This is a genomic window from Mesorhizobium sp. P2_E6 (assembly GCF_056403835.1).
Map to the genome: position 1 here is coordinate 56,526 of NZ_JBFUEQ010000006.1, position 54,168 is coordinate 110,693.

Annotated in this window: 61 protein-coding genes (2 of these 61 running past the window's edge); 25 read left to right on the plus strand and 36 right to left on the minus strand. The window is 63.1% G+C overall.

Translation table 11 applies throughout. The features are described from left to right. From AC1D08_RS16195 to AC1D08_RS16245, 11 genes are all read right to left on the minus strand, one after another. Nucleotides 1-56: the 5' end (the start) of a MurR/RpiR family transcriptional regulator gene (locus AC1D08_RS16195; protein WP_457152381.1), read on the minus strand. The gene continues 820 nt to the left of window position 1, outside the view; the window shows 56 of its 876 coding nt (coding positions 1-56); the start codon lies at nucleotides 54-56; the stop codon falls past the left edge of the window. A 13-nt stretch (nucleotides 57-69) separates the two neighbouring features. Continuing rightward, nucleotides 70-1,059, minus strand: a complete 990-nt coding sequence (locus tag AC1D08_RS16200; protein WP_457152380.1) for a sugar phosphate isomerase/epimerase family protein — start codon at nucleotides 1,057-1,059, stop codon at nucleotides 70-72. Between the two features lie 208 nt (nucleotides 1,060-1,267). Next, nucleotides 1,268-2,179 (minus strand): anti-sigma factor family protein, encoded by a 912-nt coding sequence (locus tag AC1D08_RS16205; RefSeq protein ID WP_457152379.1) that lies wholly within the window; start codon nucleotides 2,177-2,179, stop codon nucleotides 1,268-1,270. Beyond that, nucleotides 2,176-2,715 (minus strand): sigma-70 family RNA polymerase sigma factor, encoded by a 540-nt coding sequence (locus AC1D08_RS16210; RefSeq protein ID WP_457152378.1) that lies wholly within the window; start codon nucleotides 2,713-2,715, stop codon nucleotides 2,176-2,178. Before AC1D08_RS16210 ends, AC1D08_RS16205 begins: the two co-directional genes overlap by 4 nt. A 46-nt stretch (nucleotides 2,716-2,761) precedes the next feature. After that, nucleotides 2,762-2,962: a plastocyanin/azurin family copper-binding protein gene (locus AC1D08_RS16215; RefSeq protein ID WP_095089408.1), complete on the minus strand. Its 201-nt coding sequence runs from the start codon at nucleotides 2,960-2,962 to the stop codon at nucleotides 2,762-2,764. Nucleotides 2,963-3,111: 149 nt separating this feature from the next. After that, nucleotides 3,112-4,317 carry an aminotransferase class V-fold PLP-dependent enzyme gene (locus tag AC1D08_RS16220; protein WP_457152377.1) on the minus strand — a complete coding sequence of 402 codons (1,206 nt, stop codon included), beginning with the start codon at nucleotides 4,315-4,317 and terminating at the stop codon, nucleotides 3,112-3,114. 23 nt (nucleotides 4,318-4,340) lie between these two features. Beyond that, complete coding sequence (locus AC1D08_RS16225; RefSeq protein ID WP_095089405.1) at nucleotides 4,341-4,802, minus strand: RidA family protein; 462 nt, start codon at nucleotides 4,800-4,802, stop codon at nucleotides 4,341-4,343. Nucleotides 4,803-4,838: 36 nt separating this feature from the next. Further along, nucleotides 4,839-5,633: an amino acid ABC transporter ATP-binding protein gene (locus AC1D08_RS16230; protein WP_457152376.1), complete on the minus strand. Its 795-nt coding sequence runs from the start codon at nucleotides 5,631-5,633 to the stop codon at nucleotides 4,839-4,841. Nucleotides 5,634-5,635: 2 nt separating this feature from the next. Next, entirely contained in the window at nucleotides 5,636-6,286 is a 651-nt protein-coding gene (locus tag AC1D08_RS16235; RefSeq protein WP_457152375.1) for an amino acid ABC transporter permease, read from the minus strand. 1 nt (nucleotide 6,287) lies between these two features. Further along, the gene (locus AC1D08_RS16240; protein WP_095089401.1) at nucleotides 6,288-6,953 is read right to left on the minus strand and encodes an amino acid ABC transporter permease; all 666 of its coding nucleotides are present in this window, start codon (nucleotides 6,951-6,953) and stop codon (nucleotides 6,288-6,290) included. Between the two features lie 77 nt (nucleotides 6,954-7,030). Then, the gene (locus AC1D08_RS16245) at nucleotides 7,031-7,903 is read right to left on the minus strand and encodes a transporter substrate-binding domain-containing protein (RefSeq protein WP_095089400.1); all 873 of its coding nucleotides are present in this window, start codon (nucleotides 7,901-7,903) and stop codon (nucleotides 7,031-7,033) included. A gap of 130 nt (nucleotides 7,904-8,033) precedes the next feature. On the opposite strand from AC1D08_RS16245, the gene AC1D08_RS16250 reads away from it, so the two are divergent. After that, a complete protein-coding gene (locus AC1D08_RS16250; protein WP_477423553.1) occupies nucleotides 8,034-8,822 on the plus strand; it encodes an IclR family transcriptional regulator in 789 nt (262 codons plus the stop codon). A gap of 36 nt (nucleotides 8,823-8,858) precedes the next feature. Here AC1D08_RS16250 and AC1D08_RS16255 read toward each other — a convergent pair whose 3' ends face one another. Beyond that, complete coding sequence (locus AC1D08_RS16255; RefSeq protein ID WP_095089397.1) at nucleotides 8,859-9,062, minus strand: YdcH family protein; 204 nt, start codon at nucleotides 9,060-9,062, stop codon at nucleotides 8,859-8,861. Between the two features lie 240 nt (nucleotides 9,063-9,302). On the opposite strand from AC1D08_RS16255, the gene AC1D08_RS16260 reads away from it, so the two are divergent. From AC1D08_RS16260 to AC1D08_RS16280, 5 genes are all read left to right on the plus strand, one after another. Continuing rightward, the gene (locus AC1D08_RS16260; protein WP_027023510.1) at nucleotides 9,303-9,482 is read left to right on the plus strand and encodes a YdcH family protein; all 180 of its coding nucleotides are present in this window, start codon (nucleotides 9,303-9,305) and stop codon (nucleotides 9,480-9,482) included. A 317-nt stretch (nucleotides 9,483-9,799) separates the two neighbouring features. Beyond that, complete coding sequence (gene ispG, locus AC1D08_RS16265; protein WP_457154428.1) at nucleotides 9,800-11,050, plus strand: flavodoxin-dependent (E)-4-hydroxy-3-methylbut-2-enyl-diphosphate synthase; 1,251 nt, start codon at nucleotides 9,800-9,802, stop codon at nucleotides 11,048-11,050. A gap of 5 nt (nucleotides 11,051-11,055) precedes the next feature. Beyond that, the gene (locus AC1D08_RS16270; protein WP_457154429.1) at nucleotides 11,056-11,910 is read left to right on the plus strand and encodes a transglycosylase SLT domain-containing protein; all 855 of its coding nucleotides are present in this window, start codon (nucleotides 11,056-11,058) and stop codon (nucleotides 11,908-11,910) included. Between the two features lie 45 nt (nucleotides 11,911-11,955). Further along, nucleotides 11,956-12,507 carry a phosphotransferase-like protein gene (locus tag AC1D08_RS16275; RefSeq protein WP_457154430.1) on the plus strand — a complete coding sequence of 184 codons (552 nt, stop codon included), beginning with the start codon at nucleotides 11,956-11,958 and terminating at the stop codon, nucleotides 12,505-12,507. Between the two features lie 60 nt (nucleotides 12,508-12,567). Then, on the plus strand, nucleotides 12,568-13,320 hold the full coding sequence (locus AC1D08_RS16280; protein WP_457154431.1) for a Stf0 family sulfotransferase: 753 nt from the start codon (nucleotides 12,568-12,570) through the stop codon (nucleotides 13,318-13,320). Nucleotides 13,321-13,338: 18 nt separating this feature from the next. Here the strand turns inward: AC1D08_RS16280 and AC1D08_RS16285 are convergent, their stop codons facing one another. Next, entirely contained in the window at nucleotides 13,339-15,678 is a 2,340-nt protein-coding gene (locus tag AC1D08_RS16285; RefSeq protein ID WP_457154719.1) for a response regulator, read from the minus strand. A gap of 228 nt (nucleotides 15,679-15,906) precedes the next feature. On the opposite strand from AC1D08_RS16285, the gene AC1D08_RS16290 reads away from it, so the two are divergent. After that, the gene (locus AC1D08_RS16290) at nucleotides 15,907-16,152 is read left to right on the plus strand and encodes a hypothetical protein (RefSeq protein WP_457154718.1); all 246 of its coding nucleotides are present in this window, start codon (nucleotides 15,907-15,909) and stop codon (nucleotides 16,150-16,152) included. Nucleotides 16,153-16,245: 93 nt separating this feature from the next. Continuing rightward, nucleotides 16,246-19,683, plus strand: a complete 3,438-nt coding sequence (locus AC1D08_RS16295; RefSeq protein ID WP_477423556.1) for an acyl-[ACP]--phospholipid O-acyltransferase — start codon at nucleotides 16,246-16,248, stop codon at nucleotides 19,681-19,683. Nucleotides 19,684-19,698: 15 nt separating this feature from the next. Here AC1D08_RS16295 and AC1D08_RS16300 read toward each other — a convergent pair whose 3' ends face one another. From AC1D08_RS16300 to AC1D08_RS16315, 4 genes are all read right to left on the minus strand, one after another. Beyond that, complete coding sequence (locus tag AC1D08_RS16300) at nucleotides 19,699-21,999, minus strand: xanthine dehydrogenase family protein molybdopterin-binding subunit (protein ID WP_477423558.1); 2,301 nt, start codon at nucleotides 21,997-21,999, stop codon at nucleotides 19,699-19,701. Next, nucleotides 21,992-23,356: a c-type cytochrome gene (locus tag AC1D08_RS16305; protein ID WP_457150451.1), complete on the minus strand. Its 1,365-nt coding sequence runs from the start codon at nucleotides 23,354-23,356 to the stop codon at nucleotides 21,992-21,994. The genes AC1D08_RS16300 and AC1D08_RS16305 overlap by 8 nt, the downstream gene beginning before the upstream one ends. Before the next feature lie 2 nt (nucleotides 23,357-23,358). Then, nucleotides 23,359-23,817, minus strand: coding sequence for a (2Fe-2S)-binding protein (locus AC1D08_RS16310; protein ID WP_457150452.1), 459 nt, complete (start codon nucleotides 23,815-23,817; stop codon nucleotides 23,359-23,361). Between the two features lie 267 nt (nucleotides 23,818-24,084). Beyond that, nucleotides 24,085-25,002, minus strand: coding sequence for a polyprenyl synthetase family protein (locus AC1D08_RS16315; RefSeq protein WP_457150453.1), 918 nt, complete (start codon nucleotides 25,000-25,002; stop codon nucleotides 24,085-24,087). A gap of 78 nt (nucleotides 25,003-25,080) precedes the next feature. Between AC1D08_RS16315 and AC1D08_RS16320 the strand changes: the two genes are divergently transcribed. From AC1D08_RS16320 to AC1D08_RS16330, 3 genes are all read left to right on the plus strand, one after another. Then, on the plus strand, nucleotides 25,081-25,842 hold the full coding sequence (locus AC1D08_RS16320; protein WP_457150454.1) for a biosynthetic peptidoglycan transglycosylase: 762 nt from the start codon (nucleotides 25,081-25,083) through the stop codon (nucleotides 25,840-25,842). Between the two features lie 141 nt (nucleotides 25,843-25,983). Next, nucleotides 25,984-26,166, plus strand: a complete 183-nt coding sequence (gene rpmF, locus AC1D08_RS16325) for a 50S ribosomal protein L32 (protein WP_008834724.1) — start codon at nucleotides 25,984-25,986, stop codon at nucleotides 26,164-26,166. Between the two features lie 281 nt (nucleotides 26,167-26,447). Beyond that, nucleotides 26,448-26,849, plus strand: a complete 402-nt coding sequence (locus AC1D08_RS16330) for a hypothetical protein (RefSeq protein WP_095089382.1) — start codon at nucleotides 26,448-26,450, stop codon at nucleotides 26,847-26,849. A gap of 162 nt (nucleotides 26,850-27,011) precedes the next feature. Here AC1D08_RS16330 and AC1D08_RS16335 read toward each other — a convergent pair whose 3' ends face one another. The 3 genes from AC1D08_RS16335 to AC1D08_RS16345 all read right to left on the minus strand — a co-directional run bounded on the left by AC1D08_RS16335 (nucleotide 27,012) and on the right by AC1D08_RS16345 (nucleotide 28,445). Further along, the gene (locus AC1D08_RS16335; protein ID WP_457150456.1) at nucleotides 27,012-27,443 is read right to left on the minus strand and encodes a GlcG/HbpS family heme-binding protein; all 432 of its coding nucleotides are present in this window, start codon (nucleotides 27,441-27,443) and stop codon (nucleotides 27,012-27,014) included. Nucleotides 27,444-27,612: 169 nt separating this feature from the next. Beyond that, nucleotides 27,613-27,846 (minus strand): hypothetical protein, encoded by a 234-nt coding sequence (locus tag AC1D08_RS16340; RefSeq protein WP_457150457.1) that lies wholly within the window; start codon nucleotides 27,844-27,846, stop codon nucleotides 27,613-27,615. A gap of 77 nt (nucleotides 27,847-27,923) precedes the next feature. Next, nucleotides 27,924-28,445 carry a winged helix-turn-helix transcriptional regulator gene (locus AC1D08_RS16345; protein ID WP_457150458.1) on the minus strand — a complete coding sequence of 174 codons (522 nt, stop codon included), beginning with the start codon at nucleotides 28,443-28,445 and terminating at the stop codon, nucleotides 27,924-27,926. A gap of 99 nt (nucleotides 28,446-28,544) precedes the next feature. Here AC1D08_RS16345 and AC1D08_RS16350 point away from each other — a divergent pair, with 99 nt between their 5' ends. The 5 genes from AC1D08_RS16350 to AC1D08_RS16370 all read left to right on the plus strand — a co-directional run bounded on the left by AC1D08_RS16350 (nucleotide 28,545) and on the right by AC1D08_RS16370 (nucleotide 31,507). Next, complete coding sequence (locus AC1D08_RS16350) at nucleotides 28,545-29,381, plus strand: alpha/beta fold hydrolase (protein ID WP_477423560.1); 837 nt, start codon at nucleotides 28,545-28,547, stop codon at nucleotides 29,379-29,381. A 122-nt stretch (nucleotides 29,382-29,503) separates the two neighbouring features. Beyond that, on the plus strand, nucleotides 29,504-30,160 hold the full coding sequence (locus AC1D08_RS16355; protein WP_457150460.1) for a glutathione S-transferase family protein: 657 nt from the start codon (nucleotides 29,504-29,506) through the stop codon (nucleotides 30,158-30,160). Between the two features lie 5 nt (nucleotides 30,161-30,165). Further along, a complete protein-coding gene (locus tag AC1D08_RS16360; RefSeq protein ID WP_095089377.1) occupies nucleotides 30,166-30,501 on the plus strand; it encodes an ArsR/SmtB family transcription factor in 336 nt (111 codons plus the stop codon). Nucleotides 30,502-30,512: 11 nt separating this feature from the next. Beyond that, on the plus strand, nucleotides 30,513-30,986 hold the full coding sequence (locus tag AC1D08_RS16365; protein ID WP_457150461.1) for an SRPBCC family protein: 474 nt from the start codon (nucleotides 30,513-30,515) through the stop codon (nucleotides 30,984-30,986). Nucleotides 30,987-31,042: 56 nt separating this feature from the next. Further along, the gene (locus tag AC1D08_RS16370; RefSeq protein ID WP_095089374.1) at nucleotides 31,043-31,507 is read left to right on the plus strand and encodes an SRPBCC family protein; all 465 of its coding nucleotides are present in this window, start codon (nucleotides 31,043-31,045) and stop codon (nucleotides 31,505-31,507) included. A 26-nt stretch (nucleotides 31,508-31,533) separates the two neighbouring features. On the opposite strand, the gene AC1D08_RS16375 is transcribed toward AC1D08_RS16370, so the two are convergent. From AC1D08_RS16375 to AC1D08_RS16385, 3 genes are all read right to left on the minus strand, one after another. Further along, nucleotides 31,534-31,797, minus strand: a complete 264-nt coding sequence (locus AC1D08_RS16375; RefSeq protein ID WP_095089373.1) for an ArsR/SmtB family transcription factor — start codon at nucleotides 31,795-31,797, stop codon at nucleotides 31,534-31,536. A 32-nt stretch (nucleotides 31,798-31,829) separates the two neighbouring features. Next, a complete protein-coding gene (locus tag AC1D08_RS16380) occupies nucleotides 31,830-33,077 on the minus strand; it encodes an MFS transporter (RefSeq protein ID WP_095089372.1) in 1,248 nt (415 codons plus the stop codon). An 86-nt stretch (nucleotides 33,078-33,163) separates the two neighbouring features. Continuing rightward, nucleotides 33,164-33,358, minus strand: coding sequence for a DUF1192 domain-containing protein (locus AC1D08_RS16385; RefSeq protein ID WP_378922741.1), 195 nt, complete (start codon nucleotides 33,356-33,358; stop codon nucleotides 33,164-33,166). A gap of 112 nt (nucleotides 33,359-33,470) precedes the next feature. Between AC1D08_RS16385 and AC1D08_RS16390 the strand changes: the two genes are divergently transcribed. The 3 genes from AC1D08_RS16390 (at nucleotide 33,471) to AC1D08_RS16400 (ending at nucleotide 35,865) form a co-directional block, all read left to right on the plus strand. Further along, nucleotides 33,471-34,481: an NAD(P)H-quinone oxidoreductase gene (locus AC1D08_RS16390; RefSeq protein WP_477423562.1), complete on the plus strand. Its 1,011-nt coding sequence runs from the start codon at nucleotides 33,471-33,473 to the stop codon at nucleotides 34,479-34,481. 203 nt (nucleotides 34,482-34,684) lie between these two features. Beyond that, the gene (locus AC1D08_RS16395; RefSeq protein ID WP_095089369.1) at nucleotides 34,685-34,825 is read left to right on the plus strand and encodes a DUF1127 domain-containing protein; all 141 of its coding nucleotides are present in this window, start codon (nucleotides 34,685-34,687) and stop codon (nucleotides 34,823-34,825) included. Nucleotides 34,826-35,172: 347 nt separating this feature from the next. Beyond that, complete coding sequence (locus tag AC1D08_RS16400) at nucleotides 35,173-35,865, plus strand: DUF1013 domain-containing protein (protein ID WP_095089368.1); 693 nt, start codon at nucleotides 35,173-35,175, stop codon at nucleotides 35,863-35,865. Nucleotides 35,866-35,969: 104 nt separating this feature from the next. On the opposite strand, the gene AC1D08_RS16405 is transcribed toward AC1D08_RS16400, so the two are convergent. The 4 genes from AC1D08_RS16405 to AC1D08_RS16420 form a co-directional block, all read right to left on the minus strand. After that, complete coding sequence (locus AC1D08_RS16405) at nucleotides 35,970-36,689, minus strand: helix-turn-helix transcriptional regulator (RefSeq protein WP_091578656.1); 720 nt, start codon at nucleotides 36,687-36,689, stop codon at nucleotides 35,970-35,972. 70 nt (nucleotides 36,690-36,759) lie between these two features. Further along, entirely contained in the window at nucleotides 36,760-37,170 is a 411-nt protein-coding gene (locus AC1D08_RS16410) for a hypothetical protein (protein WP_457150464.1), read from the minus strand. 158 nt (nucleotides 37,171-37,328) lie between these two features. Further along, complete coding sequence (locus AC1D08_RS16415) at nucleotides 37,329-37,919, minus strand: DJ-1/PfpI family protein (RefSeq protein WP_457150465.1); 591 nt, start codon at nucleotides 37,917-37,919, stop codon at nucleotides 37,329-37,331. A gap of 83 nt (nucleotides 37,920-38,002) precedes the next feature. Beyond that, nucleotides 38,003-38,170 (minus strand): hypothetical protein, encoded by a 168-nt coding sequence (locus AC1D08_RS16420; RefSeq protein ID WP_457150466.1) that lies wholly within the window; start codon nucleotides 38,168-38,170, stop codon nucleotides 38,003-38,005. A gap of 310 nt (nucleotides 38,171-38,480) precedes the next feature. Here AC1D08_RS16420 and AC1D08_RS16425 point away from each other — a divergent pair, with 310 nt between their 5' ends. Together AC1D08_RS16425 and AC1D08_RS16430 are read left to right on the plus strand one after the other, a co-directional pair. After that, nucleotides 38,481-39,428, plus strand: a complete 948-nt coding sequence (locus AC1D08_RS16425; protein WP_457150467.1) for a ring-cleaving dioxygenase — start codon at nucleotides 38,481-38,483, stop codon at nucleotides 39,426-39,428. Nucleotides 39,429-39,542: 114 nt separating this feature from the next. Then, a complete protein-coding gene (locus AC1D08_RS16430) occupies nucleotides 39,543-39,704 on the plus strand; it encodes a hypothetical protein (protein ID WP_082525434.1) in 162 nt (53 codons plus the stop codon). Nucleotides 39,705-39,732: 28 nt separating this feature from the next. On the opposite strand, the gene AC1D08_RS16435 is transcribed toward AC1D08_RS16430, so the two are convergent. The 7 genes from AC1D08_RS16435 to tkt form a co-directional block, all read right to left on the minus strand. Continuing rightward, nucleotides 39,733-40,449 carry an SGNH/GDSL hydrolase family protein gene (locus AC1D08_RS16435; protein WP_457150468.1) on the minus strand — a complete coding sequence of 239 codons (717 nt, stop codon included), beginning with the start codon at nucleotides 40,447-40,449 and terminating at the stop codon, nucleotides 39,733-39,735. A 9-nt stretch (nucleotides 40,450-40,458) separates the two neighbouring features. Continuing rightward, nucleotides 40,459-41,244 carry a DUF899 domain-containing protein gene (locus AC1D08_RS16440; protein ID WP_457150469.1) on the minus strand — a complete coding sequence of 262 codons (786 nt, stop codon included), beginning with the start codon at nucleotides 41,242-41,244 and terminating at the stop codon, nucleotides 40,459-40,461. Between the two features lie 231 nt (nucleotides 41,245-41,475). Continuing rightward, nucleotides 41,476-42,501 carry a class I fructose-bisphosphate aldolase gene (locus AC1D08_RS16445; protein WP_457150470.1) on the minus strand — a complete coding sequence of 342 codons (1,026 nt, stop codon included), beginning with the start codon at nucleotides 42,499-42,501 and terminating at the stop codon, nucleotides 41,476-41,478. A 186-nt stretch (nucleotides 42,502-42,687) separates the two neighbouring features. Continuing rightward, nucleotides 42,688-43,884 carry a phosphoglycerate kinase gene (locus AC1D08_RS16450; protein ID WP_457150471.1) on the minus strand — a complete coding sequence of 399 codons (1,197 nt, stop codon included), beginning with the start codon at nucleotides 43,882-43,884 and terminating at the stop codon, nucleotides 42,688-42,690. 143 nt (nucleotides 43,885-44,027) lie between these two features. Next, nucleotides 44,028-45,917: a potassium/proton antiporter gene (locus AC1D08_RS16455; RefSeq protein WP_457150472.1), complete on the minus strand. Its 1,890-nt coding sequence runs from the start codon at nucleotides 45,915-45,917 to the stop codon at nucleotides 44,028-44,030. 217 nt (nucleotides 45,918-46,134) lie between these two features. After that, entirely contained in the window at nucleotides 46,135-47,145 is a 1,011-nt protein-coding gene (gene gap / locus AC1D08_RS16460; protein ID WP_095089351.1) for a type I glyceraldehyde-3-phosphate dehydrogenase, read from the minus strand. Nucleotides 47,146-47,356: 211 nt separating this feature from the next. Then, nucleotides 47,357-49,348 carry a transketolase gene (tkt, locus tag AC1D08_RS16465; protein ID WP_457154880.1) on the minus strand — a complete coding sequence of 664 codons (1,992 nt, stop codon included), beginning with the start codon at nucleotides 49,346-49,348 and terminating at the stop codon, nucleotides 47,357-47,359. 262 nt (nucleotides 49,349-49,610) lie between these two features. Here tkt and AC1D08_RS16470 point away from each other — a divergent pair, with 262 nt between their 5' ends. The 4 genes from AC1D08_RS16470 (at nucleotide 49,611) to AC1D08_RS16485 (ending at nucleotide 52,276) form a co-directional block, all read left to right on the plus strand. After that, a complete protein-coding gene (locus AC1D08_RS16470) occupies nucleotides 49,611-49,883 on the plus strand; it encodes a DUF4164 domain-containing protein (protein ID WP_457154879.1) in 273 nt (90 codons plus the stop codon). A gap of 18 nt (nucleotides 49,884-49,901) precedes the next feature. Beyond that, nucleotides 49,902-50,267, plus strand: coding sequence for a cell division protein ZapA (locus AC1D08_RS16475; protein ID WP_095089345.1), 366 nt, complete (start codon nucleotides 49,902-49,904; stop codon nucleotides 50,265-50,267). A 233-nt stretch (nucleotides 50,268-50,500) separates the two neighbouring features. Next, on the plus strand, nucleotides 50,501-51,160 hold the full coding sequence (locus tag AC1D08_RS16480) for a peroxiredoxin (RefSeq protein WP_477227741.1): 660 nt from the start codon (nucleotides 50,501-50,503) through the stop codon (nucleotides 51,158-51,160). Between the two features lie 216 nt (nucleotides 51,161-51,376). Beyond that, nucleotides 51,377-52,276, plus strand: coding sequence for an MBL fold metallo-hydrolase (locus AC1D08_RS16485; RefSeq protein ID WP_457153493.1), 900 nt, complete (start codon nucleotides 51,377-51,379; stop codon nucleotides 52,274-52,276). Between the two features lie 209 nt (nucleotides 52,277-52,485). On the opposite strand, the gene rpoH is transcribed toward AC1D08_RS16485, so the two are convergent. Both rpoH and AC1D08_RS16495 read right to left on the minus strand, forming a co-directional pair. Further along, nucleotides 52,486-53,397, minus strand: a complete 912-nt coding sequence (rpoH, locus tag AC1D08_RS16490; protein ID WP_095089340.1) for an RNA polymerase sigma factor RpoH — start codon at nucleotides 53,395-53,397, stop codon at nucleotides 52,486-52,488. A gap of 211 nt (nucleotides 53,398-53,608) precedes the next feature. After that, a protein-coding gene (locus AC1D08_RS16495) for an RluA family pseudouridine synthase (RefSeq protein ID WP_457153487.1) crosses the window boundary here: on the minus strand, nucleotides 53,609-54,168 show its 3' portion. It continues 496 nt past the right edge of the window; only the last 560 of its 1,056 coding nucleotides appear in the window; the start codon falls outside the window, past its right edge; it ends in the stop codon at nucleotides 53,609-53,611.

A 54,168-nucleotide genomic window follows, 5' to 3' on the forward strand; every position in this document is an offset into this window, starting at 1 on the left:
ATCATCATGCGGATGCGTGGTCCCACCGCTTTCAGGTCCAGCCCGCTCAAGGTCATCCACGCCCCCTGGTCATACGTCAGGCCCGAGCACGATTTCCTGGATGATGGCCTGCGACGCCACCGCGTCCTGGCGCTCGATGGCGGCGGACAGCCGGTTGTCCTGGTCGATCCGGTCGACGACCCGCAGCATGCGTTTGACGGTGGCAATATTGACCTCGCACTCATGCACCGGATCGAGACCCGTCATGTCGGGGAAGGTGTCGAAATAGATAGCGCCGGCGTAGCCGTCCCTGCGGATCTGCCGGAGCAGTTCGATGGTCTGCAGCGTATGCACGGCGCCGACCATCAGGCCGTCGTCGCGTTTGGCGTAGCCATCATTGAGATGCACGCCAAGCAGCTTGCTGTGGCGCGCCACCACGGCGGCGGCGAAGGCCGGCTGCTCGTCGGCGTAGAGCACATGGGCGAAATCGAGCGTGACGCCGAGATTGGGCAGTCCGACATCGCGGATTGCCAGCAAGGTCGTCGCCGCATCCGGCATCAGGCTGTAGGAGCGCGGCTCGTTGGGCTTGTACTCCAGGCTGATCTGGCAGCCGGGGTCATGCGCGGCTACTTCACGAATTCCGTCAATTTCGTGTTGCCAGAGTGTCGCATAGTCGGCCTGAAAGGCGTAATCGAAGCCATCCTGTCCGAGCCACAGCGTCATCAGGCTGGCGCCGGCCTCGCGCACGGCGTCGATGCCGGCCTTGGTCAGGTCGATGGCTTCGCGGCGCACTGCCGGATCCGGATTGGTGAAGGCGCCGAGCTTGAAGGCCGGGTTGGAGTAGTAGCGCATGGCGAAGCCATTAATGGAAAGGCCAAGGTTGCCCAAGTTTCGCGCGATTTCAGCCGGCCTTTCGCTGACATGGTCGGGGAAATTCAAATCGAGGTCGGTCAGCCCGGCAACCCTGGCAGCGCGCGCTGCCATCTGCATCAGTGACGGCTTGCCGGTGAGATCCGGCCATTCGGCCTGCGGCTGCGAGGCAAAGGAATTCAGGCGCGTGGCGAAACGATTGGCTGTCATGATTGACCCTTCAACGCTCATAACTTCACACAAGCAAAGATATTTGTAAAGTTGTTGGTGCGAGGGCGTTAGAGCGACGGTCAGGCCGCAATCCCGGCCCGGCCGAGCCGCACAAACGCGCGCCGGCAAGCGGCGATTTCCTGACTGGCGCCGTGGGTTGGAGAACCTGTCAGGGCGGCGGCGGGATCAGTGACGAGGCTGGACCTCCTCACACCGCCGCCTTGCGGAAGCGGGCGACGAAGTCGTCGAGTTCGGGGCGCTCCATGTCGGAGATCGCCCAGTAGGAGAACGCGCCGTCGCTCCAGTGCACCAGCGAGAAGCCGCCTGACGAGAGATCGTCAGGTGCTGTGGTGCCGCCGCCCTGCTGCGGTTCGGCGACCAGCGTGATCAGATGCTCGCGGTGGCGGTAGACCAGCGCCGGTACCGGCCGGTCGGCGATCACCTCGACCCGGCCGCCGATCAATGCGTAGCCATCCTGGGCGAGGTCCGGCGCCGGCGGCGACACGCCGATCCGAGCATCTAGCCACGGCTTCACCGTGTGGCGGTCGGACGAGACGATGTCTATCGGGCTCGCCGCAAGCAGGCTGCGGCGATGGCCGCTGGCGACCGCCGCGGCAAAGCTGTCGGACGCGCTGTTGACCATCACCCATTGTGTCGCGCCGCTTGCCAGCACGGCGCTGATCATGATCGACGCTGCCATGGCACGCCAGTCGAACGAGCCGAAGCGGCGTGCCCTAGGCAGGACCCGCGTCTGCGACGGGCGTGTCTCGGCGTTTCGCCTCTGGCCTCCGCCGGTCGGGATAATCAACCCCGGTTGCGCCGGCGGCGCGCCCTGCTGCGGCTCCGCCGGCTCGTCTTGCGTCTGTTGTGCCGTGGCTGCAACGCCGATCGCCGCGATGCGGGCCTGAAAGGCATCGCTGACATCGGGGCGCGGCAAGCGGTTCACCGCCGCATGCAAGGCGACGATGCGAGCGTGTTCGGCGGCAAGCTGCGGGTCGGCGGCGATGCGCCGCTCCACCGCCAGCGCCGCGGCCGCGTCGAGCTCGCCATCAATGAGGGCATGGATCATCAGCCTGATACCTTCGGGATCGTTGGGCAGTCCGTCGTCATGGTTGGTCATGGCGCTCTCCCCAGTTCAGACACAAGCAGGCCGCGGGCACGGGCCAGCCGCGACATCACGGTGCCCATCGGCACGCCGAGCATCGCCGCTATCTCGCGATAGCTGAGGCCGTTGATATCGCGCAGCACCAGCGTCTCGCGAAACGGCTGCGGCAGTGCCGCGATCGCCGCTTCCAATGCCGCCGTGTCGGCCTTGGCGATTAGGCTCGCCTCCGGACCGTCTTCGTCCGGCAGCCTGGTACCGTGCGCAGCCGCCATCTCGTCGAGATCGCCGAGGTCACCGACGGCCAGCATGGCGCGCGGCCGGTTGCGCGACATCCAGGTGTAGGCGGTGTTGCGCACGATGGTCAGCAGCCACGCGCGGGCATTGCCGCCAGCATAGCCGGCAATGCCGGCATGTGCCTTCACGCAGGCTTCCTGCACAACATCTTCGGCATCGGCGGCATTGCCGGTCAACCAGCGGGCGAGCGCAAGCGCATCGCCGAGATGGGGCAGCACCACCTCACCGAAGCGCTCGGCCAGGGCCTTCTCGCTCAACACCGCAGCATGATCCGGCACTCCGGGCAGGTTCTGCCATGCGCCCTCAAGGCGCGACGGTGATCTTGCCCTGCATGTGCGGGTGGAGCCCGCAGAAATAGGCAAAGTCGCCTGCTTTGGTGAAGGTGAATTCATATGTGTCACCGGTGTCAAGCGCCTTGGGGGAGGGACTGACGACGATCATGCACTCCGGCGCGAGACGACAGCTGGTGCCATGGTCGCTGTCATCCTCGCAATGATGGGGCATGTCAGGCTCCTCAACGCCTGCAATGGCGTATGTCGAGGAGACTTGTTCCAGTGACGGTTTATTCCCGCCGGGTGCAAATGGGGCCGTTCACAGTCGCGTGATCAGCCGGTCGTTGCCGCTGCATTTTTGGATGTATGTCGGTTTGGCGCTCAATCCGGCCAGCGCAATGAGCCGGACGAATCCTTGCGGACAGGCTTCATGGCGTCGACGGGCCGGTCGGCCGCGGTCAATACGGCTCGCAGCCGTTCGGCAACGATCTCCGCTTCGCCAGGGTGCAGATTGCACGGGTCGAGGAAGAAATGGCCGCGCTCCACCTCGTGGTTGCGCACAATGATGGGCGGCGGGCCTGCCGCCAGGGCCGAGGCGAGGCCGGCGGCGGTGAACCGGCTCTCGGGCGACACGAAGATCTGCAGCCGGTCGAGCGGATTGGCGGTCGGATCAGGGATGATCTGCGCGACGATGCCCGGCAGGCCCTGCAACGTGTCCTTCCAAAGGTTGAGGGCTGCTTCTTCACGCCGGCGGATGCCGGCATGGTCACGCTTTTCCCAGGCTTCCAGTGCCGCCATGGTGCCGGCGATGCTTTCCTTGCCGACCTTCATGGCGCGTGCGACGCCGCGGTTCTGCAGATAGGCGGCGCGCACCAGATCCTTGCGCCCGGTGACGATGCCGCTGGTTGGTCCGCTGAGGAATTTGTGTCCGCTGTAGATGACGATGTCGGCGCCGCGCTCCAGGAAGCCGCGCAGATCATATTCGGAAGCGGCGTCGACAATCACCGGGACGCCCTTGGCGTGGCAGATTTCGCAGAATTCCTCCAGCGACAGCATGCCGTACTGCACGGTGTGGTGCGCGACGACATAGAGGCCCGCTGCCGTGCGGTCGCGGATCGCGTCGCGCACATGATAGTCCTGGGTCACGCTGACCGTGCCGGCAGGAATGGTCCTTGCTCCGGCCAGCCGGATCGACTGGTCGATCGGCGCGCCGTAATTGACGATGTGACCGAGCTGGACGATGACTTCCGACTTGAGATCCTCGGTGTCGTCCGGCAGGCGCTCGATGGCGAGCAGGTTGGTTCCGGTCATCGCGCCGGCGATCGCCATGGTGATGCCGCTGGCGCAGCAAGCGGTGATGAAACCGGCCTCGCCGCCGGTGAGGCGAGCAACGACCGTGCTTGCGGCGCGCTGCAGATCGTCCATCTCCACCCATTGCGAGGCTATTTCAGCCATGGCGCTGATCGCTTCCGGGACGATGATCGATGCGCCAAGCGCGGTCATCGTGCCGGAGACATTGATGATCGGGCGAAGGCCGAGCCGTTCGCGGATGGTGGTGTTGGAGCCGTCGGCGGAATAGGTGTTCATCTCTCGGATTCCATTTCTAAAGGTCAGGCGGCGATCTCGACGACCGCCTCGATTTCGACGGTGATATTTCCGGGCAAGGAGCCGACCCCGATCGCCGAGCGGGCATGACCGCCGATATTGTCGAAGACATCGGCGAACAGGTCGGAACAACCGTTGACCACCTTTGGGTGATCGCTGAAGGTCGGTATCGCGTTGACGAAGCCGAGCAGCTTGACGATGCGCACGATGCGACCGAGGTCGCCGGCGGCTGCGTGCATGACGGCGAGGAGATTGAGGCCGGTGAGGCGGGCATGCTGATAGGCCTCCTCGACGGTGACATCGTCTCCCACCTTGCCGGTGAACAGCGTGCCGTCGGCCCGCAGCGGTCCTTGACCGGACAGGAAAATCAACCGCCCGCTTTCGGCATGGGTGACGAAGTTGGCGATCGGGGTCGGCGGCTCGGGCAGCGTCAAGCCGAGTTCGGCGAGCCGGATGTAGGGCGTCATCAAATGCTCCTTGCGAACAGCTTTCGCTGTCCAGTGTCAGAAATGCGAGGCGCGGAAGCGCGCCAGGAAAGTGCGGAGGCGCTCGTTGGTGGTCTCTGCCGCGAGAATCTCCTTCGGTGGGCCGACGGCGCTGACGCCACCATCGGCCATGAAGACGATGCGGCTCGAAGCATCGCGGGCGAAGGCCATCTCATGTGTCACCATCAGCATGGTCATGCCGTCCTCGGCGAGGCTGCGCACGACGGCCAGCACTTCGCCGACGAGTTCGGGATCGAGCGCCGAGGTAATCTCGTCAAGCAGCAGGATCTTCGGCTCCATAGCCACGGCGCGCGCAATACCGACGCGCTGCTGCTGGCCGCCTGACAGTTCGGCGGGGAGGCTGTCGGCCTTGTGGGCGAGGCCGACGCGGCCGAGCCAGTGCTCGGCGATCGAGCGCGCCTCGGCTTCGCTTTTTCCACGCACCTTGCGCAGCCCGAGCATGATGTTGCCGGCCGCCGTCAGGTGCGGAAACAGGTTGAAGCTCTGGAACACCATCCCGGTTTCGGCACGCATCGCGGCGAGATCGCGTTCGCTGCGGCGCTCACGGGTTCCCGGGTCGCGAAAGCCCACCTCCTTGCCGTCGATGCGGATCGAGCCGCTGTCGTAGCTTTCCAGGAAGTTGACGCAACGCAGCAGCGTGGTCTTGCCGCTGCCCGAGGGGCCGATGACCGTCACCACCTCGCCGCGCGCCACCTGCAAGCTGACCGAACGCAGGACCTGGACGGCGCCAAAGGATTTGGAAACGTCGCGGACGTCGAGAAGGGCCGGGGTGTCGTTCGAACTTGTGGACATTGCTATTCCCGGATGAAGGAGAAACGCCGTTCGAGCCGCCGGCTGGCGAGCGAAAGGGCATAGTTGACCGCGAAGTAGATGAGCGCACCGAGGATGTAGAGCGGCATGGCCTCGTAGGTGCGGCCGATGACCTGGTTGATGGCCTGCATCAGGTCGGTGATGCCGAGCAGCGACACCAGTGCGCTGCCCTTGACCGCATCGGTGACGCCGTTGATCCAGGGTGGCAGAAAGCGCCTGAACGCCTGCGGGAAGATGACGTAAGCCAAGCGCTGGCGAAAGGTCAGCCCGATCGCCATCGCCGCTTCCGACTGCCCTTTCGGGATCGAGCCGACCGCACCCCTGAGATACTCGATGACCTGCGCCGTTTTGAACAAAGTGAGAGCAAGCACGGCGGCCCAGAACGACGGCAGATGAAGCCCGATCGCGGGCAGGCCGTAATAGACGAAGAACATCAGCACCAGGATTGGAATGCCGCGGATCGTGTCGCTGAAGATGCGCACCGCCAAGCGCAGCGGCGCGGGACCATAAACCAGGCCGACGCCGAGCAGGACGCCGGCGATGAGCGACAGGACCACGACCAGCAGCGACACCCACAAGGTCAAGGCGAAGCCCTGGGCGAGGAACGGTAAGGCATAGGCGATCTGGGTGAGCATGTCAGCGCGCCGCCCGGAATCGGCGCTCGACGAGTCGTAACCCGAAAAGCAGCGCATAGCCGGTCAACAGGTACATCGCCGTCGTCACCAGGTAGACCTCGACGATGCGGAAGGTGTTGAAATTGATCCACTGGGCGCCGTAGGTGAGCTCCGGCACCGAAATGACCGAGGCTATCGAAGTGTCCTTGAACAGCGAGATGAAGGTGTTGGACAGCGCCGGCAAGGTGATGCGCAGCATGGTCGGCAGGCGCACATGGACCAGTCGCTGCCATGGCGTCAGGCCAATCGCCTTGCCGGCGTCAAGCTGCCCACGTGGGACGGCTTCGAGCCCGGAGCGGAACACCTCGACCAGATACGCGCCGCTATACACCGACAGCGTCAAGATGAACGAGGTCGGGGCGCTGTAGGCAAGATCGACCACCGTCGGCAGGCCGTAGAACACCAGATAGACAAGCAGGATCAGCGGCACGTTGCGGATGAATTCGACGTAGGCGGCGATGATGGTGCGTACCACGCGCCCGGCCGAAACGTACCAGACCGCCAGAACCAGGCCGATGACGATGCCGATGGCAATCGAGATGATGGCCAGTTCGAGACTGAGCAGCAGTCCGCCCCACAGCTTGTCGAAATGCCGCCAGATCAGGTTGAAATTCAGGGCATAGCCCATGCGTCAGCCTCAGTGCGAAGGGCCGTCGAGGAGAAGCTGGCGGAAGGGCACTGAATGCCGCCCTTCCGCCAACTGGATCAGATAACCGGAAAACCGGGATGGCGAGCCGGCGGCTCCTGTCCGAAGTAATCCTTGAATGCCGCGTCGTAGAGCGCCGTTTCGTGACCGAACATGGCGATGGTGAAAGTCTGATTGACGAAGGTCAGCCAGTCGAGATCGCCTTGCCGGAGTGCCGCACCGTACAGCATCGAGAACCAGCTCTTGCCGGCGTCGAAGTATTTGTCCGGATTGCGCGAGGCAAGCCAACGCACGGTCGAAAGATCGACCGCGGCAGCGTCGACACGCTTGGCTTCCAGTGCTTGCAACACGTTGGCCTGGGTGTCGATCTGCATCACCTGCGACTGCGGCAGAGCTATGTGCACCGATGCTTCGGCATCGACGTTCTGCAAGATCGAGACGCGTGTCGCCGAACCAGCGGCAAGCAATTTGTCGAAGGTCTTGTTCTCGGCGGTCGGAAGGGTCAGCAGCGCGACGCCTTCGACATAGTAAGGCCGGGAAAAGTTGATGAGCTGCGAGCGCTGGGCGCTCATCGTCATGAACTGGATGGTGATGTCGACCTTGTTGGTGGTGACGTTCGGAATGCGCTGCGCCGGATCCTGCATGACGAACTCGACCTTGGTCGGATCGTCGAAAAGGCCCTTGGCAAGGATACGTCCCATGGTGATGTCCATGCCGACCAGTTCGCCGGCATCGTTTTCGAAGTGCCAGGGCGCATTGGTGCTGCCAGTGCCGACAATCAGCTTGCCGCGGTCGAGCACGGTGCGCAGCAGGCTGTCGGATGCTGCCTGAGCGGCAGCCTTCTGGGCATCGACGGTTGCAAGCACGCCAGCCGTGGCCAGTCCCGCCATTCCAAATTTCAGAAAATCACGTCTTCCGGATGTGTCGTTCACGGCGACCTCCTTTCGTGTTGTGTTCCCCTATGCACAGGAAATTCACGCATCGTCGATTTTTAGATCGATTGTCTCTTACAAGAGACGTATGTATCCTGTACAAGACAGATACTAGCACCAGGAATCGACAATGCAAGACGGCAATGCCCCAGCAGTTTCAGCCGACGAGAAGATTTCGGGGTCCCGCGAAAAAGGCCTCAACCGGGTGCTCGAGATCCTGGAGTTTCTGCACACGACGCAGCGCGCGATCGGCATTGGCGATCTTGCCAAGGGGGTGAACGCACCCCGCTCGACGACCTACACGCTTGTGCGGTCGCTGGTGGATGCCGGCCTGCTGGAAATGGCCGGCGACGGCAATCGTGTCTATTTCGGCAAGAAGCTCTATCTCTACGGAATGGATTATGTGCGGGGCAACGACCTCTTGAGGCGCGGGCGCCAGGAGGTCGACAATCTGTCGCGCGAAACGGGCGAGACCTCGGAACTGTGTATGCTGCAGAGCGGCCGCTATACGATCGTCCATTCAAGCCCGGGCACCAGGCCGTTCCGCATCAGCTCCGCCACCGGCCTGCAGATACCGCTGCCCTGGACCGCTTCGGGACGGCTCCTGCTGGCGGGCTTCCAACAGGCCCAGATCGAAGACATGGTGTCCGAAGACGATCTCGTCCTGCCGGACGGTCGCAGATTGCTTCTCAACGACTTCATCGCCGACATAGCGAAGGCCGAAGCCACAGGCTATTGCGTCACCTCGGGCCTTGTCGATGCCTACACGAAATGCCTCGCCGCGCCCGTCTTTTCAGGACCGGGCAGGGTCGAGGCGACGATGTGCCTGGTGGTTCCCATCGACACGTCCGAGGAGCGGACCGGCAGTTTAATCGGTCTGCTGCGCGACCGCGCCGCCAGGCTTTCGATCGCCGGATAGGCGCAAGCGATCGGGATCGACCCCGGCTCCGCCGTCTCACGCAATGATGTCGGGGATGATCTTGTCTTCCAGCGCCATCAGCCGGTCCTTGAGGAACAGCTTCTTCTTTTTCATGCGCTGGATCTGCAGCGGGTCGCAGTTCGTGGCGATCATTGCGTTGATCGCCGCATCGAAATCGGCGTGTTCCTGCTTCAGCCGGGAAAATTCGAGGCGAATATCGGCCTGTTCCTGATCGGACATTCTCTACCGTCTGCACGTCTGCGGCGCCCAAAACTGGGCCTGATTGGGCGGGACCGGCAACTTCTGCCGCTGGCGCGCAGCCCATATCACATTTCACATTGTCGTGGAATGCTACCACGGATCATTCGACATCGCGGCCGGATGGTGGCACAGTGTCATTGTGCCGTCACAGAAGCGAACCTGCGGTGGACGCGCCGTGACGGTTGCAATCGAGGAAAACCATGAAAGGGAGAACCAATCATGTCTCTTGCTTCCCATCTTGATGAGTTGCAGCGGAAACACGGCGACATCGAGCGCGAGATCGATGACGCGATGAACCATCCGTCGGTGGACGACCTCGAAATCGTGAATCTGAAGCGACGCAAGCTGGCACTCAAGGACGAGATTGAAAAACTGAGAGCACAACCGACCACGCATTGATGCCCTCCTGATATAGACGATCACGATCCACGGCCTTTTGCCGGCGGCAGCTGTCGCCGGTGTGGTGGATTCTGATTTCCAGCGCGGCGATCGCCCAGGCTGGACTTCCGTTCAGGTCAATTGTCGCTTCGGCCGTCGTCGGATGGATCGGTTGTTTTTGATCCCGGCGGCGGGCCAATTGCGGCCAGTGGCGACCTGTCGCCATTGACAAGCCATCTTTGCTCCTCCACCTCATGCCCGGACTTTAGCGCATCGGCCCGGGGCGTTTGTGCGTCCTAGCGGACGCATGGCGCTCCAGAGACAAAAGGCTGCCGGGCATGACCGGATATTTTTCCTCTCCCTTCCCCCGCCGCACCTCGGTCGGCGTCGATGTCGGCGGCGTGGTCGTCGGCGGCGGCGCGCCGGTTGTCGTGCAGTCGATGACCAACACCGATACGGCCGATGTCGACCAGACGGTTGCGCAAGTTGCGGCGCTGCACCGCGCCGGCTCCGAGATCGTGCGCATCACCGTCGATCGCGACGAGAGCGCTGCGGCCGTGCCGCGCATCCACGAAAGGCTGGCGCGGCTCGGCGTCGACGTTCCGCTGGTCGGCGATTTCCACTATATCGGCCATAAGCTTTTGGCCGACCATCCGGCCTGCGCCGAGGCGCTGGCCAAATACCGCATCAACCCGGGCAATGTCGGCTTCAAGGACAAGAAGGATCGGCAGTTCGCGGCGATCGTCGAGATGGCGATCAAATATGACAAGCCGGTGCGCATCGGCGTCAACTGGGGTTCGCTCGACCAGGAGCTTTTGACCCGGCTGATGGACGACAACCAGGCCAAGGGCTTTCCGCTGACGGCGCAGGAAGTGATGCGCGAGGCAATCGTGCAGTCGGCGATCCTGTCGGCCGAAATGGCGGAAGAGATCGGCCTTGGCCGTGAAAAAATCATCCTGTCGGCCAAGGTCAGCGGCGTGCAGGACCTGATCGCCGTCTATACCGAACTCGCCACACGCTCCAACCACGCGCTGCATCTTGGCCTGACCGAGGCCGGCATGGGCTCGAAAGGCATCGTGGCCTCGTCCGCCGCCATGGGCATCCTGCTCCAGCAAGGCATCGGCGACACCATTCGCATCTCGCTGACGCCGGAGCCGAACGGCGACCGCACGCGTGAAGTGCAGGTGTCGCAGGAACTGCTGCAGACGATGGGGTTCAGGCAGTTCGTGCCGATCGTCGCCGCTTGCCCCGGCTGCGGCCGCACCACCTCCACTGTGTTCCAGGAACTCGCCCAGAACATCCAGGCGGATCTCAGGAAGAACATGCCGGTGTGGCGCGAAAAATATCCCGGCGTCGAGAACCTCAAGGTCGCGGTGATGGGTTGCATCGTCAACGGCCCGGGTGAGTCCAAACATGCCGATATTGGCATTTCGCTGCCCGGCACCGGTGAGACGCCGACGGCGCCTGTCTTCGTCGACGGCAAGAAGGCAGCGACGCTGCGCGGGCCGTCGATCGCGGCGGATTTCGAAAAAATGGTCGCAGACTATATCGAGCAACGGTTTGGTCGCGGCAAGGCCGCGGCCGAGTAGGCGCCATGCAGCGTTTCCTGTGGGCGGCGCTGATCTTGATGTGCGGAGTGGGCTGGTCGACGCTGGTTCAGGCAGACCCTCCGCAATCCGCCAAGCAGCGGCTCATCGACAAGGTCTGCACCCTGATCCAGGCCCATGCCGACCAGAACGGCTTGCCCAGGGATTTCTTCGCCCGGCTGATCTGGAAAGAAAGCCGCTTCGATCCCAACGCCGTCAGTCCGGTCGGTGCCGAAGGCATCGCCCAGTTCATGCCGGGCACCGCCAAGATGCGGGGCCTTGCCAACTCCTTCGACATTAACCAGGCGATCCCGGCCTCAGCCAAATACCTAGCCGAGATGAAGGGCGCCTACGGCAATCTCGGCCTGGCGGCGGCCGCCTACAATGCCGGCGAAAGCCGGGTGTCGCGCTGGCTCGGTTCCGGCGGCTTCCTGCCGATGGAGACCGAGAGCTACGTATTCGACATCATGGGCGAGCCGGTCGATAAGTTCACCGATCCGGCCTATGCCGGAAAGGTCGAGCCGCTCGATCAGAAGGTGGATTTTGCCGTCGCTTGCCGCAGGCTGCCGGTGATCATGTCGCAGACGGTGGCGATGGCCTCGATCAACATAAAACCATGGGGCATCCAGGTGGCCGGCAACTTCCGCCGCAGCGCCGCGATCAGCCAGTGGCTGCGGGTCAGGAGCCGCTTCCCGGCCCTGCTCGGCGGCCATGATCCGGTGGTCAGCCAGGTGCGCACGCCAATCGGCCGGCGCGGCATCTACGCAGTCAGGATCGGTGTCGACGACCGCGCCGCCGCCAATGTCATTTGCCAGAAATTGCAAAGCGTCGGCGGAGCGTGCGTGGTGGTGCGCAACCGGTAGTCTGACCCGTGGCGGGCAAGATGTTCTGGCCGAAAAGGGGGCGACGTGAAAGCCAGCATCATTCTGCTCAATGGCGTCGGCAGTGCCGGCAAGAGCTCCATCGCAAGGGCGTTGCAACAGATCACCGCCGCGCCCTTCCTGCATGTCCAGATGGACACTTTCATCGAGATGCTGCCAGACGCCTTGCAGGACCATACGGATGGCTTTTCCTATGAGACCATCCGACAGGACGGCAAGCCTGCGGTCGTGATTAGAACCGGACCGGTGGGGGCGCGGACCCTGCGCGGCATGCGCCACGCCATCGCCGCACTGGCTGGGCAAGGCAACAACCTCATCGTCGACGAGGTGCTTTGCAACGGCGAAATGTCCGAATATCTCGAACTGCTGTCGGCCTTCGACCTCCATGTGGTTGCTGTCCTGGCGCCGCTGGAGGTGCTGGAGGCGCGCGAAGCCCAGCGTGCCGATCGGCTGCCGGGCCTGGCGCGCTGGCAATATGGGCGCGTGCACGAGAACATTCGCTACGACCTCGAAGTCGACACCAGCGTGCTTACTTCGCTGGAGTGTGCCCGTCGCATCCAGCAAAGATTTCAGCTATAGCGCGACCATTCCTTGCCAGGGGCGACAGCCTTGCCACCGACGAACCGCGAGAGCCGTGACATGTTTGACGGATACATCATCTGCGGCACGCCGAGGACCGGAAGCACCTTGCTGTGCAAGCTTCTGGCGTCCACGAAGACGGCTGGCAATCCTCACTCATTCTATCGGCGGCAGGATGTGTCGGAGTGGGCCGAAGAGTGGGGCCTGCCCGATCGCGACACGATGAGCGATCTCGACTTCAATGCCGCCTATCTCAAGGCGGCGATCGCCAATGGCAGGGGTGGGACAGGCATTTTCGGTCTTCGTCTGATGCGGGAAAACCTGGATGAGCTTTCAGCGATCCTCGACCAGGTTTTCCCAAGACTTCCATCGGACAGAGCGCGGTTCGAGAAAGCATTCGGCCGTGTTCTCTACATGCATCTCTCGCGTGAGAACAAGCTTGCGCAGGCTGTCTCCCTGGTCAAGGCAGAGCAGACCGGTCTTTGGCATATCGCTCCCGACGGAACCGAGATCGAAAGGGTCGCACCCGCGAAAGAACCGCAATATGATTTCGAGCGGCTCAAACGTGAGGTCACGGAGCTCGAGGCCTATGATGCCGCCTGGAACATCTGGTTCGTAGAGCAAGGCATAATCCCGCTGCGGCTTGGCTACGAGCGCCTTGCCGCCAACCCGGCCGCGACATTGCTAGACATCTGCGGAGCCTTGGGCGTTCAAGCGCCGATCGCCGATGACATAAAGCCAGGTGTTGCAAAGCTCGCCGACGAGACGAGCCTTGACTGGATGCGCCGCTATCATCTGGACGCCGCTGCCTGATATGCCGATGGCTGCGGGCTAAGCCGTCTTCGCCACCACCGTCTCGCTGAGCCAGGTGCCGATCTTGGTGCCGAGGCGGTCGGGTGAAACCGGCTTGGGCAGATAGTCGTCCATGCCGGCCTCGATGCACTTGTCGCGATCGCCCTTCAGCGCGTGCGCGGTAACGCCGATGATCGGGATGTGCGTGCCCGACGAGGTCTCCATCGCACGGATGGCGCGGGTCGCCTCGTAGCCGTTCATCTCTGGCATCGAGACGTCCATCAGGATCAGCCTGGGGCGCAGCGCCCGGTACATCTCGACCGCCGTGCGGCCGTTGCCGGCGATGCGATAGCTGAGGCCAAGGCCGTTGAGGATCTGGCCGAAAACCAACTGGTTCACGTCGTTGTCCTCGGCAATGAGGATGTCGATCGGACCGTTCAGCGTAGCCGTCGATTCCGGTGCCGCGGCAACCGGTATCGCCGGGCCGCGGATAACGGTGAAAGCGGGTGGCGCAGCCGGGGGAATCGGCACGATCGGTTCGCGGACGAACTGGGCCTTGCCGACCTGCGAGCGAGCCCTCTGGATGACCGAGATGACGGTGCCGAGCAGGACAGCGGAACGCGCCGGCTTGGTCAGGTGCGCGGCGATGCCGAAGTCGATGATCATCTTGCCGAAATCGACCTGGTCGACCGAGGTCAGCAACACCACCGGAATGGAAGCCAGCCGGCTGTCGGAAGCGATGGCCCTGGCAACATCGGCGCCGTTCATGCCCGGCATCTGGTAGTCGAGGATGATGCAGTCGACGGCGGCTCCCAGCTGGAAAGCGCGATCGAGGAAGGCTAGGCCCACGGCGCCGCTTTCGGCGGCGGCGCAGTCGAAGCTCCAGCTTCTGAGCTGCTCGAGCAGGATCTCGCGGTTGACCGGATTGTCGTCAATGACCAGCACGCGCGCGCCGGTGACGTCGACCGGCACGATTTCGTCGCGCGCCACGGCGTGGTGCGCCGGCAGCGGCACCGCAAACCAGAACACCGAGCCGCGGCCGATCTCGCTCTCGACGCCGATCTTGCCCGCCATCAGATCGACGAGGCGCGCGGCGATGGCGAGGCCAAGGCCAGTGCCCTCGTGGCGGCGGGTCGACGACCCGTCGACCTGGGCGAATTTCTCGAAAACGTTCTGCAGTTTTTCGGCCGGTATGCCGATGCCGGTGTCCTCGACGCGGACCTTGAGCTGGACCACGTCGTTGACGATCTCGCCGCCGACATCGATCAGCACGTGACCCTTTTCGGTGAACTTTACCGCATTGCCGAGCAGGTTGGTGACGATCTGCCGGAACCGTCCGGCGTCGCCGATGACATAGGCCGGCAGCCGCGGGTCGACACGCACGATCAGTTCGAGGTTCTTCTCGGCGACGCGCGCCGACACCAGCGTCGCTACGTCCTCGACCGCCTCGGAGAGACGGAAGGGAGCCGGATCGAGGGTCAGCTGGCCGGCATTGATCTTGGAGAAATCGAGGATGTCGTTGATGATGGTGAGCAACGCGTTGCCGGATTTGACGATGACGTCGGTGAAGGTTTTTTGGCGCGCGGTCAGGTCGGTCTTGGCCAGCAGCTCGGCCATGCCGAGCACGCCGTTCATCGGCGTGCGGATTTCGTGGCTCATATTGGCCAGGAATTCAGACTTGGCGCGGTCGGCGGCCTCGGCCTTGAACAGGGATTCGGCGGATTCGGCAAAGGCGCGGCGGATGGCCACTTCCATCGGGCGGAAGATCCAGAAGGCGACGATGGCAAGGGCGGCGAACAGGATGCCGCTCGCCCACAGCAATAGCCTGTCGCTGGAGACATCGGCCAGATGGCGCTCGTCGTCCATGGCGGTGCGGACGCGGACCAGCATGGGCTGGGCGAACAGGTCATTCTGGTTGCGGATTTCGCGATAGCTCCATTCATCGACCTTCTGCGCCATCGACATCAGGTTGAAGTTGCGCACCATGTCGCGCGGCGACCAGAACAGGTCGCCGTTGACGGAAGCGGTTTCGAGCTCGTTGATGGTCTTGACCGAAAGGCGCGGCTTGATCGCGGCAAGCTGGGCGGTCAGCGTTTCGATCTCGCCGGTCAGGCGCTCCGAATGACCCCGCGCCGATGAGGTGAGGGCATCGCGCGTCTCCGCCCGCCATGCAGTACCGGTCGTCTCGGCAAAGCTGGTCGCGTTGCGCAGGTCGCGGGTGAAAACGACGAGGTTGCTGCTTAGCGCATCGATGTCATGACGAAAGGAATTGACCCGATCGAGCGCGATCACGATGGCGGCGGAAGCCAGCGCAAAGATCAGCAACCCTGAAATATAGCGGGCCCGGACCGAACGGATGAAGGACGAATATTCCGGCATGCGCAACCCCAACACATACGCATCATTTTAATGACCGGGATTACGCTTCATTTACATTAAAATTTCGTTCGTCGGGCGAACCATGCGCCGGCGCGAAGCTCGAACGGCTGACGGAAACGCTGTCGGCAAGTCGGCTTGATTGTATCCGGCCTGAAACAGACCACCAGCGACCCGGCTTAAGGCTGAAACGAAAGGATCATATCGATGGCCACCAACAACTAAGCGCCCATGAACTCAAGCACCCGGGAAGCGTTCACCACGGCCAGTTTCGCCATCGCGGCCTCGAAGACGGTGGGCGGCATCCACCTTGATGAGAGCATGATTTGCCGCCAAGGTTCCATGCGATGGCGGCGATCGTGCTCGTGCAGAGCTCGATCGTCAGAAGCGGAAGACCCAAGCCGTTTCATCAACCGGCTGGAGGACGGCAAGACCGAGACACTGCTGATGGACGTCAACCGCAGTAACGAAGTGTAACCGGGTTTCCGCTACCACTACGCTCAAACCGCGTAAGACCGTTGACTAATCGGACCAGGACTTCAACGGCCTTGCCCAATGGAAGTCGCCGCCATGGACATCGCTCCGAACAATCATACGAACAGTCATCTGATGATGACACGGCGCTTTGCGCCTCTCTTCTGGACGCAGTTCCTGTCTGCCTTCAACGACAATTTCCTGAAGAACACGCTGGTGTTCCTTATTCTGTTCACGCTGGCGGCGGACAAGGCGGCATCACTGGTCACCCTGGCCGGTGCCGTCTTCATGGCTCCCTTCCTGCTCTTGTCAGCCCTTGGCGGCGAGATCGCCGACCGCTTCGACAAGGCCCTCATCGCCCGTCGGCTGAAATTCACCGAGATCGCCGCTGCTGGCGTCGCGGTCGTCGGCATCGCGCTGTCGTCGATACCGGTGCTGATGGTGGCGTTGTTGATGTTCGGCATCATCTCGGCGCTGTTCGGACCGATCAAGTACGGCATCTTGCCGGATCATCTCGAGCGCAAGGAATTGCCCGGCGCCAACGCCTGGATCGAATCGGCGACCTTCGCCGCCATCCTCGGTGGCACCATCGCCGGCGGCATCGTCTCGGCCGATGGCATAGGCGTCTCGGTCTTCGGGCCGATCATGATGATCCTCGCCGTGAGTTGCTGGATCGTCAGCCGCTACATCCCGTCCACCGGTTCTGCCGCCCCCGACCTCGTCATCGACAAAAACGTCTTTCGCTCGACCTGGCGGCAGGTCAACGGATTGCGTGGCGACAAGCGGATCTGGCGCGCCGGGCTGATGACGTCCTGGTTCTGGCTGATCGGCGCCATCGTTCTTTCGATCCTGCCGACCTTGATCAAGGATTCGCTCGGCGGCAACGAGATCGCCGTGACTGCCTATCTCGCGGTGTTCGCCGTTTCGATCGCCATTGGCTCGGCCATTGCCGCGTGGATGTCGCAGGGACGCATCGTGCTGTTGCCTGCACCGGTCGGCACGGCGCTGCTGGCGCTGTTTGGACTGGACCTGGCCTGGACCATCTGGAGCATGCAGCCTTCGCCCAGGACTGAGACCCTTGCCCTGTTCTTCGCCGGGCCAAACACGATCCATGTTGCGATCGACCTCGCCGGCATGGCGATTGCCAGCGCCTTCCTCGTGGTGCCGACCTTTGCTGCCGTGCAGGCATGGTCGCCCGAAGCGAGTCGTGCCCGCGTCGTCGCCGCCGTCAGCATCGTCAACGCAGGCTTCATGACGGTCGGCGGCATACTCGTCGCCGCGATCCAGTCAGCCGGCGTCTCCACCGGAGCCATCCTGTTCGGCCTTGCTGCGGCCAACGCCATCGCCGCCTGGCTGATGCTGAAATACCTGCCGACCAACGCTTTCCGTGATTTTGTCTCCATTCTGTTCCGCGCTTTCCATCGGCTGGAAGTCGAGGGCATGGAGAACCTCAAGGCGGCAGGCAAAGCGCCGATCCTGGCGCTCAACCATGTCAGCTTCCTCGACGGTCCCCTGGCCTTGACCCTGACCGATGAGGAGCCGGTCTTCGCCATCGACCACACCATCGCCCAGGCCTGGTGGATGAAGCCGTTCATGAAACTCGCCCGCGCGCTGCCGCTCAACCCATCCAAGCCGATGTCGACCCGCACGCTGATCAAGATCGTTCAGGGCGGCGACCCGCTTGTCATCTTCCCGGAAGGCCGCATCACCGTCACCGGCGGCCTGATGAAGGTTTATGACGGCGCCGCCATGGTCGCCGACAAGACCGGTTCGATGGTCGTACCGGTGCGCATCGACGGGCTGGAGAAAAGCTATTTTTCACGGCTGACCTCCCAGCATGTGCGCCGCCGGCTGTTCCCGAAGGTCAAGGTGACCATCCTTGAGCCGGTAAAGCTGGAAGTGCTGCAAGACCTAAAGGGCCGCAAGCGCCGCGCCGCGGCGGGCGCCGCCCTCTATCAGGTGATGTCGGACCTCGTCTTCCGTACCCAGGACATCGACAAGACGGTGCTGGAAAAGATCATCCAGACGGCAAACGAACGCGGCATGAGAGAGCTCGCCGTGCAGGATCCGGTCACCGGTTCGCTGAGCTACGGAAAGCTGCTCACGGCCGCTGCGGTGCTCGGCGAGAAATTCCAGAATCTCTATGCCGGCCAGCAGACGCTCGGCATCATGCTGCCGAACGCCAACGGCTCCTGCGCGACGCTGCTCGGCGTCATGTCGGCCGGCAAGGTTCCGGCGATGATGAACTTCACCGCCGGTGCGGCAAACATCCTGTCCGCCTGCAAGGCCGCCGAAGTGCGCACCGTGCTCACTTCTCGCGCCTTTGTCGAACAGGCAAAGCTCGGTGCGGTGGTCGAGGAAATCGGCCGCTCGGTCGACATCGTCTGGCTCGACGATTTGCGCGGGTCCGTCGGCCTCAGGGACAAGCTGCTCGGCTTGCTGCGCAAGAGCACGCCACGCGCGCCGCGCAAGCCCGACGATGCCGCGGTGATCCTGTTCACCTCGGGTTCGGAAGGCACGCCGAAGGGCGTCGTGCTCACCCACCGCAACATCCTGGCCAATGCCGCCCAGGCCGCCTCGCGCATCGACTTCCATTCGGGCGACAAGGTGTTCAACGTGTTGCCGATCTTCCATTCGTTCGGCATGACGGCGGGCACGGTGCTGCCGCTGATCTCCGGCGTGCCGGTCTATTTCTACCCCTCGCCGCTGCACTACCGCATCGTGCCGGAACTGATCTACGCCTCGAACGCGACGATCATCTTCGGCACCGACACGTTCCTCGCCGGCTATGCGCGCACCGCGCACCCCTATGACTTCCGCTCGATACGTTATTGCTTTGCTGGCGCGGAGCCGGTCAAGGCAGCGACGCGCATGACCTATATGGAGAAGTTCGGCGTGCGCATCCTCGAGGGTTACGGCGTCACCGAAACAGCACCTGTGATCTCGATCAACACGCCGATGTACAACCGCTCCGGAACCGTCGGCAAAATCATGCCCGGCATGGAATATCGCCTCGATCCGGTACCCGGTGTCGACGATGGCGGACGGCTTTTCGTGCGTGGGCCCAATGTCATGGCCGGCTATCTCAGGGCCGAGAAGCCCGGTGTGCTCGAACCACTCGAAGACGGCTGGCATGACACCGGAGACGTCGTCGCCGTCGACGACGTCGGCTTCATCACCATTCGCGGCCGGGCCAAGCGCTTTGCCAAGATCGGCGGCGAGATGATATCGCTGGCTGCTATCGAGGCGCTGGCTGGCGAATTGTGGAAAGGCTCGCTCTCAGCGGTCGCCACTGTACCGGATGCGCGCAAGGGCGAAAAGCTGATCCTGATCACCGAGGCCGCCAACGCCACGCGCGCCGAATTCCTGACCTTCGCCAAGGCGAACGGCGCCATGGACCTGATGGTGCCGGCCGAAGTCCGCGCCGTTGCAAAAGTGCCGGTCCTCGGTTCCGGCAAGCTCGACTTCGCCGCTGTGACCAAAATGGTGCGCGGCGAAGAAGAGATGAAGATCAAGGTGGCTGGAAGCGCTTGAACATCGATTGATCTTTCAGACCGCCAGCGAGTAGCCCAGATCGCGCAATGGCAGTCGGCGCACGCGCTCTCCGGTGGCGGCGAAGATGGCGTTGCCCAGCGCGGGCGCAAGCGCCGGGAAAGCAGGTTCGCCCATGCCGGTCGGTGGATTGTCCGACTGGATGAAATAGGCATCGATCGTCATTGGTGCGAAAGGCATGCGCAGGATCGGATAGGCATTGTAATTCTGCTCCTGCACGCGGCCGTTTTCGATGTTGATCTTGAGACCCATGGCCGTTGAGAGTGCGTCGGTCGACGCTCCCTGCGCCTGGGCTTCGGACCCTGCCATGTCAATGATGGGGCCGACATCGAGCACCACCACGATGCGCGCGATCTTGATCCGCTTGTCGGTGTCCACGCTGATCTCAATCGACTGTGCGACATGGCCGGCGTGGGAATAGCACCAGGCCAGGCCCAAACCGCTCCCATTCGCCAACTTCTTGCCCCACCCGGCCTTCTCGGAGCACATCCTGATCACGTCGGTGGCCCGCTTGGGGCTGAAGTTGACGCTTTTGTCCTTGGGCGCCAGATCAGGCACGTCGCGGTTCACGGCGTCGATAAGGAAATCGACATGATCGCGGCCGGAAGCGAGCGACAGTTCGTGCATGAAGCTCTGGGCAGCGAAGACCTGGGCATTGTCGCCCGGCGCGCGCCACGCTCCGGTGGGAATCTTCAAGGGGAACATTGTCTTGGCGCGGCGCAGATTGGGCGCCTTGATCGAATATCTCAGATTGTCGGTGAGGTTGGCGCCCGTGGCTTCCTTCTTGCCGTCGGCGGTGAAGGTGATGAAATGTTCCTGCCAGGCGTCGAGCCTGCCGCCTCTGTCGATCGCGCCCTTGAACTGATGGTAGCCGGCGGGCCGGTAGAAATCGTGGGCGAAATCGTCTTCGCGGGTCCATTGCAGCTTGACCGGGGCACTGACCTTCTTGGCGATAGCCGCCGCCTCGCAGGCATAGTCATTGACCAGCCGCCGTCCGAAGCCGCCGCCGACGCGGGTCTGGTGCATCACGACTTTCTCCGGCGGAATGTCTGCAGCCTTTGCAATCAGCGGCAAGCCACGATCGGGCTGTTGGGTAGGCACCCACATCTCCATCACCCCGTCATGGTAGTGCGCCGTGGTGTTCATCGGTTCAAGCGGCACATGGGCGGCGAAAGGATACTCGTAATAGGCCTCCACGGTCTTGGCGGCATTGCCCAAGGCCCTGTCCACGTCGCCGACATTGTCGTCGGGCTTTTCCGGGAAATTTGTCGCCAGCTTCCTGGCCTGGGCCGAGAATTGCGACGTGGAGTCTTTCGAGGCCATGCTCAGGTCCCAATCCACCTGAAGCTTGTTCTTGGCCTGGAAAGCGCTCCAGGTGTCCCTGGCGACGATAGCCACGCCCGGCATCACTTCGACCGCCATGCCCGTGCCGTCCACGGCGAAGGCGTCGAGCACGCCGCGTTGCGCCTTGATCTCGTCGATGTTGAAGGATTTGACCTTGCCGCCCGCCGCCGGACATTTGGTGTAGGTCGCATAGACCATGCCGGGGAGTTGAACATCGATGCCGAACAGCGGCTGGCCACTGACGACCTTGGGATCGTCAACACCGCGATAGCGCTTGCCTATCAAGCGATACTCGGCGCGAACCTTCAGCGTCAAGCTCTTGGGATCGGGCACTGGCATTTTCGACGCCGCGGCGGCAAGTGACCCATAGGTTGCGGACCGACCGCTGGCGGCATGGGTCAAGATCGAGTCCCTGGCGGTGATCTGCGACGGGTCCACCTTCCATTGCCCGGCCGCTGCGGCGATGAGCATCGCCTTGGCGCCGGCACCGGCCTGACGCAGCTGGTCCCAGGCATGCGGGATGGATGTCGAACCGCCCGCGCCTTGACTGCCATAGACCTTGGGATTGATGTCCGCCTGCTCCATCACGACGTGGTTCCAATCGGCGTCGAGTTCATCGGCAATGATGACGCCGAAGGAGGTCTTGATGCCCTGGCCGATCTCCGGGCATTTGGAATAAATTGTGATCGTGTTGTCCGGGGCGATACGGATGAAAGCGTTCATCGCCTGGTCCTTGGTGCTTGCCGTATCGACGTTCGCACCATCCGCCGCGAACGCTGCGTCTCCAAGGTGAAAGCCCAGCACCAGCCCCGCTACGCCCGCGCCGGCCAACTTGAAGAAGGTGCGTCGTCCCACTGTCACCGACGCACTGGTCGGCGGGACCGAACGGACCTCGCGTATCAGCGCCGAGAGATAGGCATCGGACTGGGCAAAGTTGGACTGAATGTCAGCCATTGGGTGCTTCCTTAAATTGCTGGGCCGCCTGCTTTCGCAGACCGGCCACATCCTTGCCTGCCAAGTGCGAGCCTTCGGCACCAAACCGGGCGGTGACATAGTTGGCCACGGCCGCGATGTCGTCGTCCGAATAGCCTTCACCAAAGGCTGGCATGAAGATCGTGCCTTCGCCGGTCTGGCGGTTGACGCCATTGATGATCGTCTGCGCCACATTGGTGGCACTAGGGTCGTTTACCGCGCGCACGCCGGTCAGAGTGGCATAGCCGGTGACCGGGCTCACGCCGGTCCAGTCGTGGCAGCTGGCGCAGGCGCCGGCGAAGATCTTTTCACCACGCGAATTGACATCCGCCGCCACACCCTCCTTGTACGACGCCGGCGCCGCGGTCGTGACAGTGCGGGGCAGATCACTCGCATGGGCGGGTATGCTGCGCAGGTACGCCATCAAGGCATGGGTGTCGTCGGGCAACAGATAGCTCAGGCTGTCATCGGTGGCCTCACCCATCGGCCCAGCAGCGCCGCCATGACCGTTGGCATGACCGGTGGAAAGATAGGAATAGAGATCCTGGTCGCTCCAGTCGCCGATGCCTGAAGCCTTGTCGTCGGTGATGTTGTAGGCGCGCCAGCCCGCGGTGAGCGCGCCGGCGAATTTGCCGTGATTGTCCAGCCCATAGGCCAGGTTGCGCGGTGTATGGCATTCGCCGCAATGGCCCAATGCCTCGGCAAGATAGGCGCCTCTGTTCCATTGCGGGCTCTGGCCGGCGTTGGGGCGGAAACGATTGTCGGGATTGAACATGACATCCCAGAGCACCAGCAGGCTGCGCTGGCTGAAGGGCCAGGAAAGCTGGTCTTGCCTTGTTGGGGCCTGTACCGGCGCCAGCGAGAAGAGGTACGCCTTGATGGCCAGCGCGTCGGCGTCGGTCATGTAGGTGTAGGAGCTGTAGGGCATGGCGGGATAGAGCTTTTCGCCATCGGCGCGAATGCCCTTGTGCACAGCGGCCAGGAACTGCGCGTCAGTGTAGTTGCCAATGCCGGTTTGCTTGTCCGGTGTGATGTTGGTGGAATAGATCGTGCCGAACGGCATGTTGAAGGCGAAACCGCCCGAGAAAGGCGCGCCGCCCGGCGCGGTATGGCAGGCCTGGCAGTCCGCGGCATGCGTAAGGTATTCGCCGCGCTTGATCATATCGGCACCGGCGAGCTGGGCCGGTACACCGGTGATATCGGCGCCATGGTAATCCGCCAGCGCCACGGTCGAGCCGCCGGCAAAGGACATCGGATCGCGGCCGAGAAACAGCCAGCCGGTGAAACCAAGCGCTGCGATGACAATGACAGCAAAGACAATGCCGATGATTTTCTGCATGGTCAGGCTGGTTTGGCGGCGGCGTTCTTGATTGCTCGGCGGATGCGGATATAGGTCCCGCAGCGGCAGAGATTGCCCGCCATGGCCGCGTCAATGTCGGAATCGTCGGGTTGCGGGTTGCTGTCCAGCAGCGCCGTGGCCGACATGATCTGGCCGGCCTGGCAATAGCCGCATTGCGGCACTTCGGCTTCCATCCAGGCCTGCTGGACCTTGGCGCCATTGGGCGTGTTGCCGATCCCTTCAATGGTGACGACGGCGCGGGTGCCGACATCGCCAATGGTCAGTTGGCAGGAACGCACAGGCTTGCCGGCCACATGCACCGTGCAAACGCCGCATTGGGCGATGCCGCAACCATATTTGGTGCCGACCAGATTGAGATGGTCGCGCAGCACCCACAGAAGCGGCATGTCCTCCGGTACATCGACCGTGCGCAATTGTCCGTTGACCGTAAGGGTAACCATATGTCCGTACCTGCCTGACCATGAAGCCGTCGCATAAGCGCCTCTTCAAATTGTAGGGGGCCGGAGCTCCGCAGGTAGGATCGGTTGGATCACATTTAAGGGATCGCCGCTGGGTGGCCTGCGCAATCGGCAAACCGAGCGGTTGTTTGCAAAGTTGAAAGCAGTGGCGAGGGTGCCACCTCCTTGTGCGTCGCGGGTCCCCATTGTCTGGAGCCGGTGGCGACGGATTTCGCAATCCGATCGCGCCGACGTCCTGGCTGGCCAGCGTCAGTTGTTACGGGTCGCCACGAATGTCGCCGCTTCTTTCAGCAGCGCCGCCTGCTCCCCGTAAGGCGCGAGCAATTCATGCGCCTGGTCGACGAGGCCGTGAAGCTGGCTGCGCGCCCAGTTCGCGCCGTGCAGCGCCACCAGCGTCGCCTTTCCGGCGGCTGCATCCTTGCCGGTTGCCTTGCCCATCTGGCTGGCATCGGCGGTCAGGTCGAGCAGGTCGTCGGCAAGCTGGAAGGCAAGGCCGATCGCCGAGCCGAATTCGGCCAGCCGCTCGCGGTCCTCGGCCGGGGCGCCGGCGACCAGCGCCCCCGCTTCGCAGGCGAAGCGGATCAGCGCGCCGGTCTTCATAGCCTGCAGCCGGATGATGCCGGCCTCGTCCGGCGGCGCCTGTTCGGCCTCGAGGTCGAGCTTCTGGCCGCCGACCATGCCGCCGGCCCCGGCCGCGCGGGCCAGCGCCAGCACCAGGGCTGCGCGCCGCTCCGCTGGCAGCATGGTCGCCTCGTCGGCGATGATGTCGAAGGCCAACGTCAGCAAGGCATCGCCGGCCAGGATGGCGGTTGCCTCGTCGAACGCCTTGTGCACCGTCGGCAGGCCGCGCCGCAGGTCATCGTCGTCCATGGCGGGCAGATCATCGTGGATCAGCGAATAGCAATGCACGCATTCAAGGGCGGCCGCGACGCGCAGTGCCGCCTCGCCATCGGAGGAAAAAAGGGCGGCACCTTCCATGACCAGGAAAGGGCGCAGGCGCTTGCCGCCGTTGAGCACGCCGTGGCGCATCGCCGCCATCAGGCGGTCGGGCCGCGTGATCTCGCCCGAAAGCGCGCGGTCGTCGAGCAACCGCCGCAGCAGCACCTCGACGGCGGCTGCCCGTCTGATGAGCGCCATTTCGAACGCCATTTCGTCCTCATTCGTCATGGTCGGGACCGGTAGCCGACACTCAGACGTTGCGCAAGAAGCCAAGCGCCATTATGCCGGAGCAGGGAGAAGTACGGGTTGGGCGGCTTGGCGGAACCGATCGTCGATCATGAAACCGAAAAGCTGGACATGGCGACCAGATCGCGGAGCGTGAACCGCCGCGGTCTCAAGCGCTCGGTCCGGCGCGGCATCGTCGTGGCCGCGGTGCTGGCGCTCATACCAACGGTGCTGACGTTCCTCTATCTGCCGTCCTTCGTGCATCCGGTCTCGACGCTGATGCTGAAGGACCTGGCGACATTCTCGGGTTATGACCGCCGCTGGGTGTCGATCGACGACGTCGCACCTGTGCTGGCCAATTCGGTCATCATGTCGGAGGACGGGCAGTTCTGCTTTCATCGCGGCGTCGATCTCGGCGAACTGAGGGGCGTCGTCGACGATGCGCTGGCCGGCGAAGCAACGCGCGGCGCCTCGACCATCACCATGCAGACGGTCAAGAACCTCTTTCTCTGGTCACGACCGCTGGGCTCGGTGCGCAAGGTGGTCGAATTGCCGCTGGCCGTCTATTTCGACGCCGTGATGTCGAAACGGCGCATCATGGAGATCTATCTCAACATCGCCGAGTGGGGGCCGGGCATCTATGGCATCGAAGCCGCCGCACAGCACCATTTCGGCGTTTCGGCAAAACAATTGTCGCGACGGCAGGCCGCCCTGCTCGCCGTCTCCCTGCCAAATCCGATCGCCCGCAATCCGGCAAAGCCCGGGCCGGGCCTGAGACGGCTTGCGAACCTGATCGAGCGGCGGGCCGGCCGCTCCGGTGCGTATGTCGGGTGTCTGCAGTAGCCAGCTCAAAAAAATTCGCGGCAGTGCTGGCCAAAACGGCGTAGGGCGTGTATAGGCACCCGACTTTCTCAGATTCCGGCCCCGACACGGCCCTTTCACGAGGGCGGGCGGGGCTTTTTGACCATGTAATGGAGCATATCCATGGCCGTTCCGAAACGAAAAACCTCTCCGTCCAAGCGCGGCATGCGCCGCTCGGCCGACGCCCTCAAGGCCCCGACCTATGTTGAGGACAAGAATTCCGGCGAAATGCGCCGTCCGCACCACATCGACCTGAAGACCGGCATGTATCGCGGCCGCCAGGTGTTGACGCCCAAGGAAAGCTGAGACCAGCTTTTCGACGTATTGAGCATTCGAAAGACCGGCCGGTGGCCGGTCTTTTGCGTTGGGTGGGCCGATAATCGGGCGGCCTGCGTTGGCGCTTGGCCGCTTACCCTATGCCAAACGCGAAATGCCTGGCGTGGGCGATATTCATCAGGATCGTTGCGCCGGGGGCTGACATGGTTGTTGCATCCGGTCTTCGACCGTGTTCGTGGCATTTTACGAAAATTCTTGACGGCGTGCCTGTGGCGCATTCTACAGAGATTGCCCCCATATGGAGACGCCAGATGTTCGGTGCCGTCCCGCTTTTGATCGTGCCATTCGTGCTCTACAATCTCGGCCTGCTCGGAATATTCGGCGGCGGCGACGATCCGTGGGCGAGCGAAATCTTCTCCTTCCGCATGATGTCGGGCGGGGTGTTCTCGATGACTCTCGGCGACCTGATAGTGCTGATCGGGCTGATTTCCCTTTTCGCCGAAATGGTGAAGTCGGCGCGCACGACCGGCGCCTCGATCATGGATCATCTGTTGTCGACGCTGGTCTTCGTCGCGTTCCTGGTCGAGTTCCTGCTGGTGAAGGGCGCGGCACATTCCATCTTCTTCACGCTGATGGTCATCGCGCTGTTCGACGTGCTGGCGGGGTTTGCGGTGTCGATGCGGTCGGCGAGCAGAGACATCAATCTGAACTAAGGCTGCATTGATCTTCAGGTGATGCCGGCCTGCAAACGGCGGCCTCCTGCGCTTCCGGTGCTCACGTACCCAAAAGTACGCTCCGCTCCGGTTCTCGGAACCCACCATTTTCGACTCGGCCTGTCCTGAATATCAACGCAGCCTTGGCCGTGATATTAAAGCTCAGCCCGGGTCGGCAGTGAAGCCGGCCGCTTCGATGCCGGCGATGGCCGCCGCTTCGTCATTGTCCGACGTATCGCCGGAAATGCCGACGGCGCCGATGATGGCGCCGGCCTTGTCGCGGATCAGCACACCGCCGACGACCGGCAGCACGCGGCCGCCGGACACGTCCGAGATGCCGGCGACGAGATGCGGGCGTTCCTTGGCGAAGGCCTCGACGCGACGCGAGCCCATGCCGATGGCGAGCGCGCCATAGGCCTTGCCGGCCGACATTTGCGGGCGCAGGAACGAGGCGCCGTCCTGGCGTTGGAAGGCGACCAGATGTCCGCCGGCATCAAGCACCGAGACGCCCAGCGGCTTGAGCTTGAGTTCGGCGCCCCTGGCAAAGGCGGCATCGATGATTTGCCTGGCTTTTTCGAGCGGCAGCGCGGTCATGGCAGTCTCCTGTTTGAAAACGCGCCGATCATCAACCGTCAACGGGCACGGCAAAATCCCGGTTTCGGTTGAAATTGCTTCGCGTTAAGAGGTGGAATGGAACGATCCGGATATGGCGTTGCCATTTTGCAGCTTCCAGACCGGCAGTCGATCGTGCCGGCCGGCAGCACTATTTTTTTTTGGCGCGGGCAGGCTTCTTGGCGGGTGCCACCGGTGCGTTGGCAAGGTCTTCCGCTTCCTTGGCGAGACGCAGCGCCCGCAGCTTGTTGGTCTTGGCCTGGCGGGCGTCGCTCTCGGCGACGTATTCGGCCATCGCCTTCTGGCGGACGGTTGCCGCCTCTTCCTGCTTCTTGAAACGCAGGTCAGCACGCGCGCGGGCAGCATCCCGAGAGTTCTCAACCAAGACCTTATCCAATCCCGTGAATTGTGATTTTCCGCCCCTTCTAGCAGAGCCGGGCCTCAAACGGGAAAATATGTTGGTCAAGCGGCCGGGCTGGCGCCGGGGGCCTTGCTGGCGACCACGGCTTCATAGGCGGCCTGCAAGGTCGCACGGACAGAAGGGCCAGCCGATGTATCGAGCGGCATGCCGAGATGCTCGTGGCGCAACTCGTCCATGAACTTGTCCCACATCGGCGGCCCGCCCTTCTCCAGAAGCTCGGCGCGGATCGAGAGTTCCGCGCTGACCGGCAACCAGACACGGCCCCAGGCGCCGAGGTGGGCCAGGATCGGCACGAGGGTGATCGCCATCTCGGTCAGGCTGTAGATCGCCTTCTGCTTGTGGCTGGGATCGTCGGCCTTGGTTAGCATGCCCAGTCCCATCAGCCGCTTCAGCCGGTCGGCGAGGATGTTGGAGGCAATGCCCTCCATCGATCCGTTGAGCAGCTCGCGAAAGTGGCGCCTGCCGCCAAAAATCATGTCGCGAAGGATGATCAGGCTCCAGCGGTCGCCGAACACTTCGAGCGACAGGTTGATCGGGCATCCGGACCGGCGATCCATGCTCATAAGATTTTCTCCGCAAAACCGGTTGCATTATCGTATCAGTTTTATTATCGTGCAACCGATTGCAAAAAGCAATCAGTTTGCTGAGGAGGAGACCGAGCCATGACAACTATTGAGCGCCCCAAGATCGTATCCGAGGCCTTTGGCGATCCGGCAAACCCGCCGCTGTTGCTGATCATGGGATCGATGGCCTCGATGCTCTGGTGGCCGGAGGCGCTGTGCCGGAAACTGGCCGATGGCGGCCTGTTCGTCATCCGCTATGACAATCGCGATACCGGCCGTTCGACCAAATATCCGCCGGGCGAGCCACCCTACACATTCGACGACATGGCCGACGACGCGATGCGTGTTCTCGACGACCACGGCGTCGGCAAGGCGCATATCGTCGGCATGTCGATGGGCGGCATGATCGCCCAGCTCGTGGGCCTCAAGCACCGGTCCCGTGTCGCTTCGCTGACCGTGATCAGCAGCTCGCCCCTGGGGATCGACACGTCGCATCTGCCACAAACGAGCGATGCCTATATCAAGCATTCGGCCGACGGCGCGAAAGTCGATTGGTCGGACCGTGGCCAGGTGGTCGATTTCATGGTCAAGGATACGCGGGCGATCGCAAGCACCGTACATCCGTTCGACGAGACCGGGATGCGGACCTTCATCGAACAGGATTACGATCGATCCGGCGGTTTGCTGAGCGCGACGAACCACTTCATGGTCAAGGGCGGCGAGGCATGGAAGGGGCGCCTGCGCGAGATGACGGCGCCGCTGCTGGTCATCCATGGCACCACCGATCCGATCTTTCCGGTCGAGCACGGGGAGGCACTGACCGAGACCGTCGCCGGTGCGAAAATCCTTCGGATCGAAGGTGGGGGCCACGAGCTGCACCCGGACGACTGGGCTGTGATGGTCGCCGCCATCGTCGACCACGCTCAAGCCGATTGAGCCATCCTGCGCGGGCCTTGACGAGCAAGGCTCGCCGCAATAGTTAAGTAAATGCTTCAGTGTTAATCCTGCAAGCAGCATGGCACCGACCACTGGCGCATCTCGAAACAGACGAGCAAAAAATGTCCCTGACGCTTCATTTCCATCCGCTGGCCTCTTTCTGCTGGAAGCCGCTGATCGCGCTGTATGAGAACGGCATACCGTTCGCGCCGGTTGTCGTCGATCTCGGCGACACCGAGTCGCGCGCGGCCTTCCTGAAGATTTCGCCGACCGGCAAGATGCCGGCCCTGCGCGACGATGCGCGCGACCGCACGGTGCTGGAATCGACCATCGTCGTCGAATACCTGGCCGCCCACTATCCGGGGCCGGTCGACCTCGTCCCGGCCGACATCGACCTGGCGCTGGCGGTCCGGCAGTCCGATCGTTTCTATGATTTCTATGTGCAGGAACCGATGCAGAAGATCGTCGGCGACCGGTTGCGGCCGCAGGATAAAGCCGATCCGTTCGGCGTCGAGCAGGCCCGCGCCCAGCTGCGCAATTCCTACGCCATCGTCGAAGAGGAGATGCAGACGAAGAACTGGGCGGTGGGCGACGCCTTCAGCATGGCCGATTGCTCGGCGTCTCCCGCACTCTTCTACGCCAACAAGGTCGAGCCGTTCGGCGACAAATACCCGGCCGTGAAGCGATACCATGACCGCCTGGTGCAGCGCTCCGCTTTCGCCCGCGTGATCGAGGAGGCGCAGCCCTACTTCAAGTTCTTTCCCTACAACAACGGCTGATCGCAATGTTGCACGATCCTGCCCAGCTCGATCTGATGTTCCAGGCGCTCGCCGATCCGGCGCGGCGGCAGATGGTCGACCGGCTGTCGCGCGGCCCGGCTTCGGTAAGCCAACTGGCCGAGCCGCTGGCGATGTCGCTGTCGGCCGTCGTCCAGCATCTGAACCTTTTGGAGGCAAGCGGCCTCGTGCGCACGCAGAAGGTCGGTCGGGTGCGCACCTGCCAGATCGAACCCAAGGCACTGAGAGCAGCCGAACACTGGATCAATGAACGGCGTCTCGTCTGGGAGCGCCGGCTGGACCGGCTCGGCGATTTTCTGGCTGAGACCAAGGACAAAAGCTGAAGGAGGCAATTATGACGGAACGTTCCGTGATTCATTCGACCATCGTGTTGGAGCGCACCTACGACGCTGTGCCGGCGCGCGTGTTCCAAGCCTTTGCCGACCCGAAGGCCCGCATGCGTTGGGGCACGCCATCAAAGACTGCCGAACTGGTCTACGACAAGGCCGATTTCCGCGTCGGCGGGCTGGATGTCAGCCGCTGCGGTCCGCGTGGCAGTCTGATCTACCGGGTCGAAAACCGCTACGTCGATATCGTGCCTGACCAGCGCATCGTCTCGACCGAGCTCGTCTGCGAAGGGTGGGACCGGCTGTCCGCCTCGCTGATCACGATCGAGTTTCAGCCGGTCGGTGCGTCCACGTGGCTGGTGCTGACTGACCAGATCGTTGCCTTCGGCGACAAGGACATGATCGCCGGCAGCGAGGCCGGATTCAGCGCGGCGCTGGACAATCTGGCTGCCGAATTCGTGCCCGAGACCGCCGGTGCCTGACGATCCATCGATGAGGATCATGCTCTGAATTCAATCCATCCATCGAGGAAAATCCCATGACCGAGCGTTCCGTCGTCCATTCCACCTTCGTCATCGAGCGCAGCTACCCAGCGTCGCCCGCAAAAGTCTACTTCGCGCTAAGCAATCCGGCGGCCAAACGGCGCTGGTTCGCCGATCCGCACGATCCGGTGCCCAGCAGGCATGAAATGGATTTCCGCATCGGCGGCAAGGAGGTCAATGCCGGCTGTCCGAGCGATGGCCAGATGCATTTTTTCAATGCTGTCTATCAGGACATCGTGCCGGACCAGCGCATCGTCTACAGCTATGAGTTGTTGTTCGGCGAAACCCGTGTCTCGGTGTCACTGGCCACGATCGAGCTGCTTGCCGAGGGCGATGGCACGCGGCTTGTGATGACGGAACAGGGCGCCTTCCTCGACGGCCACGATACGTCAGCCACACGCGAGCATGGCACAGGCGAGCTGCTCGATGCGCTCGGCGCTTTCTTGCGCGAGGAAGCTTGAACTGCGTTGCCGATACGGCGGGGCCGTCAGGCTTCCCAGAACTGATCGAGCCAGATGTTGAGTTTGAGGAAGCCGGGATTGCTCACCGTATAGACGCGCCTGGTGCCTTCGGCCTTGGCGTTGACCAGCCCGGCATCGAGCAGCACTTTCAAATGTTGCGAAACGGCCGGGCGCGATACAGGCAAACCCGCAGCCAACTCGTTGACGGTTTTCGGGCCGCGGCGAAGTTCTTCCAGAAGATGGCGCCGGTTGGGATCGGCAATCGCCATGAAGGCGTCGGAAAACATCATGCCTTTATTAGTGAGGCAAAGCCTTTCGAATCTCAACTGTCTGCTTCTGCTTTTCTTCTGGGATCAAGCCGCAATGCTTCCGGCGTCACCGACCGGTCGGCCGGTTGCGTCTTGAAGGCGTCACGATCTTCGATCGGCACCGGAGCACGGCGGCTGATGCGCAGCAACGTATAGGCCGCCAGGCAGACATGCGCGAAAGCGGTCGCCAGGAACAGGCCTTCCGGGCGCGTCCAGCCCATCAAGGCGGCTGCCAGCAGAGGCCCGATCATCGTGCCGAAGCCGTAGAGCAGAAGCAGGCCGCCCGACACCTTGACGAAATCCTCGGCGCGGGCGTGGTCGTTGGCATGCGCCACCGCGATCGAATAGAGCGTATAGGCGAAGCCGCCATAGGCGGCCGTGAAGACGATGACGAAGACGCTGGAGCGTGGCTCGAACACGAAGATGGCAAGCGCAACCAAGGCCGCGCCGAAGGCAGCACCTGCCAGCACGAAACGCCGGTCGGTCTTGTCCGAGAGGCGCCCTGCAGGAAGCTGCATGGCGGCACCGGCAACGACCACCAGGCTCATCATCAGGGCGATCTCGGCCGTGGGAATGCGGATGCGCGCGCCATAGACGGCGCCAAGCGTGCCCCAGGCGCCGTTGGCGATGCCGATCAGGACGCAAGCGACAGCCGACACCGGGGAATTGACATAAAGGCCTTTGACGTCGAGCGAGACATCCTGCAGCGGCTTGGGGTGGGAAGCGGTCGAAACCGCGGTCGGGAGCAGTGACAGGCAAAACAGGATGCCGGTGATCATGAACAGGGAGGCCGATTTCACGTCGCCGCCGGCGACGATCATCTGTCCGCCCATGATCGAGGCATAGGTGACCATCATATAGAGGCCGAAGATGGTGCCGCGGTTCTCGTTGGTGGCCTTTTCGTTCAGCCAGCTTTCGATGACCATGAAGGCGCCGGCCATGGTGAAGCCGGTGAAGGCGCGCAGCAGGATCCAGACATACTCGTCGATGATCAGTCCGGTGAGCAGCGCCACGATGGCGCCCGATGCGGCAAAGGCCCCGAAGGCGCGCACGTGCCCGGCACGGCGCACGATGCGCGGTGCAAAGAAACAGCCGGTGACGAAGCCGCCGGCCCAGGCCGTGCCCATCAGGCCAAGCGATGCGGTCGAGAAGCCTTCCAACTGACCCCGCAGCGGCAACAGCAGCCCGTGCAATCCAGACGCCGCGAGCAGGAAGGCAGTGCCGCGAAGCAGCGAGAGGATCGGTCGGTAGGTTGCGAACATTGTTTGATCCGGCTCGGGTTGGCGGGGACGCTGGGTCTGAAGACAGTCGCATTCGGGCTTTTCGGCGGCGGGCCCTGCGCCCGCCTCTATCCGCGACGGAACAGTGCTTCGGCGGCCGATTTGGTGCTGTCCTTGGCCTTGAGCTCGTTTTCGAGGCGGGTGATCTCATCGCGCAGGATACCGATCCGCTCGGTCAATTCACCGACCGAAAGCAGCGACAGGTCCTGCCCGATCTCGTGCGGGCGCGCCTTCTTCTTGGGCTCGTCGTCGAAGATCGCCATCGTCGCTCCTCCCACATTGGCCATTTGCCTGATTTGGCAATCAGCATACATAGGGCAGGGGCGTCGATGCAAACAGCCGGTCGGATAGCGGCGAGGAAAGACGGGAAATCACATGGCGAGCGGACAGAAAATTCCGGCAAGAATGACGGCCATCGCGATCTCGGTGCCGGGCGGCCCCCGGGTGCTGAAACCCGAAACGCGCGACGTGCCGCAGCCGGGCCCCGGCGAGATCCTGATCAAGGTGCACGCCGCCGGCGTGAACCGGCCCGACATCCAGCAGCGCAAGGGCGCCTACCCGCCGCCGGCCGGCGCGTCCGACCTGCCCGGCCTCGAGGTGTCGGGCGAAGTGGCCGCCCTTGGCGATGACATATCGCGCTGGCGCATCGGCGACCGCGTCTGCGCGCTCACACCCGGCGGAGGCTATGCCGAATATGTCAAGGTTCACGCCGGCAGTGTGCTGCCGCTGCCGGCCGGCTTTACCCACACCGAAGCCGCGGCGGTGCCGGAAAACTACTTCACCGTCTGGCACAACGTGTTCGAGCGCGGCGGCCTGAAGAGCGGCGAGACACTGCTCGTCCACGGCGGCTCGTCCGGCATCGGCACCACGGCGATCCAGCTTGGCTCGGCTTTCGGCGCTAATGTCATCACCACCGCCGGCAGCAAGGAGAAGTGCGACGCCTGCCTGAAGCTCGGCGCCGACCGGGCGATCAACTATCGCGAGGAGGATTTCGTCGCCGCGGTCAAGGAGGCGACCGCTGGCAAAGGCGCCAATGTCATCCTCGACATGGTCGGTGGCGACTATGTGGCGCGCAACTACGAGGCCGCGGCGATTGAGGGTCGCATTGTGCAGATTGCCGTGCAGGGCGGCGCCGTGGCGAGCGCCGACTTGTCGAAGATCATGGTCAAACGGCTGACCCATACGGGGTCGACGCTGAGGCCGCGCACCGTCGAATTCAAGGCGGCAATCGCGGCAGCGCTGGAGGCGCAGGTGTGGCCGTTGCTCGGCACGCGCAAGGTCGCTCCCGTGATGGACATGATCTTCCCGCTCAGCGAGGCTTGGCGGGCGCATGAGCGGATGGAGGAGGGCGAGCACATCGGCAAGATCGTGCTCGACGTCGGCTAGGCCGCATCGAGTTCAGCTGCTGCGGGACTGACCTGAATCTCGACACATCCTGATCGTGCGCCTCGCTGCCTACAAGATGAACAGAGGCTTAATGGTGCAATGCAGCATTTGCATCATTGCTATGCAAAAACGGCCGTTCAAGTCCTGATCGATGATGACTATTTGAGCACCACCGAAACGAACAACCCATTTGGAGGACTACCATGAACCCGATCCGCGCTTTCCGTAACTGGCGTAGGTACACCGAGACCGTGCGCGAACTGAACAGTCTCAACGCACGTCAGCTCAACGATCTCGGCATCAACCGCGCCGACATCGAAAAGATCGCCCGCAAGGCCATCTAAAGCCGAGCACGGTCCGCGCAGGCGGACGGTGCCGTAGAAGCCAGAGCCGCATCAGACGGATCCCGTCGCGGTTCCGAGCCCGCTGGACCCAGTCCGGCGGGTTTTGTCGTTCTGGGGGTCGGCCGACCAGGGCCGGTCGACCGCGGCCTCCGTCGGCAAAGCCAGTTTGTCGCTGCTCAAGAGCGCGAAGCCGTTCCAGTGGTCGCGGGCCACGGTTTCTGGCCGATGACATCCAAAAACATTGCGAAGCGGCGACGGAGCGGCTATACAGGCCGCGAATTTCCCATTTTGGTGGCTCTAAACCACCGCCCGCGCGGGAACGCGGGCGAACGAGAAGGATTTTTAGAATGGCCAATACGCTGCTGATGCCCAAGGCGACTGCCGTCTGGCTGGTCGACAACACCGCGCTTTCTTTCGAGCAGATCGCGCAGTTCTGCGGGCTGCATCCGCTCGAGGTCAAGGCGATCGCCGACGGCGAATCGGCGCAAGGCATCAAGGGCATGGATCCGATCATGACCGGCCAGTTGACCCGCGACGAGATCGCGCGAGCCGAAAAGGATCCGAACCAGCGCCTGAAGCTTTCGGACCCCAAGGTGCGGGTGCCGGAATCCAAGCGCAAGGGTCCGCGCTACACGCCTCTGTCTAAGCGCCAGGACCGGCCGAATGCCATTCTGTGGCTGGTGCGCAACCATCCCGAACTGAAAGATGCGCAGATCTCCCGCCTCGTCGGCACCACCAAGTCGACGATCGAGCAGATCCGCGAGCGCAAGCACTGGAACTCGGCCAATCTGCAGCCGATGGACCCGGTGACGCTGGGTCTCGCCTCGCAGATCGACCTCGACATGGAAGTCAACCGCGCTTCGCGTGGCCGCGAACAGGCGCAGCCGGTCGGCGACACGCTTTTGCCAGCGGCCTTGACCGAGCGGCTGGTGCCGGCTCCGGAGAAGCCGAAGGACGAGGACGCCGAGCTCGACGCCAACGCCGTTTTCGCCAAGCTCTCGGCCCTGAAGTCGAAGAACACGGACAACGACGACGAGTGATATTTCCGACACCCAACAAAAAGCCCGCTTCGAGCGGGCTTTTTTTGTGCGGTCCGGCAGTTCCTTTTTACTTTGACGCCGTTCACCCATTTCCTGGAGTTGCTCTAGGTCCGCGCAGCACGGTCCGGCGCCATGCCGTAATCCTCGCTGCGCTCCACTGCCCGATAGAAGTCGGCAAGCTGCTTGCCTCGCTCCGGCTTGAAGATGCGGCCGGCGATGACCACCGAAGCGATGCGATCGATGCGGAAGGCGCGAAAGTCGTCACGCATCTCGCACCAGGCGACCAGCGTCCACACCTTGCCCCAGAACCACAGGCCGAGCGGACGGATATCGCGTGCGGTGCCGCGGCCGGCCTCGTCGCTATAGTCGATGGTCAGAACCTGGCGCTTTTCGACCGCGCGCTCGATCAGGTCGATCGCTTCGCGGGCGGCGTCGCTGACCACCCACATCGGCGTGTGGATCTCGGTGCGGGCGATGCGGTCCTTCTCGGCATCCGGCAGCACCGCACCGATCTTGACCAGCGCCTCGTCGGCAGCGCGCGCCATGGCGGCGCCGCCAAAGGCGCGCACCATGCGGGCGCCGGCAACCAGCGCGACGATCTCGTCACGCGTGAACATCAGCGGCGGAAGGTCGAAACCCTCCCTCATCATGTAGCCAACCCCGGCCTCGCCGTCGATAGGCACTCCGGTCGACTGCAGGTCGGCGATATCGCGGTAGATGGTTCGCTCGGAAACCTCGAGCCATGTGCCGAGCTTCTGGGCGGTGACCAGACGGCCACCGCGCAGATGCTGCACGATCTGGAAGAGCCTGTCGGCGCGGCGCATCGTTTGGTCCCTCGGCGTTGTTTCTATGCATGCCGCCCAAAACCGCAGAACAGTTTTGGGGCGGCATGCATCATGGTTTCAGCCCTTCGCGCTTGCGCTGCGCGGCGACGAATGCCGCGCCGAAGGACAGTTTTCTCGTGGTCGGCGTGTTCGAGTCGAGCACGCGCCAGAACGGCGCAATATCGCTCAGTGTCATGCCGCGCTCGAGATCCTCGTTGGCGGCCTCGGCAACAGTGCGCAGATGATAGCCGATGGTGACCGGGCATGTCACTTCGGCGCCGTGCTCGATGGCAAGCGCCGTGCGCAGGGCGCGGACATCCATCTCCACGCCTTCCGGGATCGAGCGGATGAAATCATCGACCTGGCGTGCAGTCGGCACCAGCATCGGCTGGCCCTCGATGACATCGGCCATCGTGCGCGGCGTCGGCTTCACGCCGTTGATACCGGGCGTATTCAGCCTGTCGTTCCAGCTCTTCACCATTCCGCGAGGCCCTTCCCGTAGAAGGCTCCTGTCCTGTCCATGTCAGTGACGGGAATCTGGAACCAGGCCGAAGCTTTTGCAGCAATGGAAGCCATGCGTTTCTCCCGAAGTGAGTTTGCTCGCGACACCTATTGCACGTCTATCCTGACAGCATACTGTCAGGAGGCTTCAGCATACTCCTTGGCGAACAGCGTCCGCATCTGCGCGAGATCGCTGCTTCTTTCCGGATAGAGCGTCTTCAGAAAGGCGAGCGCGAATGTGCCCGGCGCCGAGCCCGGCGCGGAAACCACAGCGCCGTCGGCAACGGCATGCGGCACGTCCTGATAGTTGCCGTTGCCGGGATAGCCGGCTTCATGACTGTTGATCCAATCGCGGCCATTGCTGGTGTGCCTGGCCTTCTCGAACAGGCCGGCTCGGGCCAGCGCCAACGTGCCGGCGCAGACACCGCCAACGACGCCGCCGCGCGACGCAACAGCGGTGAGCAGGTCTGCCGCATCCGGTGGCGCCTTGCCTGTCCACTGGTCGGAGCCGATGACGACGATGGCGTCGAGATCGGCATTCTCCCTAGCTTCAGCAGAGCGATCTGGTGTCAACTGAAAACCGCTGATCCCGGTCACTGGCTTGCCACCGGGCGTCAGCGATACGGCGCGCGCACCGAACCATTCGACCGCCGAGGCCGCCAGCAGCCCATATTCCCAGTCGGCAAAGCCGTCGATGAAAAGAAAGCCGATCTGCTTCTGTTTGGGCATGAGCTCGCTCCTCCCTTGCGCGCCGGACTTATTATCTGGGCCTTGGGGCGCCCACATCCAACCGCTGTGTCGAAAAATTCGTCTCAATTGCCGCGGTAGCGACGTTCGGCATACATGTCCGGCCAGCCGATATCCTTGCGAATGTCCGCCGGCAGCGAGTTCATGAACCGCTGGGTGCGGATCTCGTTGCGCATCGTCCGTATCTTGCCGACATAGTGCTGCACGCCGCGCAGAAGGGTGGAACCGTTCATAGCTAGTCTCCTCTCTTTAACTGGAGGCAGTATCGCATACCCCTCCTGACAGCAGTCTGTCAGGAGGGTGGCAGGGCGCGGACGATAGTTGTGATCGCAGTGTACCCCGAGAGAAGACATCGTTTTCGCTGCATCAAGTCGAGGCCATGCAGCACGCTTGCCGGTCGGGATTGTTCACCGAGCGAATATCGATCGAGGGTCCATTGTTCAATCCTGAGCGACGGACTGTCAGGATACGCGGTCTTCAGCGACGTGGCCGAAGTTCTGATATGGAGGGAGAAAATTATTCCCCAAAAACAGGGAGACGACCATGAGCCTGCAACTGACAGGAATCCACCATCTGACGGCAATCACCGCCAATGCGCCTGGAAATCTTCATTTCTACACAAAGGTGCTGGGCTTGCGGCTGGTCAAGAAGACGGTGAACCAGGACGACACCTCGGCTTACCACCTCTTCTATGCCGACGGCGAAGCGACACCGGGCACCGATCTTACCTTCTTCGACTGGCCGGTTGGCCAGGAGCGGCGCGGCACCCATAGCATCGTGCGGACCAGCCTCAGGGTCGGCAGGCAGGAAAGCCTTGCCTGGTGGAAGCAGCACCTGACCAGCGAAAACATCGCGACGAGTGAGATCGCCGACATCGGCGGCTACCCCAGCCTGGATTTTGAGGATCCCGAGGGCCAGCGTCTGCGCCTCATCAGCGATGACGGCGAGGGCGACAGCCACCCCTGGGCGCACAGCCCGGTGCCGGCTGAGCATCAGATTCGCGGGCTCGGGCCGATCGTCATCAGCGTTCCCGACATCACCAACACCGAGGCGATGGTGACGCAAGTGATGAACATGCGCAAGGCCCGCGACTATGCCTCGCCGGAAGGTCAGGTTCACGTCTTCGAAATGGGCAAGGGCGGACCGGCGGCGGAGCTTCATGTCCTTGTGCAGCCTGGACTGGCGCCGGCAAGGCAAGGCGCCGGTGCGGTCCATCACGTCGCCTTCAGGGCGCCGGACCAGGAGACGCTGCATCAATGGACGGCGCGGCTGGCCGAATTCCGACTGCCGTCGAGCGGCGAGGTCGAGCGCTATTACTTCCGTTCGCTCTATTTCCGCGAGCCGAACGGCATCCTGTTCGAGATCGCCACCGATGGGCCGGGGTTCACCGCCGACGAGCCGCTGGAGACGCTGGGTGAAAAGCTGGCCTTGCCGCCGTTCCTCGAACCGAAGCGCGCCTCGATCGAGGCCGGCCTCAAGCCGCTGAAGTAGATCGTTCCTCAGTCAAGGCGGGCGCCGCGTTCCGGCTCGGGATCGCGGCGCCCATTCTTCTCGGGCAACGACGACGTGCTTTGACAGCCGGCCGTGTTGCTGGTCAAAGGCGGCATGTCGAAACTCCTCGCGCTCGTCATTGTTGGCATCATGGTCATCCAGCTGATCAAGCCGCTCGGCTGGCCGGGGCTGAAACGGCGCAGCGACTTCTGGAAGCTGGCGCTGCTGGCGATGGCGGCGATTTCCATAACAGCCGTGCTCGGACACTGGACATAAGCCTGCGCCAACCAAGCCCGGCTCCAGTTCAGCTGGCAAGTACCAGGCCGGCGAGATGCTCAGCCCATGCCCGGTAGCCGGCTTCCGAGGCGTGAAAACCGTCGGAGGCAAAACCCTCTTCAGGATTTGTGATCGGCAGGCGCGGCGCCGGCACCGCGCCGCGTTCCAGGCAAAGGCGTTCGCCCATCCGGTTCATCTCCGCGGCACGGATCTCCAGGATCTTGCCGAGCAGCGACGGCATGGCCGGTGCCCGCGTGAACTCCAGCACCGGAGACCACACCACGCGCGCTTCCGGCCATTTGGCGCGCAGCGCATAGAGCAGGCCGCCGAACTCCTTCTTGAAGCGCGGCACCGAGTGAAAATTCTTGGTGTCGTTGGTGCCGATGGCGAGCACGATATGTGTCCACGGATCGGCCGACAGATTGGGCAGGACATGGTCGCGGATCTGGCCCGACGTTGCCGAATTGAAGCCGGCCGCCCGCCAGCGCACGGCGCGGCCGGTGTCCTGCGCAATCAGCACGGCGAGTTGCGCGGCAAGCCCGTTCTCCGAATTGCCGATGCCAACCGAAGCGGCCGAGGAATCCCCCAGCACCAGAAGCGAGATTGGCGGCGCCTTGCCCTGGATATCGTGCATGACCGGACCCTGCGCCGGCAGCATGCGCGTGGTACGGCGGCGCACGCCGAGGCCTTGCCAGACATAGACCGGGTAGGCGAGCCAGGTGAGAAGGGCGAGAGGGCGCTGCATGCGCACCCTTTAGCGCATGTTGCGCCCGAGGTGAACGACCGGCTCGCCGACACGCTGATCGCAACAGGTTTCCTGCACTCCAGACCGGTCGCCATATTCATCGTGCAGCCGCACCCAGTCCATCAGGCCATGATAGGGGCCGGTCTCGTTGCGGCCCTTCGGCGTCATGTCGAGATAATCATATGTGCCGATCAGCGCTTCGCCCCCGCGGGCGCGCGACATGAACGTGAGAAAGATGTCGCCGTTCTCGTCTCGGTAGAAAACGCTGGTGCCGGGAAGTTCCTTCGACGTCCGGGGAATTGTCTCGAAATTGTAAGTGGTGTCGCCAGCCGCGATCTGCTTGTCGGTGAAGGAGACCTGCATGTCGAAGTTGAAATCCGAGGCATAGGACGACACCCAGTCGAACTTCCAGCCCATGCGCTGCTTGTAGGGCAGCAATTCGGCCAGCGGCGCCCGCGAGATCACGACCAGCGACACGTCGTGATGCCTGAGATGCTGGTTGGCCCCGTCGATATGGTCGGCAAGGAACGAGCAACCCTCGCAATGATGGTTGCACCCCGGCCCGAACATGAAGTGGTAGACGATCAACTGGCTGTTGCCGGCAAACAAGTCCGCCAGTTTCTTCGGCCCTTGCCCGGTCTCGAAGACATAGTCCTTGCGGATCTTCAGCCAGGGCAGTTCACGCCGTTCGGCGGCGATGCGCTCGCGAAGCTTGGTGAGTTGTTTCTCGCGCGCCAGATGCGCCTTGTGCGCCTGAAACCAGTCTTCGCGCGAAACGACCTTGTTGCGGTTCATGAACCTCTCCCTGTCTGTCATCCCAAGGACGTTCGGGACGGGCGAAAACCGACATCGCCGGTTGTTTGTTTTTGAGCATGATCTTGCGAAACCGGATTCCAGTTTCGGGATCACGCTCCAGCGCCGGAGAGGAAGTAGGGATGCAGGCGAGCCGTCCCAAGCCCAGGCAAGCCACAAACAAAAACCCGGGCGCAGCGGCCCGGGTTCGAAGGAAGACGGAAAAAGCCCCGATCAGGCGGCCTGCTCCAGGCTCGCCTTCCATTTCCCAAGTGCGGCCAGATGGTTCATGTGGGCACGGTGGGTGAAGGCGGCCTGGCCGGCGGCGACGTTCGAGGCCTTGCCGCTCCACGCTTTCTGCGGTGCGGCCTGCAGGGCGCGGCCATAGGAGAAGGTCAGCTTCCACGGGTGCGGCCCGATGGCGTTGATGGCGTTGAGGTTGGCGGTCGCTTCCTCGTCCTCCTGGCCGCCGGAGAGGAAGGCGATGCCAGGCACCGCTGCCGGCACAGTCTCGCGGAACAGTTTTATCGTCATTTCCGCGACTTCTTCCGGGCTGCTCACCTTGCCCGATTTCCTGCCGGCCAGCACCATGTTGGGCTTCAGGATCGTGCCTTCGAGCACGACGCGTGCCGCATGGAGCTCGTCATAGAGCTTGATCAGCGTCGCCTTCGAAATCGCATAGCAGGTGTCGATGTCGTGGGCGCCGTCCATCAGCACTTCCGGCTCCACGATCGGCACGATGCCGGCTTCCTGGCAAAGTGCTGCATAGCGGGCGAGCGCATGGGCGTTCGAGCTGATCGAATTGGCCGAAGGCACGCCCTTGCCGGTGTCGATGTCGATCACCGCGCGCCATTTGGCGAAGCGGGCGCCGAGCTTGTAGTAGTCGGCAAGGCGCTCACGCAGGCCGTCGAGGCCCTCGGTGACGGTGTCGCCGGGGAAACCGGCCAGAGGCTTGGCGCCGGCATCGACCTTGATGCCGGGGATGGCGCCGGCCGCCTTGATGATATCGACCAGCGGCGTGCCGTCGGCGGCCTTCTGGCGGATCGTCTCGTCGTAGAGGATGACGCCGGAAATATACCGGGTCATCGCCTCCCTGGCGCGGAACATCATCTCGCGGTAGTCGCGACGGCTGTCGGCGGTCGATTCGACGCCGATGACGTCGAAGCGCTTCTTTATGGTGCCGGAACTTTCGTCGGCGGCCAGCAGGCCCTTGCCATCGGCCACGATCGCGGCGGCAATGTCTTCGAGACGTTCGCTCATTCTGCTTCTCCTGAAACGGTTGTCTTCCGCGCTTAACGGAAGTCTACCGCCAAAGGAATGGCATCGGAAAGCTCGAATCGATTGAAAGTCTCGAGAGCCCTTGCCCGCTCTCTTTGTGTTGATCGAGGCGTTCGGTTTAGCCGCATTTCCGCGGCGCCAGGCGTTTCCGCCTAGCTGAAGAATGCTCTAGTGCTTCAGCACGTCGACGCCGGGCAGCGGCTTGCCTTCCATCCATTCCAGGAAAGCGCCGCCGGCGGTCGAGACATAGGTGAAGTCGTCGGCGACGCCGGCATGGTTGAGTGCCGCCACCGTGTCGCCACCGCCGGCGACCGAGACCAGCTTGCCGGCCTTGGTGCGCGCCGCCGCGTGCTTCGCTGCCGCCACCGTCGCATGGTCGAAGGGCGCGATCTCGAAAGCGCCGAGCGGGCCATTCCAGACCAGCGTTGCGGCGCGGTCGATCCATTCGCCAATGGTCGTTACGGTTTTGGCGCCGACATCGAGGATCATGCCGTCGGCCGGCACCTCCGAGATGGCGACGGTCTCGCAGGCCGCACCGGCCTTGAATTCCTTCGCGACGACGCCGTCGACCGGCAGGATGATGGCGCAGCCGGCCTCGGCCGCTTCGATCATGATCTGCTTGGCAGTGCTGGCGAGATCATGCTCGCACAGCGATTTGCCGACATCGGTGCCGCGCGCGGCAAGGAACGTGTTGGCCATGCCGCCGCCGATGACCAGCGCGTCGACCTTCTTCACCAGATTCATCAACAGGTCGATCTTGGTCGAGACCTTGGCACCGCCGACAATGGCAACCACCGGACGGACCGGATTTCCCAGACCCCTCTCCAGCGCCTCGAGCTCAGCCTGCATGGTGCGGCCGGCGAAGGCCGGCAACAGACGCGCCAGCCCCTCGGTCGAGGCGTGGGCGCGGTGCGCCGCGGAAAAGGCGTCGTTGACGAAGATGTCGCCGCAGGCGGCGAGCCTTTCGGTGAAGGCCGGATCGTTTTTCTCCTCGGCCTTGTAGAAGCGGGTGTTTTCGAGCAGCAGCACGTCGCCCTTGTCCATGGCGGCGATGGCGCTTCCCGCCGTGTCACCGACGCAATCGCTGGCGAAGCCAACGGGCCGGCCAAGCACATCGGCTGTCGCCCTGGCGATCGGCTCCAGCGAGAATTCGGGCGAGGGGCCATCCTTGGGCCGACCGAAATGGGCGAGCAGGATAACCTTGGCGCCCTTGGCGGACAGCTCCGCGATGGTCGGCGCGATGCGTTCGATGCGGGTGGCGTCGGTGACCTTGCCGTCGGCGACAGGCACGTTGAGGTCGACGCGCACCAGCACGCGCTTGCCGCTGATGTTGCCGATGTCGTCGAGAGTCTTGAAGGCGGCCATGCAGGTTCCTTTCGCAAAAAATCGGGGGACCATACCCCGCGCCAACGATGATGCAAGGCTTAGGCTGGGTTCGATACGAAATTTTGAAGCCGGTACCAGGGCCGTGCCGGCAGCGGGTGAGGGGCAGCGCAGCGATCGCCGTGTCAGCTCTCGGTCGCAGCCTTCTCCGCTGCCGGTTCCGGCGCCGGCTTCTCGCCCGCCCGCGCCTCGGCCAATTGCGTCTCGGTCGGTTTGCGCCAGTTGCGGATAAAGGCAGAGAGCCGGTCGCCGATTTCGCCGGCGCTCAGGAAAACCGGCACCCGCGCCACCGGTGCGGTCGGCTCGAAGGAAAGGCCGAGGCCCATGATCTTGCCCTTATCGTCGACGTCGCGGACGATCAGCTCGATCGGACCGAGCAGTACACGGTCGGCATATTCGGCATGGCCGCCGAGCCGCCCAGTGACCAGCGCGCCGACGGTGAGCTTTTGCTCCGCTTCAGTCAGACCGGGCGCATAGGCGGCCTCCAGTTCGGCGGCGGAGCGCGCGGGGTCCACGGCGAAGGCGCCGAAGAAATCCGCATCCTCGGGATCGACCACCGCGCGGCTGGCGAACAGCTTGTCGAGCAGGCGAGGATAGCGATCCGGCACGAAAATATAGACCTGGTCGCCGGCGGCGAGCCTGCCCATGTCCTGGAAGCGCATCGAGCGCCCGTCGCGCAGCACCAGCGAGGGCCGCGCCCAGCGCGGAATGCGCTCGCCGCGCGCCACCGGACTGCCGTGTGCCACGCGATAGGCAAGAAGCTCGTGATGGGCCGAGCCCGGCAATTCCAGCTCGACCTTGTCTAGTGGGCCGAGCCGCGCCGGCACGATTAGGCCGAGACGGCGCGCCAGCGGCCCGACGGTCCAGCCCTGGATGACCAGTGAGACCAGCACGATGATGAAGGCGGTGTTGAAGATGATACGGCCGTTTTCCAACCCGCCGAGCAGCGGGGTGATGGCGAGCAGGATCGACACCGCGCCACGCAGGCCGACCCAGGAGACGAAGGCGACTTCGGGACGCGGCAATCGGAACGGGATCAGGCAGAGCCAGACCGCGATCGGGCGGGCGACAAACATCAGGAACAGGCCGAGCGCTATCGCCGGCACCATGATCGCGGGAAATTGCGATGGCGTCGCGAACAGGCCGAGGATCAGGAACATGATGATCTGCGCCAGCCATGACATACCGTCCTGGAAGCGCTTGAGGATGGTGACGGCGCGGATGTCGGAATTGCCGGCGATCAAGCCCGCGAGATAAACCGCCAGGAAGCCCGAGCCGCCGATGGCACCGGCGGCGGCAAAGATCATCAGCGACAAGGTCAGCACGAAGATCGGCAGCAAGCCGTGATCGAGATTGAGCCGGTCGACGAGGCGCACGATGGCGAGGCCGCCAAGCGCGCCGACGACGGCGCCGAGGCCCATGTTGATGAGGAAGCCTAGGGCCAGGCTGGTGACCAGCACATTGGCCTCGGGGTTGGCGTGAGCGGCGATGATCTCGACCAGCGTGATGGTCAGGAAGATGGCGATCGGGTCGTTGGTGCCGGATTCCACCTCGAGCGTGGAGCGCACGCGCTCGCGCAGATTGATTTCGCCGGCGCGCAGCAGGAAGAACACCGCCGCGGCATCGGTGGAGGCGACGGCGGCGCCGAGCAGGAACGATTCGAGCCAGGTGAGGTCGAGCAGGTAGTGGGCGGCGGCGCCAAACAGGCCGGTGGTGAGAAGGACGCCGAAGGTCGCCAGCGACAGCGCCGGTCCCGCCGCCTGCCGCAAGGCGTTGAGCGGCGTGCCGAAACCGGAATCGAACAGGATGACGGCCAAAGCCAGTGAGCCGGCAAAATATGCGATGCGGGCGTTGTCGAACTCGATGCCGAGGCCATCGGTGCCGGTGGCCAATCCGATGCAGAGAAACAGAAGCAGAAGCGGGGCGCCGAAGCGGAAGGCGATCAGGCTCGAAAACGCGGCGGCGACGACAAGTGCTGTGCCGACCAGCGTGACGAGATAGATCGCATGCTCCATCCTGAAATCAGCCCCTCAAATTCGTCTGTCTCCTGGTTTATGGCAGAGTGGGGCGAAGACGTGACCAGTGCAAGGCGGCGGGGTGGTTTTTTGCCCTATGCCCCTGATTTTCGAACGCTTTGGCGCTCGGGGCACGATTTGAGAAGGCGCCCGGCGCTCGCATGAAAAACGCCCGGACAAAGCCGGGCGTTCCAGGTCTCGAAGGAAGGCGTCGCGATCAGGCGATGGTCTTGCTGAAGGCGACCGCCGTGTCGGCCATGCGGTTGGAGAAGCCCCATTCATTGTCGTACCAGGACAGCACCGAAACGAAGTTGCCGTCCATGACCTTGGTCTGGTCGAGCGCCATGATCGAGGAGCGCGGATCGTGGTTGAAGTCGATCGAGACGTTCGGGTGATGGGTGACGCCGAGAATGCCCTTCAGCTTGCCGTTGGACGCGGCGATGACCGCATCGTTGATCTCCTGGACGGTGGTCGGCCGCTTGGCGATGAACTTGAAATCGACGACCGAGACGTTCGGGGTCGGCACGCGGATCGAGATGCCGTCGAGCTTGCCCTTGAGGTCGGGCAAGACGAGGCCGATTGCCTTGGCGGCACCGGTCGAGGTCGGGATCTGCGACAAAGCGGCGGCGCGGGCGCGGTAGAGATCCTTGTGCATGGTGTCCAGCGTTGGCTGGTCGCCGGTATAGGAATGGATCGTCGTCATCATGCCCTTTTCGATGCCGACCGTCTCGTGCAGCACGGCGGCCAGCGGCGCCAGGCAGTTGGTGGTGCACGACGCGTTCGAGATGACGATGTGGTCCTTGGTCAGCTTGTCGTGGTTGATGCCGTAGACGACGGTGAGGTCGGCGCCTTCGGCCGGCGCCGAGACCAGCACGCGCTTGGCGCCGGCGGTCAGGTGCGCAGCGGCCTTGTCACGGGCGGTGAAGATGCCGGTGCATTCGAGCGCGATGTCGACGCCGAGTTCCTTCCACGGCAGTTGCGTCGGATCCTTGATCGCGGTGACCTTGAACTTTTCCTTGCCGACGGTGATCTGGTCGCCGGAGACCGAAACCTCGTGCGGGAAGCGGCCATGCACGCTGTCGAAGCGCAGGAGATGGGCATTGGTCTCGACCGGGCCGAGATCGTTGACGGCGACGACGTCGATGTCCTTGCGGCCTGATTCATGGATGGCGCGCAGGATGTTGCGGCCGATGCGGCCGAATCCGTTGATGGCAACTCTGACGGTCATTTTTCTCTCCCGGGGAGCTGGAGGGCAGACGATGGGTCCGCAGCTTCATAGCGGCGGAAGCGGAAAGAATCCAGCCGCAGCGACATGGATTTAAATCGATTAGGTTGGGCCAGTCCGGCGAAATCGCTTTGTGCGGTTTCGCCGGGGCATTTTTTGCTTCAGCCTGTCGTTGTCCAAAACCGCGATACGCTTTTGGGCGACATGCAAGACCTTACTTGCCGTGCAAGCGGGCTTCCGCTGCCTTGGCGGCAGCATCGGCGGTGATGCCGAAATGCGGATAGAGCTGTTCGATGGTGCCGCTGGCGCCGAAGCCGGTCATGCCGATGAAGATGCCGTCGGAGCCGATGAGATGATCCCAGCCCTGGCGGATGCCGGCTTCGATCGCCATCTTGATTGGCGCGTTGCCGATCGTCTTCTTGCGGTAGTCGTCGCTCTGCTTGTCGAACAATTCGAAGCAAGGCATCGACACGACGCGGGTCGGATGACCATGCTTCTCCAGCAACTCGCGGGCGGCAAGCGCAATCTCGACCTCGGAGCCGCTGGCGAAGATCGTCACCGCGGCCTCCCCGCTGGCTGCGGCCAGTTCGTAGCCGCCCTGGCTACTCAGGTTCTTGGCCGAGAATTCGGTGCGCACCGTCGGCAGGTTCTGGCGGGTCAGCGCCAAAGTCGAAGGCGTCTTTTCCGACTCGAGAGCGATCTGCCAGCATTCGGCGGTTTCCACCGCATCGGCCGGACGGAAGACATTGTGGTTGGGAATGGCGCGCAGTGCCGCCAGATGCTCGACCGGCTGGTGGGTCGGGCCGTCTTCGCCCAGACCGATGGAATCATGGGTCATGACGAAGATCGAACGGATGCCCATCAGCGAGGCCAGCCGCATCGACGGACGGGCATAATCGGAGAAGCACATGAAGGTGCCGCCATAGGCGATGAGGCCGCCATGCAGCGTCAGTCCATTGAGTGCGGCGGCCATGCCATGCTCGCGGATGCCATAGTGGACGTAGCGCTGGCCATAATCGTCCGGCGTGATGTTCTTGGTCTGGCTGGTCTTGGTGTTGTTGGAGCCGGTCAGGTCGGCGGAGCCACCGATGGTCTCGGGCACGGCGCCGTTGATGACCTCCAGCGCCATTTCCGACGATTTGCGGGTGGCGACCTTCGGCTTGTCGACAGAGAGCGTCTTCTTGTAGTCGGCAATGACGGCGTCGAAGTTGGACGGCAGCTTGCCGGCGATGCGGCGCTCGAACTCAGCCTTCAGCTTCGCTTCGGCCTTGGCGAGGCGGCCTTCCCAGTCGGTGCGCGCGTTGACGCCGGCCTTGCCGGCGGTGCGCCATGCGTCGAGGATGTCGGCCGGAATCTCGAAGGGCGGCGAATCCCAGTTGAAGAACTTCCGCGCGCCGGCAATCTCGTCGGCGCCGAGCGGCGAGCCGTGTGCCTTGTTGGTGCCGGCCTTGGTCGGCGCGCCGAAGCCGATGGTCGTCTTGCAGGCGATCATCGTCGGCTTGTCGGAATGGCGGGCGGCTTCGATGGCATAGGCGATCGCTTCCGGATCCGTGCCGTCGATGTGGCTGGCGTTCCAGCCGGATGCCTGGAAGCGGGCAACCTGGTCGGTGTTGTCGGCGAGCGACACCGGGCCATCGATCGAGATGTTGTTGTTGTCCCAGAAGACGATCAGCTTGTTGAGCTTGAGGTGCCCGGCAAGCGCGATGGCCTCCTGGCTGACGCCTTCCATCAGGCAGCCGTCGCCGGCCAGCACATAGGTGTAGTGATTGATGAGGTCGTTGCCGAAGGCGGCGTTCATGATGCGCTCGCCGAGCGCGAAGCCGACCGAATTGGCGAGACCCTGGCCGAGCGGGCCGGTCGTCGTCTCGATGCCGGTGGCGTGACCATATTCAGGGTGGCCGGCGGTCTTCGAGCCCAACTGGCGGAAATGCTTGATCTGGTCGATGGTCATGTCTTCATAGCCGGTCAGATGCAGCAGCGAATAGAGCAGCATCGAGCCGTGACCGGCCGACAGGATGAAGCGGTCGCGATCGGGCCAGTGCGGGGCCTTGGGATCATATTTCAGGAAGCGTGTGAACAGCACCGTGGCGATGTCGGCGCAGCCCATGGGCAGGCCGGGATGGCCGGACTGAGCCTTCTCGACGGCGTCCATGGAGAGAAAACGGATCGCATTGGCCATCCGGTCATGTTGTTCACGCGACGTCATGGTTCCTCCAGAAATGGGGGTTTGGGGGCTGGGGAGAGCCCTGGAAAAGGGTGCGCGACACATAGCAGGCGCGGGCTTTTAGTCAACAAATCGGTGCGTATTTGCCGGTCTTATGATGCCGATGGCGGGCCTACATTAGCGTTAGCAGGGGACAGTCGCGAGAGCTTTGTTGACGTTGCCTTCACCCGGTGCCTAATGTTTCGCGGATAACGCGTTCTGAACGCGAACGATTCGGTGATGGGCAGGGCACAGGACGAAGGCCATGACCGGGGAAACCACGCTCAAGGAAGTCATCTCCAGGCTGAGTAAGGCCATCGAGGGGCTGGAAAATGCCGTCGCGGCCAAGCTCGAGCATGAACGCGATTACTCGGAAGCCGAGGCCGAGGTACAGCGGATGAATGCCGACAGATCCCGGTTGGCGCAAGAACTCGACAATTCCGAAGCGCGCGCCGAAAGGCTGGAAGACGCCAACAAGGAAGTGTCGCGACGGCTGGTGACCGCCATGGAAACCATCCGCGCTGTGTTGGACAGATAGGGCTGGACAGGTAGGCTCATGGCACAGGTCACGGTTTCCATCGACGGCAAGCAGTATCGGATGGCCTGCGACGAAGGCCAGGAAGAGCATCTGATCGATCTTGCCGAACGCTTCGACCGCTATGTCTTGCATCTGAAGGACTCATTTGGCGAGATCGGCGACCAGCGGCTGACCGTCATGGCCGGCATCATGGTGATGGACGAGCTCTCGGAGTTGCAGAAGCGCGTCAAGGGCATGGAAAGTGAAGTGCTGACCTTGCGCAAGACGCGCGACGATGCGCTGACCAAGGCCGACAAGAACGACAGTGTGCTGACCAACGCGCTTGGTGCACTGGCGCAGCGCATGGAAGATCTGACGGAGACGCTGGCGGTCAACAAGGCCTGAGGCGCACGGAGCCTTCCTGCCCACACGTGGCTCGTGGCTCGCATGCGCTGGCGTTGCCGTCTGCAGCACAAAAATGTTCGTTCTGCCGCCGACAAGAGTTTCATATTATCTCGCGGCCGCGATTTTTGCGCTAAGATGCAGCAATGCCGGAGCGTGGGGACGCCTTGATGGCGGCATGGTTTGCCGCCCGTAGCCCTCTCTGCTGGCAGAATTTGTTTCAGGGGAGATGTGCCATGAGCCTTCGTATCAACGACATCGCGCCGGACTTCACCGCCGAGACCACGCAAGGGACGATCAAGTTCCATGAATGGATCGGTGACGGCTGGGCGATCCTGTTCAGCCACCCGAAGAATTTCACCCCGGTCTGCACGACCGAGCTTGGCACGATGGCCGGGCTGGAGGGCGAGTTCAAGAAACGCAATGTCAAGATCATCGGCATTTCGGTCGATCCGGTCGAAAGCCACGGCAAATGGCAGGACGACATCAAGACGGCGACCGGCCACTCGGTGAACTATCCGCTGATCGGCGACAGGGACCTCAAGGTCGCCAAGCTCTACGACATGCTGCCGGGCGGCGCCGGCGAGACGTCGGAGGGTCGCACGCCCGCCGACAACGCCACGGTGCGCTCGGTCTATGTCATCGGGCCGGACAAGAAGATCAAGCTGGTGCTCACCTACCCAATGACCACGGGCCGTAACTTCGACGAGATCCTGCGCGCAGTCGATTCCATGCAGCTGACCGCCAAACACCAGGTAGCGACGCCGGCGAACTGGAAGCAGGGGGAGGATGTCATCATCACCGCCGCCGTCTCCAATGAGGATGCAATCAAGCGTTTCGGCGCCTACGAGACCATCCTGCCCTATCTCAGGAAGACCAAGCAGCCATCCGCCTGAGCGCTTCGGAACGGTTTTTGGCTTTCTCGCCGCAGCGGGCGAAATGATACTTGACTGGGTCGCGCGAGGGGGCAACCATGCTCTCCTTGGGTGCCGGTAGAGAAAATCATTCCTGCCGACCAAAGCGCGTCGTTTCTGAACGGATTGAGACGGCGTGCCGAGGTCTGAGTTGTTATGCATGTCGTTCTCCCAAAGCCGGGGCCACTTTTGGGCGACATGCATCAAGGGTTGGGGGAGCTGAAATTGGACCTAGCTTTGGCCAGGCCGCAGGTCAGCGGCTTCTATGATAAGTCGACCGGGGCCATCCAGTATGTCGTCGCCGACCCGGCGACGAAACGATGCGCCATCATCGATCCGATCCTCGACTTCGACGAGAGGTCCGGCGCCACGGCGACGAAGAGCGCCGATGCTCTGCTCGACTTCGTCAGCGAGCAGGGGCTGGGCGTCGAGTGGATCCTCGATACCCATCCGCATGCCGATCATTTCTCGTCGGCGCACTATCTGAAGCAGAAGACCGGCGCGCCCACGGCGATCGGCGAGAGGATCGTCGACGTCCAGAAACTGTGGAAGGCGATCTACAACTGGCCGAATTTTCCCGCCGACGGTTCGCAATGGGACAGGCTGTTCGGAGGAGGCGAAACCTTCCGGATCGGCACCCTTCCAGTCACCGTGCTGTTCTCCCCCGGGCACACGCTGGCCTCGATCACCTATGTGATCGGCGATGCCGCCTTCGTCCACGATACGCTGTTCGTGCCCGACAGCGGCACCGCGAGGGCGGACTTTCCCGGCGGCAGTGCAGCGCGGTTGTGGCACTCGATCCAGGACATCCTGGCATTGCCGGACGAGACGCGCGTTTTCGTCGGCCATGACTATCAGCCCGGCGGACGAGAGCCGTTGTGGGAAAGCACGGTCGCGATGCAGAAGGCCAGCAATACCCACCTCGTTGCCGCGCGCACCGAGGCTGATTTCGTTGCCCTGCGCGAAACCCGCGACAGGACACTGCCGATGCCGAGGCTGATCCTGCATGCGCTGCAGGTCAACATGAATGGCGGACGGTTGCCGGACCCGGAAGCCAATGGCCGGCGGTATCTGAAATTTCCGCTGGACTCGCTTTGACCTGACGGCGCCAGAGCGGTTCACCGTTTCACGGAAACGCCGAACCGCTCTATCTCTTTGTTTTGACGCAGTTCCCAAAGGGAAAGCGCTATGCGCTTTTCCCGGGAAAACCGTTTCACACTTTTCCTGGAATTGCTCTAGACAGCGCTACAAAAAAGGCGGCGTCAGTTTCCTGACGCCGCCTTTGTATTTTTGTTGCCGAGCTGGCCTTAAGCCGCCGGCTGCGCCTCGATGGTGCGCAGCGCCTGGGTCTGGCGCTTGGCGGCGGCCTTGACCGCGTCCTGCACCTTCTCGAAGGCGCGCACCTCGATCTGGCGCACGCGCTCGCGGCTGATGTCGAACTCGGCCGACAGCTCTTCCAGGGTCAGCGGCTCCTCGGCGAGGCGACGAGCCTCGAAGATGCGCCGCTCGCGCTCGTTGAGCACGGCAAGAGCGCCCGACAGCATGCCGCGCCGGTTTTCCAGCTCGTCCTGCTCGATCAGCATCTCTTCCTGGCTTTCATGGTCGTCGACCAGCCAGTCCTGCCATTCGCCGGATTCGCCTTCGCTCGCCCGGATCGGGGCGTTGAGCGAGGCGTCGCCCGACAGGCGGCGGTTCATCGACACCACTTCGGCTTCGGAAACGTTCAGCCTTGTGGCGATCTCGGCGATCTGGTCGGGCTTGAGGTCGCCGTCATCCAGCGCCTGGATCTTGCCCTTCACCTTGCGCAGGTTGAAGAACAGGCGCTTCTGGTTGGCGGTCGTGCCCATCTTGACCAGGCTCCACGAGCGCAGGATGTACTCCTGGATCGAGGCCTTGATCCACCACATGGCATAAGTCGCGAGGCGGAAGCCGCGCTCCGGTTCGAATTTCTTGACGGCCTGCATCAGGCCGACATTGCCTTCCGAGATCACCTCGCCGATCGGCAGGCCGTAGCCGCGATAGCCCATGGCGATCTTGGCGACGAGCCGGAGGTGGCTGGTGACGAGCTTGTGCGCGGCCGTGGTGTCCTCATGCTCGGCATAACGCTTTGCGAGCATGTACTCTTCCTGCGGCTGCAGCATGGGAAAGCGGCGGATTTCTTCCAGGTAGCGGCTGAGGCCGCCTTCGCCGGAAACAATACTGGGTAGTGACTGGGCCATGATAGCGCCCCCTCTCTATTGGAGTGATGCCCCCGAAACGCGGCGGGCATGTGACGCGAGCACCAAAAGGCTCGCCCGCGACATCAGATATATACAGGAACAAAACCAGAAAAGACAGGCGCTTGTTCAACACGAAACAGTGTGTCACGCTGAAGTGAACAATGCCAGTCAGGTTTTTTGATGGCTAGCTTGAAGCTTGTTGGTGACCGGTTCAGAGCTTGCGGAAACCGCCGACGAGTTCCTCCATGTCCCTCGGTATCGGCGCCTCGAACCTCATCGTTAGATGGGTAGTCGGGTGGCGAAATGCAAGCAGCCAGGCATGCAAAGCCTGCCGGGAAAATGCCTTGACCTGGCTTTTCAGCGGTTCAGGCAGCCGGTTGGCCTTGGTGCGGAAGGCCTGGCCATAGTCGGGGTCGCCAATCACCGGATGGCCGATATGCGCCATGTGGACGCGGATCTGGTGGGTGCGGCCGGTCTCGAGCCGGCATTCGACCAGGCTGGCCGTGGCGAATTCCTGCTGATCGACGCCGAAGCGCTCTCGCACGGTAAAGTGGGTGACGGCATGGCGGGCGTCGTCGCGTCCTTCCGGCACCACGGCGCGGCGCACGCGGTCGGCGGCGCGGCCGAGCGGCGCGTCGACCGTGCCCGTCGGCCGCTGCGGTATGCCCCAGACCAAAGCCAGATAGGCGCGTTCGAGATCGCCGGTCAGGCCGTGATCGGCGAAGGCTTCGGACAGCGACTTGTGGGCGCGATCGGTCTTGGCGACCACCA

Coding starts and splice junctions, on each gene's coding strand:
- ispG (WP_457154428.1), top strand. CDS start 9,800: ATGACCGGATATTTTTCCTCTCCCTTCCCCCGCCGCACCTCGGTCGGC.
- AC1D08_RS16215 (WP_095089408.1), bottom strand. CDS start 2,962: ATGCCCCATCATTGCGAGGATGACAGCGACCATGGCACCAGCTGTCGT.
- AC1D08_RS16425 (WP_457150467.1), top strand. CDS start 38,481: ATGAGCCTGCAACTGACAGGAATCCACCATCTGACGGCAATCACCGCC.
- AC1D08_RS16250 (WP_477423553.1), top strand. CDS start 8,034: ATGCAAGACGGCAATGCCCCAGCAGTTTCAGCCGACGAGAAGATTTCG.
- AC1D08_RS16405 (WP_091578656.1), bottom strand. CDS start 36,689: ATGCGCCGCGCCGACAGGCTCTTCCAGATCGTGCAGCATCTGCGCGGT.
- AC1D08_RS16480 (WP_477227741.1), top strand. CDS start 50,501: ATGAGCCTTCGTATCAACGACATCGCGCCGGACTTCACCGCCGAGACC.
- AC1D08_RS16430 (WP_082525434.1), top strand. CDS start 39,543: ATGTCGAAACTCCTCGCGCTCGTCATTGTTGGCATCATGGTCATCCAG.
- AC1D08_RS16295 (WP_477423556.1), top strand. CDS start 16,246: ATGGACATCGCTCCGAACAATCATACGAACAGTCATCTGATGATGACA.
- AC1D08_RS16230 (WP_457152376.1), bottom strand. CDS start 5,633: ATGTCCACAAGTTCGAACGACACCCCGGCCCTTCTCGACGTCCGCGAC.
- tkt (WP_457154880.1), bottom strand. CDS start 49,348: ATGACGTCGCGTGAACAACATGACCGGATGGCCAATGCGATCCGTTTT.
- AC1D08_RS16335 (WP_457150456.1), bottom strand. CDS start 27,443: ATGACCGCGCTGCCGCTCGAAAAAGCCAGGCAAATCATCGATGCCGCC.
- AC1D08_RS16315 (WP_457150453.1), bottom strand. CDS start 25,002: ATGACGAATGAGGACGAAATGGCGTTCGAAATGGCGCTCATCAGACGG.
- AC1D08_RS16435 (WP_457150468.1), bottom strand. CDS start 40,449: ATGCAGCGCCCTCTCGCCCTTCTCACCTGGCTCGCCTACCCGGTCTAT.
- AC1D08_RS16255 (WP_095089397.1), bottom strand. CDS start 9,062: ATGTCCGATCAGGAACAGGCCGATATTCGCCTCGAATTTTCCCGGCTG.
- AC1D08_RS16440 (WP_457150469.1), bottom strand. CDS start 41,244: ATGAACCGCAACAAGGTCGTTTCGCGCGAAGACTGGTTTCAGGCGCAC.
- AC1D08_RS16360 (WP_095089377.1), top strand. CDS start 30,166: ATGTTGCACGATCCTGCCCAGCTCGATCTGATGTTCCAGGCGCTCGCC.
- AC1D08_RS16330 (WP_095089382.1), top strand. CDS start 26,448: ATGTTCGGTGCCGTCCCGCTTTTGATCGTGCCATTCGTGCTCTACAAT.
- AC1D08_RS16420 (WP_457150466.1), bottom strand. CDS start 38,170: ATGAACGGTTCCACCCTTCTGCGCGGCGTGCAGCACTATGTCGGCAAG.
- gap (WP_095089351.1), bottom strand. CDS start 47,145: ATGACCGTCAGAGTTGCCATCAACGGATTCGGCCGCATCGGCCGCAAC.
- AC1D08_RS16310 (WP_457150452.1), bottom strand. CDS start 23,817: ATGGTTACCCTTACGGTCAACGGACAATTGCGCACGGTCGATGTACCG.
- AC1D08_RS16235 (WP_457152375.1), bottom strand. CDS start 6,286: ATGCTCACCCAGATCGCCTATGCCTTACCGTTCCTCGCCCAGGGCTTC.
- AC1D08_RS16370 (WP_095089374.1), top strand. CDS start 31,043: ATGACCGAGCGTTCCGTCGTCCATTCCACCTTCGTCATCGAGCGCAGC.
- AC1D08_RS16390 (WP_477423562.1), top strand. CDS start 33,471: ATGGCGAGCGGACAGAAAATTCCGGCAAGAATGACGGCCATCGCGATC.
- AC1D08_RS16285 (WP_457154719.1), bottom strand. CDS start 15,678: ATGCCGGAATATTCGTCCTTCATCCGTTCGGTCCGGGCCCGCTATATT.
- AC1D08_RS16395 (WP_095089369.1), top strand. CDS start 34,685: ATGAACCCGATCCGCGCTTTCCGTAACTGGCGTAGGTACACCGAGACC.
- AC1D08_RS16475 (WP_095089345.1), top strand. CDS start 49,902: ATGGCACAGGTCACGGTTTCCATCGACGGCAAGCAGTATCGGATGGCC.
- AC1D08_RS16225 (WP_095089405.1), bottom strand. CDS start 4,802: ATGACGCCCTACATCCGGCTCGCCGAACTCGGCTTGACGCTGCCCGAG.
- rpoH (WP_095089340.1), bottom strand. CDS start 53,397: ATGGCCCAGTCACTACCCAGTATTGTTTCCGGCGAAGGCGGCCTCAGC.
- AC1D08_RS16365 (WP_457150461.1), top strand. CDS start 30,513: ATGACGGAACGTTCCGTGATTCATTCGACCATCGTGTTGGAGCGCACC.
- AC1D08_RS16470 (WP_457154879.1), top strand. CDS start 49,611: ATGACCGGGGAAACCACGCTCAAGGAAGTCATCTCCAGGCTGAGTAAG.
- AC1D08_RS16220 (WP_457152377.1), bottom strand. CDS start 4,317: ATGAACACCTATTCCGCCGACGGCTCCAACACCACCATCCGCGAACGG.
- AC1D08_RS16305 (WP_457150451.1), bottom strand. CDS start 23,356: ATGCAGAAAATCATCGGCATTGTCTTTGCTGTCATTGTCATCGCAGCG.
- rpmF (WP_008834724.1), top strand. CDS start 25,984: ATGGCCGTTCCGAAACGAAAAACCTCTCCGTCCAAGCGCGGCATGCGC.
- AC1D08_RS16485 (WP_457153493.1), top strand. CDS start 51,377: ATGCATCAAGGGTTGGGGGAGCTGAAATTGGACCTAGCTTTGGCCAGG.
- AC1D08_RS16350 (WP_477423560.1), top strand. CDS start 28,545: ATGACAACTATTGAGCGCCCCAAGATCGTATCCGAGGCCTTTGGCGAT.
- AC1D08_RS16400 (WP_095089368.1), top strand. CDS start 35,173: ATGGCCAATACGCTGCTGATGCCCAAGGCGACTGCCGTCTGGCTGGTC.
- AC1D08_RS16200 (WP_457152380.1), bottom strand. CDS start 1,059: ATGACAGCCAATCGTTTCGCCACGCGCCTGAATTCCTTTGCCTCGCAG.
- AC1D08_RS16280 (WP_457154431.1), top strand. CDS start 12,568: ATGTTTGACGGATACATCATCTGCGGCACGCCGAGGACCGGAAGCACC.
- AC1D08_RS16240 (WP_095089401.1), bottom strand. CDS start 6,953: ATGGGCTATGCCCTGAATTTCAACCTGATCTGGCGGCATTTCGACAAG.
- AC1D08_RS16300 (WP_477423558.1), bottom strand. CDS start 21,999: ATGGCTGACATTCAGTCCAACTTTGCCCAGTCCGATGCCTATCTCTCG.
- AC1D08_RS16415 (WP_457150465.1), bottom strand. CDS start 37,919: ATGCCCAAACAGAAGCAGATCGGCTTTCTTTTCATCGACGGCTTTGCC.
- AC1D08_RS16270 (WP_457154429.1), top strand. CDS start 11,056: ATGCAGCGTTTCCTGTGGGCGGCGCTGATCTTGATGTGCGGAGTGGGC.
- AC1D08_RS16355 (WP_457150460.1), top strand. CDS start 29,504: ATGTCCCTGACGCTTCATTTCCATCCGCTGGCCTCTTTCTGCTGGAAG.
- AC1D08_RS16345 (WP_457150458.1), bottom strand. CDS start 28,445: ATGAGCATGGATCGCCGGTCCGGATGCCCGATCAACCTGTCGCTCGAA.
- AC1D08_RS16455 (WP_457150472.1), bottom strand. CDS start 45,917: ATGGAGCATGCGATCTATCTCGTCACGCTGGTCGGCACAGCACTTGTC.
- AC1D08_RS16375 (WP_095089373.1), bottom strand. CDS start 31,797: ATGATGTTTTCCGACGCCTTCATGGCGATTGCCGATCCCAACCGGCGC.
- AC1D08_RS16260 (WP_027023510.1), top strand. CDS start 9,303: ATGTCTCTTGCTTCCCATCTTGATGAGTTGCAGCGGAAACACGGCGAC.
- AC1D08_RS16205 (WP_457152379.1), bottom strand. CDS start 2,179: ATGACCAACCATGACGACGGACTGCCCAACGATCCCGAAGGTATCAGG.
- AC1D08_RS16450 (WP_457150471.1), bottom strand. CDS start 43,884: ATGGCCGCCTTCAAGACTCTCGACGACATCGGCAACATCAGCGGCAAG.
- AC1D08_RS16380 (WP_095089372.1), bottom strand. CDS start 33,077: ATGTTCGCAACCTACCGACCGATCCTCTCGCTGCTTCGCGGCACTGCC.
- AC1D08_RS16290 (WP_457154718.1), top strand. CDS start 15,907: ATGAACTCAAGCACCCGGGAAGCGTTCACCACGGCCAGTTTCGCCATC.
- AC1D08_RS16385 (WP_378922741.1), bottom strand. CDS start 33,358: ATGGCGATCTTCGACGACGAGCCCAAGAAGAAGGCGCGCCCGCACGAG.
- AC1D08_RS16445 (WP_457150470.1), bottom strand. CDS start 42,501: ATGAGCGAACGTCTCGAAGACATTGCCGCCGCGATCGTGGCCGATGGC.
- AC1D08_RS16410 (WP_457150464.1), bottom strand. CDS start 37,170: ATGGTGAAGAGCTGGAACGACAGGCTGAATACGCCCGGTATCAACGGC.